Consider the following 57,671-nt stretch of genomic DNA (forward strand, 5'->3'; position numbering starts at 1 on the left):
ATTCTTCTCGCAATGACGATGAAACTAATCCATGCGAGAATGACATCCTGAACGTTCGTACACTATAGAGTCAAGCTACAGAGTGACAGTAAAAAAACCGAAGCTTAATAACAATCATTATTCTTCCGTTATTACTTCACTTTCACCGACTAATGCTATTTTAAATTCTACTATTTCTGATATCGTTTTTCCATCATATATACTAAACCCTACTCCTCTAAATTCTACTTTTGCGTTGATATCAGCACCATATGATACTAACAGCTTATATATTTCGTCATCCTTAATATCTTTAGAAGTACATCGAACGTTTTTGGCAACCGCATGCAAAGGCGTTTTCTCCGGATTTTCTTTGATCAACTACAACTCCGTTCTTAAGTAATAGTTTTGCTACATTAAAGTGCTTACCGCTTCATATAAAGGTGATCCTAGCCAAGCTCCATCGTTCCCGTTTACTGCATCTCCTTTTGATATTAGTATTCTGCTACTTTATAATTTCCGTGACGTGCGGCTAAATTTAAAGGAGTATCCTTAAAAATATCACTACACATATTAACATTTGCTTTTTTTTCTTCGACTAACCATTTAGCAACTTTTAGCGCATTATTTGTAGATGCCGAAAATAGTTCAGTAGTAGATACTGCACGTAATTTATTTAAACTCCTTACTACGCCCACTTTATCAAGAAAGATAGACTCTTTTAAAATATTTTCAAAACCATATCGATTTACATAAGACTTTATATCTTTTGATAACAGAGTTAAATTACGCTTTAATAGTTCCTTTATCATATTCTACTTATTTATAATTTGTATTTCTTAAAGGTGATAAAGAGCCTTTTGCAGGAATGACACTAAACTCCTACTGATTAATTCTTGCCGTGCAGATTCCTTCGGTGATTTCTTTCAGTTTTTCTACTCTATCTATTAAATATAAAAGTTGTTCTTTTGTAATTTTATAGTTTTTATCATATCTTGCGTCAACATAAGCTTTTTGAAGCAACTCAAAACATTCTTTTTGCTCCGGGGTTGCTATAGGAAATACTTGCAATAACTCACTATTATAATTTTCTGCCATACTACCTAATTTTTCTATATCATGTAGCTTTGGTTTATAGTTTGAAAAAACTAATAAAATAGTGCTATAAAGACTTTCCGTAGCTTGATGTAACTCAAAAGCACATTTATTTAAATTACCTCTTAGCAAAATATTATGAACATCAATAAAACATTCGTTAGCATGTTTAAACCATTCTTTATAATAATCTTTAACAATTTCTTTCATCTCGCTCCAAGGTAACTCCTTAGCTTCGCTTAAGGTAAATTTACCGCTATTATATAAAAAAATACCTTCTTTTTTTATTTATATCCGTGTAAAAATAACGCCCTATCTCCAACTGTCTATTTACTTCATCAATTGACTCTAGAATTATCGATATTAATGAATCATACGGAATAATTTGCTTAGGATTTATTACTCCTGTTTTTTCTAATCTTTTATATATATTATCTTCTAACCTTAAAGTAGCATGCCCTTTATATTTACCTTTTTTCAGAATTATCAAAATATCGGTATCGCTATGGTAACCGTTAGGTAGATCACGTACCCGCAAAAGAGCCGTACAAGATAATCATAGCGATTTTATCTTGTGCAATATCTAAAATTTGCTGCACTATAAAATTAAGCCTAGCTTGGATTTTTAGAGAACGTTCAGGTAAAGTGGTTTTTATCTACTCATTTGCACCATGACAATATTTATATTTCTTGCCTGAACCGCACGGACATAGCTCATTACGAGATACCCTACCCCAACTAGTAGGATCTTCAGGTTTTCTATCTTTTGGGTCAATGCGTGATACGACGGGTTTAAGGTCAGTCTCAAGGCTACTTCCTGCATTATATTTACTAAATGCCGGATCTTCCCGACTCTCACACATATTTTTCTGAAGTTTTTTATGCTCAAGCGAAACATCTTCTTTTTGAACATGTTTTAAGTCGATATGGAAGTGATATACTGTTTGAATAAATAATTCTTTTAAATTATTAAGCATCTGCTCGAATAAGTTAAGTGCTTCTCTTTTATACTCGCTAAGAGGGTCTTTTTGAGCATAAGCTCGAAGCGATATGCCTTGTCTTAAATGATCTAAGCTATATAAATGATCTTTCCAAACTTGATCAAGGGTAGTTAGTAAAATATATTTCACGGCATTATGCATTAACTCGCTACTATAAGCTTCTTCTTTTGACTTATATATATCATGAGCCATTTGTATAACGGTCTTCGTGATTTCTTCTTCCGTTACATCATTTTTACTTACTAAATTATGATCAAATTTTATAGAAAAAACACGATGTAATTCTACGCTTAAATTTTCTATATCCCAATCTTCTCTATAAGAGCCTACCGGCATGAAAGTTAATACTATCTTTTTGGCGAGTTCCTCAGTAGTACTATTTAAGAAACCGTGACTATCTTTAGATTTAATAATTTCAGTACGTTGCTCGTATATTATCTTACGTTGGTCATTCATTACATCATCAAAACGTAATAAATTTTTACGCATCTCGTAGTTATGTCCTTCAACTTTTTGCTGAGCTTTCTCAAGTGAACGACTAATCATCGGATGGTGGATAGCCTCTCCGTCTTTCAATCCAAGTGTTCTAAGGACTCCTGATATACGATCTGATGCAAAAATACGCATTAAATCGTCATCAAGCGATAGGAAAAACTTAGTTTTACCAGGATCACCTTGTCTACCTGATCTTCCTCTTAGCTGATTATCTATCCTACGGCTTTCATGCCTTTCCGTACCTATCACAAATAAGCCGCCTGCTTCAATAACCTGCTTCTTTTCTTCGGCAATTTGAGCTTTTATTTCAGCTATTTTAGCTTCATAATTATGTTCTTTATCTAGCTGCTCTATTAACATTTCAGGGTTACCGCCAAGCATAATATCAGTGCCTCGCCCTGCCATATTAGTTGCAATCGTTACTGCCTTAAACCTACCTGCTTGAGCAATAATAAAAGCTTCCTGCTCATGAAATTTGGCGTTTAATACTTTATGAGGGATTTTTTCTTTATTTAAAACGCTTGAAAGTTCTTCTGACTTTTCTATGCTTATCGTACCGACAAGTATAGGCTGACCACGATCGTAACAATCCTTAATCAGTTTTAAGATAGCATCATATTTTTCTTTTTTACTACCGTAAATCTCGTCATCAAGGTCAAGCCTTGTGACTTTATTATGGGTTGGGACTGCGACCACATCGAGATTATATATGTCTTTTAGTTCGGGTGCTTCGGTCATAGCCGTACCGGTCATACCCGATAATTTAGGATAATTACGGAAATAATTTTGGAAAGTGATGGATGCAAGAGTTTGGTTTTCATTTTGAATTTTCACATTTTCTTTTGCTTCTAATGCTTGATGTAGACCTTCTGAATATCTACGCCCTTCCATTACACGACCGGTAAACTCATCAATAATCATTACTTTACCTTCACGCACCAAATAATCTACATCAACAGTAAACATATTATGAGCTCTTAAGGCTTGGTTAACATAATGTACTAAAGTTAAATTCTCAAAATCATATAAACCGGTATCAGGTTTTATAATATTTTCTTTACTTAAAAGCGATTCTATATGCGTAATGCCGGTTTCCGTTAAATTGATAGTTTTTAATTTTTCGTCTTTTTCAAAATCACTTGCATTAAGCAGGCGTACAATTTTATCAATTTTACCGTATAATTCTGAATTATCATTAACCGGACCTGAGATAACTAGCGGAGTTCTTGCTTCATCTATCAAAATCGAATCAACCTCATCGATGATAGCAAAATTAAAAGGACGAAGTACTCGCTCTTGCAAACTATACTTCATATTATCCCTTAAATAGTCGAAACCGAGTTCATTATTTGTTGCATGGGTAATATCGGCATTATAGGCAGCTCGTTTTGCTTCATCAAGCATACCGGCAACAATACATCCAACCGATAAACCTAAAAAATTGTAAATTTTACCCATGGAAGCAGAATCACGGCTTGCCAAATAATCATTCACGGTTACAACATGTACGCCTTTTCCGGTTAAAGCATTTAAGTAAGCAGGAAGCGTTGCAACTAAGGTCTTACCCTCACCGGTACGCATTTCGGTAATCATGCCTCTATGTAATATAAGACCACCTATAAGTTGAACGTCAAAATGACGCATACCGCAAACTCTTCTAGCCGCTTCCCTAACTACTGCAAACGCCTCATATACTATATCGTCTAAAGTTGCTCCGTTTTTAAGCTTTTCTTTAAACTCTACAGTTTTATTCTTCAACTCCTCGTCTGATAATTTTTGTATAGCAGGCTCAAGCGAGTTAATTTTTGTAACTTCGGAAAATAGTTTTTTTACAGTACGATCATTTGCAGTACCGAAAAGTTTTTTTAAAATAGAAAGCATTAAAGTCCTTATGATATTTTTAGTATTTTAGTACTTAAATATAGGTATATTTTATAAAATTATCAAATGTTATAATTTTATTTAAATGAATAATTTTTTATTGAAAGGCATTTTTTTACTACATACAAATATTTGTAAATTATTATTAATAAATAAAATATTCTCAAATAGCTGTTGACGGTTATATATTATTTTTATAAAATTTAAGCTTATGTTTAACACAATTATGAGTCATAAATGAAAAAATTATCTGTTATATTTTTATCAGTTAGCATGCTTTCCGGTATTGCTTTTGCCGATAAAGACAAAGTAGTTGCTACCTATAAAGGCGGTGAAGTAAAAGAATCGCAAATTATGAAAGAATTTAAGCCTCAGCTTAATCTTCAATCAGGTGAAACAATCAAAAATTTTGATGATTTTCCGCCGCAAGATCAGGAAAAATTAATAAAAATTTATGTTAATAATCTTTTGTTAAAGGAAGAAGTTGCTAAATCAAACATTACTTCATCTAAAGAATTCCAAGAAAAACTTGAAAATGCAAAAAATCAATTAGCTCAACAAGAATTACTAGCAAATTACATAAAATCTAACATTACAGATAAGATGTTTGATGACGAATATACTAAATATGTCGGTAATCTTAAAGGTAAAGAGCAAATAAAAGTTGCTCATATTTTAGTTAAATCCCAAAAAGAAGCTAACAATATAAAGACCAAATTAAGCAAAGGCGGAAATTTCACTAAGCTTGCAGAAGAGTCATCTCTTGATAAAGCTTCAGCTTCAAACGGCGGCGTTATCGGTTACATTCTACTAAATCAACCTGGGCAGTTAGTACCGGAATTTGAAAAGAAAGCTTTTGCTTTAAAAGTAAATGAAGTTTCAACTCCTGTAAAAACCGATTTCGGTTGGCATATTATCAAAGTGCTTGAGAAAAAACCTGTGCCTATTCCAACAAAAGAAGAAGCAAAAGTAACTATTGATAATATATTAGCTACAGAAATACTAAAGAAATATATTTCTGATTTAGAAGCTAAAGCTGATTTAAAAATCATGTTACCTAAAGCAGATAGCAAAGCCGGATCGTAATTTATATTTTGTCATTGCGAGCGGGTATTGTTGCGTGGGTAGCAATCTCATGAAATAATAACAAAATCCTGAGATTACTTCGTAATTTCCTCGCAATGACGGGAAAACTGATCTACGCAGGCATAACATTATAACTACTCTCAATCACAGCAAATGCTACGCATACAGGATAATCATCAGAAAGAGAAAGGTGAGTATTAAAAGGAGGGAGTTTGTTTGTATAGTTTGAACTAACTTCTACTATAGGCTTGCCTAAATCATCATTTAGTATAGTAATATCTTTAAAATTTATACCTTGACCTATACCGACTCCAAAGGCTTTACTAACAGCCTCTTTAGCAGCAAAACGCTTGGCTAAAAAAGCAACACAGTTTGTTTTATCCAACAAAGCAAACTGTTTTAATTCCTTTGAAGCTAGAATTTTTTTAGCAAAAAGTTCCGGATATAAATGTAATATCTTTTCGATTCTAGGAATTTGTACTATATCAGTACCGACACCGATAAGCATCTACTTATCGGTTTCATAATCTTCGCCATTCTCATCAATAAAGATTTGATCATCTAAATCAGAATAATCTTCCCCGATATAAACTTCAGATAAATACTCAAATTTTTCTTCTACATCTTCTGATTTATCTTGATCAACAAGTGGCTCTATCATAGTTCTTGTACGCAGACTGTTTATTAAGTCTTGTTCTAACTGGGCTACCGATACTTTTCCGGCAGCAATTCTACGTAATGAGATAACAGGAGGTTTATCACGCTTTTCTTTTTTTATTTGACTAGTTTCTACTTTACAATTTAATAATTTAGCATATCTTGTTGCTAGAACAACAAGCCGAAACCTATCCGGTATAATTTTATTACAATCTTCTGCTGTAATTCTTGCCATAATTTTCTCCGTTAAAAATAATATACTACGAATAAATAAGAAGTGAGTATACGAAGATCAACTTCAAAAAGAGCAAGGAGTTCACAAGTCGAGGAACGGAGCGTATAATACGTGAGTACCGTAGATATTGTAGAACGACGCAGCCAATTTTTGAAGTTCATCGAGTATGTTATACTCTTTTTATATCCGCACCGCAATTACTTAATTTTTTTTCTAAATCTTGGAAGCCACGATCTAAGTGATATATTCGATGTAATACGGTTTTGCTATTAGTACTAAGACCGGCGAGTATTAGCGATACCGAAGCTCTAAGGTCACTTGCCATAACTTCCGCTCCTTTTAACATTTCTACACCTCGGACGACCGCCTTATTACCTCGTACTACTATATCTGCTCCCATCCTACATAATTCAGGGACATGCATGAAACGATTTTCAAAAATATTTTCGGTGATCATTGAAACACCGTTGCTAAGCGTCATAAGACTCATAAATTGTGCTTGTAAATCTGTGGCAAACCCAGGATAGGGATTAGTTTCTAAATCAACTGAATTTAACTTCCCTTCATAAGTTACTTGGACTCCGTTATTGATCGGCACGACTTTTATACCCGTTTCAATGAGTTTTAAAGCTATATTTTCTATAATATGGTAATCAATTCCACAAATTTTCACATCACCTTTAGTAATAGCTGCCGCAAACATATAAGTACCGACTTCAATACGATCAGAAAGTACTTTATAGCTCGCTTTATTTAAAGAATCTTTACCTTTAATCGTTACTTCGCTAGTGCCGACACCTGCAATATCGGCTCCCATTTTAATAAGACAATTACATAAATCAACTATCTCCGGCTCTCGACCGCAATTAAAAAGCACAGTTTCTCCCTCTGCTAAAACAGCTGCAAGTATTGCATTAATCGTAGCACCTACGGAAACTTTATCAAAAACAAAATGAGTACCTTTTAAGCGTCCTTTACTTGAAGCGTTAATATAACCGTCTTCTATTTCAATCGTAGCTCCCATAGCTTTTAATACGGCAATATGCAAATCTACTTGCCTTGCTCCAATAGCACAACCACCCGGAAGCGATACTTTTGCTTTACCGTATTTGGTAAGCAAAGGACCAAGCACCCAAATCGATGCTCTCATTTTACGGACTATTTCATAATCTGCAGTAAAGTTATTTATATTTCCGGTATTAATTATAAGCTCAAATTCATCTTGGTGTTCTATTATTTCAATATCCGCTCCGTGACTTCTTAGCAAATCTTTCATAGTACTAACATCCGTTAATTTTGGAACATTAGTAATATGTAGTTTATCGGTAAGAATAGACGCCGCCATAATGGGTAACACGGCATTTTTAGCACCGCTAATATTAATACTACCTTCAAGAGGCTTACCGCCGTGAATAATTAATTTTTGCATAAATTATTTTGATAAAATTGTAACGTCATTGCGAGGAGAAACTGATTATATTGTCATCCCGCGACTTGATCGCGGGATCCAGTTAAAAATACTAATATTATTAGTATTTTTAGTTATTTTCTGGATACCGTGGTCAAGCCACGGTATGACACCGATTATACTACACATCCAAATTCACGACATTTAAAGAATTCGCTTGAATAAATAATCTGCGAGGCTCAACAACGTCACCCATTAAAGTAGAGAAAATGCCCTCCGCTTCATCGACTTCCGCAACTCTTACCTGAAGCAAAGTTCTTTTTGCAGGGTCAAGAGTAGTTTCCCATAATTGGTCGGAATTCATCTCACCAAGACCCTTAAAACGCTGGATGTTTATACCTTTTTTCCCGCATTCTATAATAGTATTTAACAACTGGCTTGGCGTTAAAATATCGAATTCTTGACTTTTCACTATAAGCTTTAATTGCTTACCGAATATACCAAAAATTGTTAAAGCAAGCTTTGATATTTGTACAAACTCAAATGATTCCAACTGCTCTTTCAACAATATTTTACTTTCTTTTAAACCCCTACTAAAGCGGAAGAACTCTATTTTATTTTCATGTTTTAAAATTTCCCAATTAGTTTTATCAGGCGACTCTTCTAAGCTATTTAAAACATCTAAAGTTTTTTCAAGTCTTAAATCACTTTCAGCTTCAAATATTTTGTTATTAAGTAAGTCATTAATTGCAAGAATTTCAGTAATTGAGCGATTAAATTTTTTGCTAGCATGATCAAGCAAGCTGTTAAACTTAACTACTTTATTAATTAGCTCTTCTAAATTATCGCCTACTAACTGTTCTTTACCGTCTAGAGTTAAGGTTGTATCATTAATAGTTGATTTTATCAAATAATCTTGCAGTGCTTGTTCATTCTTTAAATAAAGCTCGGCTGCTCCTTTCTTTACCTTATAAAGCGGCGGCTGGGCTATGTATAGATAACCTTTATTTATTAGCTCCGGCATATGACGATAAAAGAATGTAAGTAATAATGTTCTAATATGTGAACCGTCAACATCAGCATCGGTCATAATAATAACTTTATGGTATCTAAGCTTTTCTAAGGAAAATTCTCGTTCAACACTAATCCCAAGAGCTGTAATTAACGTACCGATTTGGTCCGAACCGAGCATTTTATCAAACCTTGCTCGCTCAACGTTCAAAATTTTACCACGCAGAGGCAATATAGCCTGAATTTTACTATCCCTACCCTGTTTTGCAGTACCGCCCGCAGAGTCTCCCTCAACAATAAACAATTCTGAAATTGCCGGATCTTTTGCATGGCAATCGGCAAGCTTACCGGGTAAATTCGAGACTTCTAAAGCTGATTTTCTTCGAGTTAGCTCCCTTGCTTTTCTAGCAGCTTCACGAGCATTAGCCGCTTCCATAATCTTAGCTATAATTGCCTTAGCTTCCGCCGGATGCTCTTCAAACCACTCAAGAACCTTTGTATAAACTGCATTCTCAACAACCGGTCGTACTTCGGAGCTTACTAGCTTATCTTTTGTTTGAGAAGAAAATTTAGGATCAGGAACTTTAACGGAAAGCACACAACATAGCCCTTCCCTAGTATCTTCACCGCTAAAGTCATTTTTAGCTTTTTTATTAAGACCCGTAGTATCAAGGTAAGAGGTAATAACACGTGTTATCGCTGATTTGAAAGCACTAAGATGAGTTCCGCCGTCACGCTGCCTAATATTATTAGTAAAGCATAAAATATTTTCGTGATAAGAATCGTTCCAATGCATCGCAAGCTCAAGACTTATACCGGACTCAGCATTCTCCGTATTAACTACTATACACGGATGAATAGCGTGCTTCGCTCTGTCTATATATTTTACATAAGCTTCTATACCACCCGTATAATAAAACTCTACTTCCTTAGCTTCTTCAAAGCGATTATCGACGAGTAAAATCTTTACTCCTGAATTTAAAAAAGCAAGCTCACGAAGACGATGTTCTATAGTGCCGGAATCAAATTCTATATTAGTAAACGTTTCTACAGATGGGAAAAAAGTAACTTCCGTACCTTTTTTGTCAATATTTTCTTTGACAACCGCAAGCGGAGCTTCCGTTATACCATTATTAAATCTAATCAAATATTCCTTATTATTACGCCAAATACGCAGCTCAAGCCACTCAGAAAGAGCATTTACAACCGATACACCGACACCGTGTAGACCGCCTGAAACCTTATAAGAGTTCTGATCAAACTTACCGCCGGCGTGAAGTTGCGTCATAATAACTTCAGCTGCCGATATTCCTTCTTCTTCATGAATTTCAACGGGTATACCTCGCCCGTTATCAGATACGGTTACCGAACCGTTTTTATTTAATGTTACTCGTACTAGATCGCAATAACCGACGAGCGATTCGTCGATAGCGTTGTCGACTACTTCATAAATCATATGATGTAGACCCGACCCGTCTCCAATGTCCCCGATATACATTCCGGGTCTTTTTCTTACAGCTTCAAGACCTTTTAAAACCTTAATAGAATCAGCACCGTATGATGATTCGTTAAATTTTTCTTCAATTTCCGACATAATCTTTATATATTTAGCTCTATATATTTGTTGCTAGAAACAATAAAAATTACTATAACGTAACTTATTAAAATAGTAAAGTTTCTTGATTTAAAATTAGCGAGATAACAATGAATACATTAAAGTTAAAAAATATTTTCGACGTGATAGATGATTATGATGTGTTTTTATTTGATCTTTGGGGTGTAGTAATCGAAGGAGGACATACTTATCCGGGCGTCGTAGAAAATATTAATAAAATTATTAAACGGAAAAAAGTATATTTTGTTACTAATGCTCCGCGAAATATTTTTTCGCTGCATCAAACAATTAAATCTTGGGGAGTAAACGTGTTACCTGAAATGATTATTAGCTCAGGTGAAATAGCAGTGCAAATGATCCTAGAAAGTAAAAAACGATTCGGTATTGAAAAGCCGATAATATATCACTTAGGACATTTAGAAAATGATATAATAAACGGAATTCAATGTCCTATCACTGATGATATTAACAAAGCTAATATTTTCTTAATGACTATCTATAGAGATGAAAACGAAAATTTAGATTTAAACGAGTTCAATGAATTATTTAAAATTGTTGTACAACATAAAATGGTCAATATTTGTGCTAATCCTGACCTTGGAATAAATCAGCACAGTGTTTATAGATATTGTAGCGGCTATTATGCTGAAAAAATAAAGCAGCTTGGTGGAAAAGTAATTTATAGCGGTAAGCCATATGAAGAAATATATAGCAAGATTTTAAAAGAATGTCATAATACCCCTAAGAATCGTATGTTAATGATTGGGGACACTTTTTACACCGATATACTTGCTGCAAATCGCCTCGGTATAGACTCTGGCCTAGTGTTAACCGGAAATTCTAGAGAATATCACATTAATTTTGATAATATTGAAGAAAAACTAGATAGTTTAACGAAAGCTGCTGCTAAACAATCGATTACACCTAGTTTTGTTGTTGATTTATCTTGAATAGCTTTGCCATCATTGCGAGGAAAAACTGTAAGTTTTGACGAAGCAATCTCGTGCTAAAGTCCTGAGATTGCCATGCTCCTTTTAGTCGCTCGCAATGACGGAAACCTATATATGCCCTTGCAATGACGTCAAAACAACAACTCTATTGATATTTTACTTATAATCTGCTATAGAGTAAAACTTAAGCGGTCGTGGCGAAATTGGTAGACGCGCAGCATTGAGGGTGCTGTTCTGTAAAAAGATTGGAAGTTCAAGTCTTCTCGACCGCACCATTCGCCGGTTTTTCACAAAGTCAGATTAGCGACTTCTTGCTGCAGGTTGCTCTTTTCTTTGTTCTGAGGTCACTGCCTTAAAACTTTTCTGTTTTAACACTTCAGATTTTATATTTACTCCTAAGTTCTTCTTGTTAGCAAATGTTTGTGCTAATTGTATACTCCTGATAAATGAAAAGGAGTTAAAATAAAAACTATTGCTTATTTGTACTCTGTGATTTATATTGATTAGTAAATTGTACACAATTCTGTGCCAAGCATAACTAAATCAGTTTTAAATAATTATAATTAACTAAGTCTAATAGACTATTAGGTAAATAGGTCATGCCTAATTTCAATATATTTAAAAGCATCTTACCTGATCGTCACGATCAATTTGCTGAAATTTTTGATCAAATTAATGATCTGATCGAAGATCACAATTATGATGCTGCTGCAAGCAGGCTGGCCAAACTTCATTATGCCGATTTAGCGGATTTCTTAGATAATCTTAACAATAAAACATATAAAATAATTATTCCCTTATTACAGGATGAAATTAAGCCTGAAACGTTAGTATCGTTAAATGCTTATAGTAAACCTCTAATAATAGAAACTTTAGGCATAAAAAAATCTGCAGAATTAATCAATAAGCTAGTTATAGAAGATGCTATTGAAGTAGTAATCGATCTAGACGATGATATAAAAGACCTTATCCTAAGTAATCTCACTAAAGAAAAAAAACACCAAATTACCGTAGGTTGTACATATCCTGAAAATACGGTAGGTAGAGTAATTGAGCGAGATTTTATTAATCTTCAAGAAGGATGGACGGTCGAGGAATCATTAAATTTTATCAAGAACGTAAAAAATGACTTTTATGCTGCAATTGTTACGGATAATAAATTACGCCCTATCGGTATTATTTCTCTTAGCACGCTAATTAAAGGCAAAAAAAATGAATTAATAAAAGATTTGATGAGCAAAGATTTTAAGCTTGCAGATGCTTTTACCGACTTAAACGAACTAAGCTTCATTTTTAGACAATATGCTTTAACTATTGTACCGGTAGTAAATAAAAGCGGTAAGTTAGTAGGTAGCGTATCAATCGATAATATAATTTATATTATCGAAGAACAAGCCGGAAAAGATATATTATCATTAAGCGGGGTACACACTCAAGATACTTTCTTCAATGTATTTTATACCGTTAAACATCGTTTTCCTTGGCTCTTTGTTAATTTAATCACTGCCTGCATGACCTCACTTATCATTAACCATTTTAACGATACTATTGCAAAACTTGTAACACTTGCAGCCACTATGCCTATTGTAGCTTCAATGGGCGGAAATGCCGGAACACAAGCCATGACCGTTACGGTTAGAGCCCTTGCTAATAAAGATATTCATTATAATAATATCAATAAAGTTATATTAAAAGAAATAGCCGTATCGGCTTTTAACGGTTTTGTACTTGCAATTATCGGAGCAGGACTTAGCTTTGTGATGTTGCTTGACTTAAATCTTAGCGTTATTTTTGCTATTGCAGTTATTTTAAATTTTTTAGTAGCCGGATTATTCGGCTCTGCTATTCCTATAATACTGCATTATTTTGATATAGACCCCGCTGCAGGCTCCGGTGTATTTCTAACAACCATAACCGATGCTCTAGGTTTCTTAACTTTCTTAAGCCTTGCTCATATTTTTTTAGTGTAAAATTTGGTGTTTATTCAAATAAAAATACGTACGCATTGCAGCAAACAGTAGCTATAGCTCCAAGACATTTACATATACCACAACTTGTATCCTGATTTTCAAAGTCGGTAATATTATTAATATTATTCTCATAAGATATATTATTATCTCTTTGTATATTCTGATTATTATTATTAATATTCGACTCTTTGAACAATAAATTTGCAACAGTTAGTATTAACTCACTCTGTGATGCAGTTAGATTAGTATTATTTAAGGAACTAGCTTGTGCGTACTCTTGTACTTCTAAACTATTACGGTTTAACATAGTGACATTTTGACTTTAGGATTAATATTTAAAATTATATAACAATAATCTTTAATCTGCAGCTATTTATTACTGCAATTTTTGGCATTTCCTCGAAACGGTTGATATCGTCATGAGCTAAGCGACTGCAAAGAGCGTGGCAATGACGTAAACTTTTCAAATTATCAACTTTTCTAGGCAATGCCTAATTTTTTAATTAATAGCCCACAAATTATAATGAAATAAGAAATAACTTTTATGGAAGATATAAACTCTTGGAAAGAAAAGTTTGAAATTTGTGTTTATAGTAAAAAATTACTTGATAAACTCGAATATTTAAATACTAAAGTAGAAAATCCTATAGATATACTTGAAATCAAAAAAGGTATCTACTATGCCTGTAAATATCACGGTTCTCAAATGCGTCAATCAGGCGATCCTTATTATTCGCATCCGATTGAGGTAGCAATTATGCTTGCGGAACTTGTAGCTGAAGAAGCACCTAAGCTTTATAACGTTATTATGCTGCAAGCCGCTTTACTTCATGATACTATTAAAGACACCGAATTAACTGAAGAAGCAATTACCGAAATTTTTGGACCGAAAGTAGCAAAACACGTAGAAGGTCTAACTAGAATTAAATCTTACGGAAAGATATAATACGGCATTAATAAAATTATTTGACCGAATTCATAATGTGCAAACTTTGGGAGTTAAATCACCTGAGAAAGCTAGAAAAATTATTGAAGAGACTTTAATAAATTTTCTTTTGGTCGCTGCTAATATAAATTATAAACTAGAACGAGAATTTGCTGAGTTATGCCTAAAAGTTTTTAATATCGAACTTGAAAGACAAAAAGCTTTTTCTAATAATAACTCTCTACTTCCTCCTCTAACTTTATAAAATGATTTACTCCAAATGTATAACCAATTAGAATTGGAATAATAATCCCCAGTGATTAAAATAATCTATCAAGTAAATTGTTCCAAAAGAAGAAACTGCAAACATTAAAGCTCTTGATAAAGCGAATATAAAACTGCCGCATGTAAAACGTTTTAATACCGGAAATCTTGCATAAAACACTGCACCTGCCGGAAAAGTAGTAGGTGCAAATACTACAAATAAATAATTGGAATAAAAGTAATTCTATAGTATTTGAAATATTATTTAGTAAGATAGGAGACATAATAGCTACAATAGAAAACATTATTAATCTTACTTTAAGGACTTTTAAAGGATGTATTTTACAAATCAAATAAGTAACAATTATTGTACTTATTAATTCTGTACCACAAACAATAAAATTTTGATGAATTACTTGAGCAGCACTGTAATTAAATGAGTTTTTTAGCATATTATCGCAATAAATATAAACAATATAAAATCATAACGGTGCTCCACAATGTATAAAAAAGAAAGCTATTGCTGTTGGTTTATTAATTTTTTCACTCCAAATAGGGCTTGATTTTAGCCGATTATTATCTATCCCCGCTTGTGCTACAGTTTTCTTTATTCGTCTTTTTGCATCAATGAAATCCGGAGTCTCCCTAAGATTTGTCCTTGCAACAGCACCAACTATAGCAATAGCTGTTCCAAACCAAAATGCAATACGCCAATCAAGTCCAAAAGAAGTAACAAGTGTTCCTACCACCAATGCTACGGTTGCACCTAAAGTTACAAAAACAACAAGCGAAGCCACCACCTAATAACGTTGAGGAATTTTTGTCATTTCGGTTAGATAAAGCTCGGCACCTACTACCTCCCCCATAGAGGACATCCCCTGAGCGATCCGACACGCAGTTACTACAAAAGTCGCCGTAATACCAATTTCGGCATAAGTTTTTAAATTAGCCATTATAAGACAACAAAGCGACATTAAAAAAGTTGTAATAATGACCGCGACCTATAGTATCTCCTATCCAACCGAATATTAAAGCACCGATAGGTCTAAATACATATGTTGAACAACATGCAATGGCAGAATATAGAGAAGCAGCTCGTGCATCGGCTTCAGGAAAAAATAGCTCGTTAAGTAGTACCGCCATGTGTGAGATCAAAATATTCAAGATTAGTCAATTACTTTGTAATTTCCTTGCAATGGCGTTAATTTATTAAATAATCTATCTTTATTTAGCAATACCAATAAATTTCTAATTTAATACTTGCAATTTATCTTATAATTACTTATATTCAGACTCGCTTAGATTAAAAAGCACTAAGGCGTTTTATATGTAATTAATTTTGATCCCCTTAAACTTTTTACATTAAAACGCCGTTATTTTATTTAAGCGGGTGTAGCTCAGGGGTAGAGCGCTACCTTGCCAAGGTCGAAGTCGAGGGTTCGAATCCCTTCACCCGCTCCAGTGATTTTTTCTTAAGAAATATTAAAACTATTTCAGTATTAACCTGAATGTTTAGGGTGTCATTCCTGCTTTCGCAAGGCCTTGTTGCATAACTCGTTTTATGTCATTCCCGCGTAGGCGGGAATCCAGAATAAATAGCTTCAATATTGATGGATTCCCGCCTACGCGGGAATGACATAGAGCATGTTTTTCGAGCCAGGCAACAACGCCCTTTCACAAATGACATCGGTAAGTTTATCATAAATTCAATCTTCCAAACCATTTATTTATTTTACCCTTGCATAAAAGCGTTTAGCTAGCTATTTTTATTTTATTAGACTTCTTGGCATAACGTAGCTAATAAGGAGAAATTTGTAGGAGACACTTCACCTCGAACCGCAGCATACACTTAGTACGTGAGGATTCGAGTACCGGATCGACACACAAATTACCCTTAGAAGCAAGTTATGCAAGAAGTCTATTGCAACAATTAGGAAATTACATATGTTAGCAAATACGCAAGATAACCAGACAAACAATAACGACACTATAGAAATACAGGAAACTGAAGCAGTACCTGTAGAAACAAATTCTCTACAATCGGGGTTAACAAGCTTAATACCGATGGTTTTAATTTTTGCCGTATTTTACTTCTTATTATTACGTCCACAAGAAAAACGCCGCAAAGAAAGAGAGAAATTAGTAAGTGAAGTTAAAAAAGGCGAAGAAGTTCTAACAAATAGCGGCATTTACGGTATTGTGACTAAAGTAAGTGAAAATAACAATAATATTGAAATCGAAATAGCTAAAGACGTACGTATTAAAGCTTTAAAAAGTGCTATTATCGATATAACTAGTCGTACAAAAGAAGTAGCAGTAAAAAAAGAAAATAACAAAAAAGATAGGAAGGTAAGCGGTGCAAAATCTTCCTAAATGGAAAATTTTTCTTTCAATTATATGTACGGTTTTTGCGGTTATTTGTGCCTTACCTAATTTCATGCAGGTAAACTCTAAGTTTCTGCCTCATGATTCAGTAAATCTAGGGCTTGACCTTAGAGGAGGAGCCCATTTATTACTCGATGTTGATTTTGACACCTACTTAAATGATTCAATGGAAAATCTTGCCGACACTTTACGCAAAAATTTTCGTGAGGATAAAATCGGCTATAAAAATCTGTTAGTTAGACAAAATAGCATTCAATTAGAAGTAAGATCGCCTGAGGAATTAAAGCCGTTAAAGAAAATAATTAATAAAATCGATCCGGAAATTATCGCTGAAGCAAATGAAAATAAAATAAAGCTTAGCTACAGCGAATCTAGATTAAATGACTTACTTAATAAGGTAGTAGACCAATCTATTGAGATCGTTCGCATGAGAGTTGATAGTACCGGCACTAAAGAGCCGACCCTACAGAAACAAGGCGATAAGCATATATTGCTGCAAGTTCCCGGTGAAGAAAATCCCTCTTACCTGAAGAATATATTAGGGAAAACTGCAAAGCTAACTTTTCATTTAGTTGATGAAAATGCCAATATCGAAGAAGCGGTAAAAGGAAATGTTCCGGTAGGTTCAATGCTAGTTAAGGGAGATAGCGAAAGTCATGGGGAATATTATGTAGTTATAAAGAAAAAAGTTGTTTTAGGTGGAGATCAGCTTACAACCGCTTCAGCTTCTTTTGACCAAAATTCGCAAGCGGTAGTTGCTTTTTCTTTCAACAATTTAGGTAGTAAAATATTTGGTGAAATAACCAAAAATAATACCGGTAAACGCCTTGCTATAGTTTTAGACAATAAATTACTAAGTGCTCCAACGATAAACGGAGCGATTATGGGCGGAAGCGGTATAATAACAGGAAATTTTACCGTTGAGTCGGCAAATGAGCTTGCACTATTATTGCGAGCCGGTTCGCTCCCTGCCCCACTTAAAATTATTGAAGAGAGAAGTATAGGTCCAAATTTGGGTGCTGATTCTATAGAGTCGGGCAAAAAGGCAGGACTTATAGGATTTATAGCAGTATGTATATTTATGGTTTGGTCTTACGGTGTGCTTGGTTTATTTGCCAATATAGCCTTAAGCCTTGCATTGTTATATATTTTAGCTTTACTTTCACTTTTCCAAGCTACTTTAACTCTGCCGGGAGTTGCAGGAATAATACTAACTATGGGTATGGCTGTTGATGCTAATGTATTGATTTATGAAAGAATTAAAGAGGAATTACATAAGGGAGTTTCTAATCTTTATGCTATTAAAACCGGTTTTGAATCTGCGGTTGCTACTATCCTTGATTCCAACTTAACTACTTTAATCATTGCCTTTTTACTTTATATATTTGGAGTCGGGGCAATAAAAGGTTTTGCCGTTGCACTAACGATCGGGATTATATCTTCAATGTTTTCGGCGATTATCATTACTAAATTGTTAATAGATATTTGGGTAAAATATTTTAAACCTAAAAAACTAGGTCTGGTGTAAGAGGTTATCAGTAATGATTTTTATGGTATTGTTGCGTACCGGAGTCGTCATTGCGAGGAAATTGCATAGCAATTGACGAAGCAATCTCAGGAGTTTGTTATTATTTCATGAGATTGCCACGTCGCCTACGGCTGCTCGCAATGACGATTTTGACAACGTTCCTCAAGCCACAGAATGACAACGAAAAAACGGACAATATATTATGAAAATACAGTCAAATATTATAAAAATAATTATTGTAATTAGCTTATTAATAGGAGTAGGAGCATTATATTTATTGCTATCTTTAAAAACTCCTGACAAACCGCTTGCCGGTCAAGTTAATATCTATGAAGATAACGTAAAAATCGGCGGCGATTTTGAGCTAACTGACCAAAATGGAAAGATATTTAATAGTGATAAGTTGGAAGGCAATTTAAGTCTCATTTACTTTGGTTTCACTTCTTGTCCTGACATATGCCCGACCTTTCTAAATAAGATGACGGAGATTGTAGAAATTTTAAGTAAACATAACATAGATATTCTACCTGTTTTTATCACTATTGATCCAAAACGTGATACACCGGAAGTACTTAAAGAATATCTAAAACATTTTCATCCAAAATTTATAGGTCTTACCGGTAACGAGCAACAGATAAAAGATGTAACCGATAAATTCAAGGTTTTCTATGCTCGTGTAAATGGTGATGATGACGACCCGAACTATATGCTTGATCATTCATCTTTTACCTATTTAATCGATGCAAACGGAAAATATCTGAAACATTTCTATTTAGATTCTTCACCTAAGGAAATTATGAAGTTTTTAAAAGGCAATTAATGAGTAGTTATATATTAGCTGCATATTTATTTACTTTTTTAGTTTTAACGATATTGTTAATTGCAAGTTTTTTAAATTACAAGTCATTGAAAAATAAACAGAACTTTAATGCAAAAGAGAGTAAGAAATAGATTAATAACAATAATTATTTGTTTCTGCTCAGCATGTTTAGGAATTAGTATAATACTTTACAATTTAGAGAAAAATATAGTATTTTTTTTGCCGCCGTCAAAGATTAATGAAATAGAACAAGGCAAAGAGTTAAGAGTCGGTGGGCTTGTTAAAACAGACTCAATAAATAAAATTGCTGCTGATAAGACAAGTTTTGTTATTACCGATAATATTAAGGATTTAGAGGTATTATACCAAGGTGTAGTCCCTGCCCTATTTCGGGAAGGACAAGGAATTATTGCCATCGGGCAATTATCGGATGGGAAATTTATAGCAAGACAATTACTTGCAAAGCACGATGAGAATTACAGACCTCCGAGTTAAAATACTCGGTGTCATACCGTGGCTTGACCACGGTATCCATAAAAACAACTTAAAACACAGGTTGTTTCAACATTTTTAACTGGATGCCGTGTGCTCAAGCCACGGCATGACAAAAACAAAACAAAAAACATGTTTATAGATAAAATCAAAGCAAAAGCAAATAATGACGAAATAAATGTAATTATTGAAATTCCGATGAATAGTGGTCCAATCAAATATGAATTTGACAAAGAATCAGGAGCGGTTTTTGTTGATCGCTTTATGCAAACCACTATGAGCTATCCATGTAATTACGGTTTTATTCCTCATACTCTTTCAAATGACGGCGATCCCGTAGACGTACTTGTTGTAGCTCATCATCCGGTAGTGCCTGGGTCGGTTATAAAATGCCGAGCAGTCGGCGTATTGATGATGGAAGACGAATCAGGGCTTGATGAGAAAATAATCGCAGTACCAACTTCTAAGCTCGATATTACTTTTGATCATATTAAAGAGCTAGATGATTTATGTGACATGCTCAAGAAACGTATCGTGCATTTCTTTGAGCATTATAAAGATTTAGAAAAAGGTAAATGGGTTAAAGTTACCGGATGGGAAAATAAAGCAAAAGCCGATAGCTTGATTAATGAAGGTATAGACAGGGCAGGAGCGTAGAGCAACGCTGTCATACCGTGGTCAAGCCACGGTATGACAGCGCGTACGTTTTTTGATCCATGCAATAACATTAAAATAAGATAAAAAACAAACAGTGGCCGACTTCTTGCATAACGAAGCTAATAAAGAGGAATTTGAAGGAAACACGGAACGCAGCACCGCAACGTACACTTTAGTACGTGAGGATGCGAGTACCGGATTGACGCACAAATTACCTTTAGAAGCAAGTTATGCAAGAAGTCGATTATTTCGTTCAGGAGTCGTAGTAGCTTTTTTTACACTAATTTCTCGCATATTCGGGCTTGTGCGTGAACAATTTATCGCATCATTATTCGGCTCTACGCCTATGGGTGATAGCATTAATGTTGCTTTTAAACTACCGAATCTATTTAGAAGAATTTTTGCAGAAGGTGCATTATCAAGCGTATTCATTCCTATTTATAATGAAAAAATGCTTATTTCTAAGAAAGCCGCTAATAATTTTTCAGGTGAGGTTTTTACCCTTCTACTTCTGACATTAATAGTAATAATAGCATTAATGCAAATCTTCATGCCACAATTAATGCTGTTTATTGCTCCTGGATTTCACGGTAAAAAAGAAAAGTTTGAGCTTACAGTGTTTTTATGCCGAATTACAATACCTTATTTAATATTTGTTTCATTAACGGCTCTACTTGGCGGAATATTAAACTCCGTAAAGAAATTTGCAGCTTTTGCTTTTTCACCGATTATTTTAAGTGTATGCGTAATAATTTTTACTCTAACATTTGACAATTATACTATCTCAATTAGCTTATCTTTAATAATTGCCGGAATATTACAAGTTTCTTTTATGTTTGTCTGTGTGAAAAGAGCGGATTTAAACTTTCCGATAATTTTTAACCCAAGCGATCCCGATGTAAAAAAGCTTTTGATTAATATGGGACCGGCGACCATTAGCTCCGGCGTACAGCAATTAAACCTTTTCATATCCCAATCTATTGCTAGCTTTATTGAAGGTGCTATTTCTATATTATCTTATGCCGACCGGATATATCAATTTCCTTTATCGATAATAGGTACTAGCTTCTCTACTATATTGCTACCTGAGCTGTCAAAAATATATAAATCAAATGATATAGTAGCTGCAAAAAAAATACAGAATAACGCTATTAGAATGGGGCTATTGTTATCATTGCCTGCTACATTCGGTATTACAATTCTATCTCATCCGATTATTAATATAATTTATGAAAGAGGAGTATTCACGAGCCAAGATACTACAAATACAGCTGAGGCTATTTCTGCGTTTGCACTTGGGCTTCCTGCTTTTGTCTTGGCAAAAATTTTAACTCCTATTTTTTATGCTAACGGAGATACTAAAACACCGCTCAAAATAACCTTATTTTCAATAATAATTAATATCGGTATAAATCTATTATTAATGGATTCTTTGAAACATATCGGTATTGCAGTCGGTACATCTATTGCAGCTTGGTATAATCTAGGTTTATTATATAGCTATACTACAAAACAAAATAAGCTACATATAGAAGCCGGTATAAAGCTTTTCTGTGGTAAAATTTTGTTATGCTGTACATTAATGTCTATTATAATTGCTTTAATAAAGCATTATTATTTAGAATATTTTTATTCGGAATATTTACTGATTAAGGTCTGTATGCTAGGCAGTACAATTGCAGTTGGAATGGGAGCATTTTTCGGCATGGCATATTTATTAAAAGTGGTTAATTATGATAATAACAAGAAATAAGCACCAATCAAATTATCAGGATTTGCTAAAAACCTTAGCTATTATAGCCATGATTATTGATCATGTGGGTTTATATCTATATCCCGAATTAACGATTATGCGGATCATAGGTCGTACAGCTATGCCGGTATTTTGCTTTTTTGCCGGTTATAATTTTCATGATAAGCCAAAAACCCATATAATAATATTCGGTGTTTTGCTACAAATATATACCACTGTGCTATTTAAACAGTTTCTTACTACAAATATTCTAATCTCTATCTATTTAGGGCAATGGTATATTTATTATTTTCGTAATTCTTTAACTCGCTTTTTCTATAGCGGTTATTGTCATGCAATTATAATGGTAATATTGTGGTATATTAGCTGGGCTTTGATTGATTACGGGACTCTTGTAATTGCTATAATTATACTTGGATTTATTTCAAAACATGAACAGGCAAATCTAAAACTTTGCTGTTTTATAGCAATTTTTGCTTCTTTCGTGCATTCAACTCTTTTTACTCTTGCAATTTCCTTTAATGAGTTTAATTTTTCAAATACTGACTTAATTTTAAACCTCACTTTTTTAACAATTACCTATATATTAATGATCATAAGCGATTATTCACAAAAAATACCGATAAATTTAAAATGGGTAAGCCGAAATGTTTTATATATTTACTGCATACAAATTATGATCTTACAATTCATATTTATCTATAAATACACATATGGTTTTAAAAATTGGTAAGTAAACATTAATAATTAGTGACAGTGGTCCTAGATTAATATTAATATGATTTAGATAATGTTGATAATATGGATTTGATAGATCGTCTAATTTCGGATAATGAACAATATAAAGAGCAATTTAGAAAAAACAAACTATTTAAAATTAAGTTAGATAGTACTCTACAAAAAAATAAATTTCTTAAACATTTTCGGATTTGGTCAGACGAATTTCAAAAAATGGTATTAGCAAGAGTAGTGTTTTCTGAAACAAAAGAATTTAAACAACTTGCATGGGAGCATCTTACCGATGAATTTGGACATAATATAGAATTATCCCAAAATCTAGAAAATGGTGAAGAAACTACAGATTCTATTTTTGAGGCCTTAGGTTCTTGGTTTACACTAAAAATGATAACTCTTGGAGATAGTGAAAGAGCCGTCCTTGTCCATTTAGTAATAGAGTCTTGTGCTACTATATTTTATGAAAAATTAGGATCAATATTTTTTAATCATAAAGCAGCAAAACATTTCAAAACACATATGCATCTTGATCCTGAACATGAACAAATGGGAATAGATTTATTAAAACAAATAAATATTAATGATTCTTCTTTACTCAATATTCAAAAAAAGGCTGGGATATGATTGAAGCTCTGTTTACTAGACTTGCTGAAATCATACAGGATTAGCTTTATCTACCTAACTAATGTAAATAAAAACTAATTAATTGACATTTAAATCCATTATATGTATATTACTAAAGCTTATTTATATATTAAAAATTTTTAATATATAAGCTATATGAATATTAAACAATATTAATGGATTTAAGTTATGCCAATACTTCGCGTACTAACAGCAACACCAAAAAGCATTTTTAATAAACTTACTTATAAATACGATTTAGCTACTACTATACGTGCTTATAATGCTGTAAATATATCTCTAGATGAAGCTTTCAAAACTTCATTACAAAATAATTCTTACAAAACTGCAAAACTACTACTTTCATCAGGTCAACTTAATCTTAATTATAAGGACGCCCAAGGAAATTCAGTTTTAATGAATATACTTCAATCACAAAATACCCCTCTACTAAAAAATTATTTTAGCAAGGCAAAAGTAGAAACTGATTTTAAATTATTTCCTTTAATACCTAATAATAACGGTGAGACAATTTATAATATTGCTGCAGCAGCAGACAATAAAAAAGTTTCAAAAATTCTTTATCATAAAATAGCAGAGCTTCATGATCTTAATAAAATAGTAATCCAATCCTCTGCTAACAGAATAGATTCAAATACTTTAGATTTAGATTCTCCTCCACCTTATAATCTTTCATATTATGATAGTGCTACCCATATGACAGGAGAAATACTAGAAGGCAATTAAATCCTACGAAAGCATTATTGAGTGAATAAAAATTGTCATTGCAAGCGACTAAAAGGAGTGTGGCAATCCAGAAAAAATAATAAAAAAATTCTTTAGATTAGGATTTTTTACTGGATTGCTTCGTTAATTACTTATGTAATTTCCTCGCAATGACGAAAATCACTAAACCTAAACCAAATCGCTTACTTGCGATTTGGCGAAGAGCTTTATCTGAAAGTTAACAAAATTTAAATTACCTTTTGAGCCTATTTCCGCAAATTTATGAGCTTTAAGAAGTAGGTCATAATCGTCCGCTAAATCGGCAAAGAAAAATTCGATTTCGCCGCTTTGTTTTACTCCTAAAATCTCACCACTACCTCGAAGTTTTAAATCCTGCTCAGCTATATAAAATCCATCATTAGTTTGTTTCATTATCTCAAACCTACCTCGGGCAACTTTTCCAAGCCTTTTAGGATTATATAACAATATACAATATGACTGCAAACTACCCCGCCCTACTCTACCTCTAAGCTGATGAAGTTGAGCGAGACCAAACTGCTCAGCATTTTCAATAATTATTAAGGTGGCTTCAGGTACGTCTATTCCGACTTCAATAACGGTTGTTGCAACTAATATCTTAATTTCACCTTCCTTAAATTGCTTCATTATTTGGTCTTTCTGCTCGTTCTTCATCTTACCATGAATAATACCGGTATAACCTTGATAGATATTTTCAATAGAGTTAAAACGATTCATCACATCCATCAATAAACTATCCTCTTCCTCCACTGGTGTCATCCCACGAGCTTGTAGCGGGATCCAGTCAAAATTACTAGCATTATAAGTTGTTTTTTGGATACCGCAGTCAAGCCGCGGTATGACAACAGGGGGTTTTCCCTGCTCTATCAATGGACATATCCAATATACCCGCTCACCTACTACAAGTTTCTTGTTTATTGCTTCGATAATATGCTCTATCTTGTTAACGGACATAGTGTTCGTAGCGATAGGTAAACGATTTCTCGGCTTACCCATTAGCTTTGAGATACTCATATCGCCAAACATAGTAAGTGCAAGACTCCGAGGGATTGGTGTAGCAGTCATAACTAATACATCGGGATTTACTCCTTTATTTATTAGATTCAAACGCTGCTGCACTCCGAATCTATGCTGCTCATCGATCACTATATAACCTAGCTTATTAAAACTTACTTTCTCTTGAAATAACGCATGAGTACCGACTAATATATCAATCTCACCACTTTCAAGCTGCAGCATAATATTTTTGCGAACTGACCCAAGAATCTTACCGGTAAGCAATGCAACCCTTATATCAGTATTTTTTAATGCTTTAACAAAAAACTCGTAATGCTGGTTAGCAAGCAAATCGGTTGGAGCCATAAGAGTTGCTTGAAACCCGGCTTTCACGGTATTTACCATCGTAAGCAAAGCTACCAAAGTTTTACCTGAGCCGACATCGCCTTGCAACAATCTCATCATTTCTACTTTATCGCTTTGATCAAACTCTATTTCTTCTATAACCTGCTTTTGATAAGAAGTTAACTCAAATCCTAGCTCATTTAATATATTTGCTTGAATGGCTGCAGCTTTAGGGTAAATATTACCTTGTCTTCTACTTATTTGCGTACGTACATTTAAAAGAGATATTTGATTAGCGATAAGCTCCTTAGCTGCTAGTTGTTTTTTGGCCGACTCAGTGTCATCCCACGGCTTTATTGTATTGCTTGGGGTTGTCATCCCGCGGCTTGACCGCAGGATCCAGTTGTTGTTATGGATACCGTGGTCAAGCCACGGTATGACAGCCTCACTTACATGCAACATTTTCAAATTCTGCAATATAATATCTAAATAATCTTTTACTTCTTTATCTTCTATACTCTTACATTTCTCTTCAAATATCTCTATTGCTTTTATGATATACGAATATAGCTGTTTGTTACTCAGTAAATATGTCAGGGAATAAATCGGCTCTATTTCCTTTGCAAGCTTAGGATTAGTAATAAATTCAGGATGTGAAATCTGCAAATAATGATCAAAAAATTGTACTTTCCCGCTGATAATATGAGAAGTACCAATTTTTAACTTGTTAAAAATAAATGGAGGGGGCTTATGGAAAAACACTAATAACAACGAACCGGTATCATTGCTAGCCGTAATCTTTAACGGCTGATGGCTTTTTTTCGGTAAATTAATGCTCTCAATTACAATTTCCGTTTGGATTATTTCACCGTCTCTAACTTCGGTTAAATTAGGTGATAATATTTTATTTTGATAAGAAACGGGTAGATAAAATAATAAATCCCGAATATTGTTAATACCAAGCCTTTTAAGAGCAGATACGGTATCTTCACGTATATTAATGAACGTTTTTACAGAAGAGAATAAAAATTTTTCTAGAATAGTTAGCATATATAGTCATATATCATTACTTTAATATCATGATTACATATATACTTTAAAATAAGTAGAGAGTTAATAAAAAAATAAGTGTCCTTATGTTATGCCTACGAAAGCATTGCCTACGTGGATCAGTTTTTTCAGTGTCATCCCGCGACTTGATCGCGGGATCCAGCTTAAAATACTAAAATTTTAGTATTTTAAGCTGTTTTTCTGGATACCGTGGCAAGCCACGGTATGACACCGAACGCATTTTTAGATCTACACAACAACGCCCGCTCGTAATGACGTTTTTTGCAATGCTTATAAATCTAATTTTAGCCCTGCTCTAAGAATAGCTGAGGATTTTAAAGGCATACCTTCGATAAATCTGGCTGTTTTGTAACCGCCTGAGCCGACTATCTTAAATGTTTCATTTAAGCTAAGCTCAAAATTAACTGCTCCAAGTCCACCTTGTTTACAGCTCTCTTTTAAAGGAGTAGCGGTTAACATTTTAGGCTGATTCCAAAATGCCGCTTCTAAACCTAAACCGATAAAATCAAATTTGACTAAGTTATTAGCTTTAACTCCGACACCGTAAGACTTAAATTTCTGATTTTTGCCGTAATTAACATTAACTTGAATATATTTGTTATCAACAACAAAATGGTTAACTAAACCACGCTCTAAACCGTATGGAGCAAGTATCGCTCTAGTAGCCGGTAAATATTTAACCGGTCCTAATCAATCATCGGAATATCATTTAAGTTAGTATTCATTACAAATGAATAACCTGAATAAACTAAAAACGGATCAAATAAATCTAAAAAGCATATGAACGAATTTTATTTTTAGTAATATAATTTTTACCGTATATGGAGTTAATCGCTTTTACATATGCATTTATATCATTACCGCTTTTATCTTTGCCATCAAACTTAGTGCTAAAAATATAACTTGCTTGATCTAGTCTTGTCCATAAATAACCTATACCGTAAGTAGGATTAATTTTGTTACTTGCCATATATCTATCTTTAATATTTTCAGATAGTAAATAACTTGCTTGAATCCCCACTGTATCTATAGCAATTTGCTTATGAACTTGCAAAGAATTAAAATCTTTAGCTTTAAAATACGTTGTACCCTCAAAAGGATCTACCTCATATTTTGTTACTTTTAAGTCAAATTCTCTTGCTCTTGCTCCATGACCTCCTATTTCATGATTACCTACCATAATCCAAGATGTAGCAGTAAATCTTGTAATATAACTTAAGATCTTCATAGCTATATTATTTGAATCGGCAAATATAGCATCATCTAATTGACGGTAACCTTCAATCAATGACATAGCAGCATCGCTATTCGCTCTTGAGGACATATCTTTATCATAAGTAACTACATAGCTATAATTTTTTCTAGAATTTTCTTGAACTGTCATATCATCATCAATATTTGATGCAGTTGCTAATACTGATGATGAATATAAAAGACAAGTAGCAATAGTTAAATTTAATTAAGTAGTCACGATATATACTATTTTAAATTTGTAAAGTATTTTTTTAATATACCAAACGTAGGTATGTATGTCCTTGACTTCTTTTGAAAATCCTCCTAATTTCTTAAATAATAGATATTAAATAATTTAAAATTTATGAATAAAATCTATCCTTCGGCTGAAGCTGCTCTTGAAGGACTTCTTTATGACGGCATGACTATAATGTCCGGTGGCTTTGGTTTATGCGGTATTCCTGAAAATTTAATAAATGCACTTCTTAAAAGCAATGTTCAAAATTTAACAGTTATAAGCAATAATTGTGGTGTTGACAATTTCGGACTTGGGCTTCTTCTTCAAACTAAACAAATCAAAAAAATGATTTCTTCGTATGTCGGAGAAAATAAGATTTTTGAACAACAATATCTTGATAAAGTACTTGAGCTTGAATTAAACCCACAAGGAACTTTAGCTGAACGAATTAGAGCTGCTTGCATGGGAATTCCGGCTTTTTATACTAAAACAGGTATAGGTACAATCGTAGAGGAAGGTAAAGAAACAAAGGAGTTTAACGGCGAAAAATATATAATGGAAACTGCCCTTCAAGCCGACCTTGCTATTATTAAAGGCTTTAAAGCCGATAAAAGCGGCAACGTGATTTACAATAAAACAGCAAGAAACTTTAATGTAGTCATGGCAGGTGCCACTAAAGTTACGGTTTGTGAAGTAGAGGAAATAGTTGAGGTGGGAGAGCTTGACCCTAACAATATTCATACACCTAATATTTTTATACAAAGATTAATAGTAGGTGAAAAATATGAGAAACGTATTGAGCAATTAACTGTCAGGGAAAAATAAGATATGGCTTGGAGCAAAGAAGAAATTTATCAAATAACCGCAGAGGAACTTAAAGACGGGTTATATGTCAATCTTGGTATAGGTATGCCTACGCATGTAGCAAATTATATAACTAAAGGAGTGAATGTAATATTTCAAAGCGAGAACGGTATGCTTGGTATGGGACCGTTTCCTTACGCAGGAGAGGAAGATCCTGATTTAATTAACGCCGGTAAGCAAACTATCACCGCTATTCCTGAAAGTAGCTATTTCGACAGTAGCTTTTCATTCGGGATGATTAGAGGTTCGCATATTGATTTAACTATTTTAGGGGCTATGCAAGTCTCACAAAAAGGCGATCTTGCCAACTGGACTATCCCAGGCAAAATGGTTAAAGGTATGGGAGGAGCTATGGATTTAGTCACTAACACCAAAAGAGTAGTTATTATAATGGAACATAACGCAAAAGACGGCAGTGCTAAATTATTAAAAGAATGTAGCTTTCCGTTAACAGGCAAAAAAGTAGTTAACAGAATAATTACCGATCTTGGAATTTTTGATATTGATAAAGATGAAATGATATTAGTTAGAAAGGCTGATGATGTTACTATTGAGGAAATAAAGTCTAAAACTGAAGCCGAGTTTATAGTTAATTTATAATATGGAGAATAAAATGGTTAAAGTAGCTATCGTATATTATAGTGGATATGGTCATACTGCAAAAGTAGCTGAAGAACTAAATAAGAGCGTAAAAGAAGCAGGAGCAAATGTTTCTATTATACAAATAAATAAAGATAAACCTGAAAATATCGATTGGGATTGATAACCTGGTCAGGACTTATGACTCAATCTAACCACAAATCTTCTCCTGATATTACTCCTACTCAAGGTGATCTAAAAACTGCTAATTTATTTGGCAAAAGAATAGTTGAAATAACTAAGAAGTTTAAAGGGTAGAGCCCAAATCGTCACGAGCTAAGCGACTGCAGACTTTGTTGCGTGGACCGCTTTTTCTCTTGTCATCCTGCGACTTGACCGCGGGATCCAGTCTTTTTAAACTTTTTTATGAATACCGTGGCCAAGCCACGGCATGACACCGAATGCGTTTTTCGATCCACGCAACAAAACCCAATCAAAGAAATAACATCTTAATTAACTTCTCACAAATGATGGTTTTTGTGAGCTCCTATTATTTTTATTTAGAATTTTTTGAGCATGCGTAGTCGTTTTAGCATCTCGTTCTCCTTTAGTTTTTAGAATTTTTGATTTATTACTATTAACACTAACATCACTCCAGTTACCGCTATCGCTTTCACTGCCACTACTACTATCACTCACCTCTATAAGAACTCTTCGTGCTAAAATTGATGCAACTCCATCAGGTTTGTTAACATTCTGATTCTGAGCAGGCTTACTATGAGAATGTGCAACCGGTTTTCCTGTATTAGGATCAAATTCAACTTTTTTTAGTTTGTGTTCACCTCTTATGGACTGCAGCAATAAATCTCTAGAATCTTGTGCCTTAACATCCGTTTTTTCAACTTTTCTTAGATTTTTTGGTCCTGCTATTTCTCTCATTAAATCAGAAGTATCTATAGAAGGACGTGGTTGATTCTCCGGTTTTTTAACCGTAGTAGCTCCTACAGGCTTAAATAATGTCTCAGTCTGAGCCGGAGGCATAGGAGGCGGTGGCGGAATGTTATTTCCCGGTAAAGGAGGAGGCGGCGGTATTACATTATTTTCCAAAGGTTTAGCTAGGGACGAATTTACTAATATTGGTTCTTTTTTTGAAGTCATGTGATTTGTAAGGTTACTTACTATCTTTTGTAACTCCTCATTGTCAGGTAACTTTGCAATTATATCATTAATATTTCTTTCTTTATTTTCAATTAATTCCTCAAATTTATGCTTCGTTTTATATAATTGTTCATCAATCTTTCTAATTGTTCTAGCATTACTTTCTTTGTTTTTTGCTAAAACCTGCTCATTATTATTTACAAAAACATTTTTAACATTTTGCCAAATATTATTTAACTTTTCAAAAAATGTATAAGGTATTTCTTCCCTAATTTCAGCAACCTGTTTTTGTATTTCTTTAAGTTCTTTGATATTAGAATTTTCGGATATTAAATTTTGGATGTTTTGTTTTGTAGCATTTAAAGAATTATATTGTTTCTCTAGTTCTTCAGCATTAATGAATTGTAAGGGATTTGTCATATGTAGAGTTGAGAATCTTTCAGGCTTACTCTTATAACTAAAAAATACTTCCGATAATCTTTCTCTTTGATCTTTAGATAAATCTTTCTTTGTTAAATCCTTAAAATTTTTTTCGATTTCTTCTTGTAATTCTTGCTTTAAAGGTGCAGATTTTTCCGCTATATTATATATCTTATTATCAATATCTTTTAATATTTTATTATTATACTTTATTGCTTCATTTGTTAACTGTTCTTCACTTTTTATAAAAATATACTTTACATTAGAAACTGTTTTTACAAATCTTTTAAACCAAGACAGCGATCTGTTACGTTCTTTTTCTAGTTCTTTAGTTTCATTTTGTATTTCAATTAAACCTTGCAACTTCTTATTTTGTTCGCATAATTCGTTTACTTGACCTAATATAGTATTTAAAGCATTATTTTCTTGTGCTAATAATTTATTTATATCTATTTCTTTAGTCATGCCATACCTACTATTAAATTAATGTCGGTATTAATTATAGTAAATTTCTTGTACAAAAGCAAAGAGAAAGTTAATGTATTTTTGATAAATAAAAAGTAGATAGACGAAGTTTAATTTGAAAAAGAGCAAGGAGTCTATAAGTCAAGGAACGCAGAGTGTAATAATATGTGAGTATCATTGAGCTTATAAGACTTTGTGCTAATTTTTCAAATTAAACGAGTATAGTTAACGTAATTTTAAGGATGATAAGCCTATAAGAGCAAATATGACTGAAATAATCCAAAATCTTATTACGACCTTTGATTCTGCCCAGCCGTGTTTTTCAAAATGATGATGGAGCGGTGCCATTCTAAATATTCTTTTTCCTTTAGTAGCTTTAAAGTAATATACCTGTAAAATTACGGATGCCGTTTCAATAACAAACAAGCCGCCGACTATAGCTAAAACTATTTCATGCTTAGTAATGATGCTAATAATACCAAGCACACCGCCAAGACTTAGACTACCAGTATCGCCCATAAAAACTTCTGCCGGTTGTGCATTAAACCATAAAAATCCAAGGCAGCTACCGACTAATCCCGCACATAATACCGTTAACTCTCCGGTATTCGGTATATAGGTTAGCTGTAAGTAGTTCGAGTAAATTAGATTTCCTACTAAATAACTTATTAAAGCAAAAGAACCGGCAGTAAAAGCAATAGGAACGGTAGCAAGACCATCAAGACCATCCGTTAGATTCACGGCATTAGAAGAGCCAACTATAACAAATATAGCAAAAACTATATAAAAATAACCAAGATCCAAACTTAAATTTTTAAAAAACGGTACGTTAAGTAAATGACTTGGATTTTTATCGGTATATTCTAGTAAAACACATATGATTAAGCTAATAATTCCTTGCAGTAAAAGTTTACTTTTTCCTCTTACCCCGTAATGGTTATTTTTAGTTACCTTAGCATAATCATCCATAAATCCTATAATACCGAAACTAATAAAACCAAATAACGTAATCCAAATATATTTATTAGTTAAATCAGCAAGTAATAAAGTAGAAAGACAACTAGACAAAATAATCATAATGCCCCCCATTGTCGGAGTACCTGCTTTTGTTTGATGCGATTCAGGTCCGTCTGAACGTATAGGCTGACCGTTTTTTTGAAGAGATCGCAGAAATTTTATTAATATCGGACCTATGATAAAGCTAAGGCTTAGAGTTATAATAATAGCAAGCCCGCTACGAAAAGTAATATAGTGAAATAAATTAGCTATATGTAAATTATGGATATGAGGAAGTAAAAGATTGTATAACATTTGTAGATTTAAATTAAAAAGTATATTTAAGGCATTATTGTGTGGCTAGAAAAACGCACTCGATGTCATACCGTGGCTTGACCACGGTATCCATCTTTTCACTAGACCCCGTGATCAAGTCACAGGGTGACATTAAAGGTTACTGGATTCCCGCCTACGCGGGAATGACATAGTGATACATACAATATTAAGAATATCCTAGTGTATTTATTTATAATAATCAACAATCTTATCAAGTTTTACACCTCTTGAGCCTTTTATTAGGATAAGCTCATTACCTTCAAATAAATCCGTAATATGCGTAATTAATTCATCAACATTTTTAAAGTATTTTTTAGCTATTTTGGAAGGTAGTAAATCATAAATATATTTAGTATTTGCTCCTACTAAATAGACCTTAGAACAAGCAGCATCTAATATATAAGGCACTAGTTCCTCATGTAACCGTTTAGAATTTTCCCCTAGCTCTAGCATATCGCCTATTATAGCAGTTTTATTCTCGGCAGGTACCTGTTTTAAATATTCTAATGCAGCTTTCATTGACTGCGGACTTGCGTTATAGTAATCACAAATTACACGACAATTTTGTATATTGATAATTTCCCCTCTTCCTTTAGTAGGAGAAATATTTGCTAAGTTATTTGCAGCTATCTCTATATCTTTACCTAATATATCGATAATTAAAAGTACACCGGTATAATTTTCGGCAAAATACCGAGGAATAAACGGTATAGTTAGATCTAAGACTTTATTATTTATCTTATACTTTAAGTAGACTTGCTCTCCTAGGTTCTCATATAAAACTAATTCTGCTGAAGTTTTAGATGATCTACCGAAGCTATGTATATCGGTGATAGAAAGTTTTTTTAATATCGATAATATTTTGTTATAGCAATTAGTATCGGCATTAATAACGGCAATATCATTTTTGCTAAAATTTTCAAAAATCTCACATTTAGCTTCTGCTACCTCTTCAAGCGAGTTAAAAAATTCTAAATGAGCTTCCGAAATATTAGTAATCATAGCAATATTCGGCTTTAATATTTGAACCAGCTCCCTTATCTCGCCTTTATGGTTCATGCCAAGCTCAAAAATAGCATATTCCGTATCATCAGCCATTGATGCAAGATTAATAAGTAATCCCAAGTGATTATTGAAGTTACCTCGGCTAGCAAAAACTAGACCCCTTATATAACTTGCTTCTAAAGGTAATTTGTACGTCAATCCGGTACTCACATCCTCACGTACTAAAGTGTACGCTGCGGTGCTACGTTCCGTGTTTCCTTCAAATTCCTCTTTATTAGCTTCGTTATATAAGGGGTCTAATGATTTATAGTTAGTCTCAGTTAGTAGTGTTTTTAAAGCTTCTTTGGTAGAAGTTTTACCGACGCTACCGGTGATAGCGATGAATTTAGCTTTTGAATTCTCCCGTTTATATAAAACCATTTTTTGTAGAGCTTCAAAACAATCCTCAACTAAGATAATTTTATCTTTATCTGCTATATCTATTTGCTTGCTAACGATTACGGCTACTGCTCCTTTATCTATTGCATCTAGAACATAATCGTGACCGTCTCTATTACCTTGAAGTGCTATAAATAAGTCACCTTTTTTAACGTCTTTGGAGTTAAATTGCACTTCATTACAATTTATAGAGTTAGAGATTGTTATACCTAGTGCTTTATTTAAAGTTTCAGAATTCCAAATCATGTGTTTTTGTTACTTATGTGTTGCTGTATGGCCTTTAAAAAGCATTCCGTGTCATCCCGTGGCTTGTCCACAGGATCCAGTAAAAAAAATTATAAAATAATTTTTTCATATAAATCATGCCATTCTGGATTTTGAGACTCAATTAAATTTAATTTCCACTGTCTTTTATATTCTTTTAATAATTTTTCACGACTAATTGCAGCTATAATATCGTCATATTGTTCAAAATAAACTAATTTATTTATATTATACTTAGAAGAAAATCCTTTGATTATTTTATGTTTATGCTCATAAGTACGTTTTATAATATTTGAAGTCACGCCAATATATAGTGTACCATTACGTCTACTAGCTAATATATATACATAATTTTGTTTCATTATATTATTAAATTTCTGGATACCGGGGACAAGCCCCGGTATGACAATGTGTGCTTTTTTCGATCCATGCAACAACGCCGGTCAAGCTACGGGATGACAGGCTTTTATACACTTACTTACAACCTCAGCATCATCAAAAGGTAATTTCTTATCGCCTATAATTTGGTAATTTTCATGACCTTTGCCGGCAATTAATAAGATATCATCTTGTTTTAAATTATTTATACCGTATTTAATAGCCTCTTCTCTATTTGCTATTTCTGTATAATCTGCTTTATCTATACCGCTTATGATTTCAGTTCTAATAAGCTTTGGGTTTTCATTGCGTGGATTATCATCTGTAATTATGATGGTATCGGCAAGTTTTGCGGCTATTTGCCCCATAATACTTCTTTTTGTCTTATCACGATTACCGCCGCAGCCAAAAACTACACTTAGCTTACTATCACGTAATTTAATATTTTTCAGCTCCGTTAAAGCTTTTTCAAGAGCATCCGGAGTATGGGAATAATCAACGAAAATATTAGTGTTGCCTATTCGCTCCATTCTGCCTTTTACCGGTTTAACTTGCGTTAGAATTTTGATGATTTTATTAAAATCAAATCCGGTATAATGAACACTAAGAGCAGCAATTAATAAATTACTAGCCTGAAAACTACCAATTATCGGGGTATTAAAATTATATTCTCTATTACTAAATGTAAAATTAATATTTTGTCCTTTTAAAGAACCGTTAATTCTAGTTATTTCTAAATCACCTTTTTTCCCAACGGTTATAAATTTAATATTATGATTATGTAGATAATCTTTAACAAACTCTATTTCTTCTATATCAGAATTTAATATTGCAAGACCGCCATGTAATAAATGATCAGTAGACATCTTTCCAAACTTCGCTTCTAGAGGTAATTTATACGTCGATCCGGTACTCGAATCTGCACGATCGCTTGTATACGCTGCGGTTCTGCGTTCCGTGTCTCCTTTAAATTCCTCTCTATAAGCGAATTTGGAAAGATGTCTAGTAAATAATTTCAGTTTGGCTAATAAATAATTTTCTTTTGTATGGTGATAATCTAGATGATCCTGACTAAAGCTAGTAAAACATGCAATATTTACTTTTATTTCCCCAAGCCTTGCTTGATCAAGACCATGGCTAGAAGCTTCAAAAGCTAAATATTCTATACCGTTTTCAGCTAAATTATGAGCAATCTTTCTAAAGCTTAAGTAATCTAAAGTTGTTAATTCCGGTACATCATTTACAAGATTATCGCAGCCAAATATTTCTACCCCTATCGTACCTATAGATGCTGCTTTTTTCCCAAGTAATGAATATGTTTGAGCTATATAGGATATTACCGAGCTTTTACCGTTAGTACCGGTTACGGCTATTAGATTCTTTGGTTTTTTAGGATAGAATATTTCTATGGCTTCATATAAAGCTGCTTGCACATCTTCTACGTAAATTACTTTATCTATAACAATATTTTTTTTATTGTCCGTAATTACTAATGCTGCCGCCTGATCTAAAGCATCCTTAATAAAATCATTTCCATCGACATTTTGTCCTTTAATCGCAAAAAAGATGTCTTTATCCTTAACGGTTTTAGAATTAATCGACAAACCTTTTACATTATGTTGTTGAAATAATTGCTTTAGGTTAGGGAGCATGTTTATTATATTATTATATTTAATGTCATTCCAGCAACGGCGGGAATCCAGTAAAAGCACATTAGGTGTTATCCCGTGGTCAAGCCACGGTATGACACAGTAGGCTTTGCCTCTCTTCGCAATGACACTTAAATTTCTATTAAATTCCAAAGTAGTTGATTTACCTCAACAATTATATTTTTATCTACTAATTTCCTGATAAATACTAATTTATTGTCCGGCTTGATTTTTGCCTGATTAGAGTAAGCACTAACAAATTTTAAAATTTTATCAGTCATATCGGCATTTTTATAAAATTTAATCACAAACCCGTTATCTCCTGAATCTAAATTCTCAATATTTAACTTAAAGCATAATAGCTTTATTTTTACAATATCAAGTAAATTATTAAATTCAATCGGTAGTGAGCCGAATCTATCAATCATCTCATCTTTAAATTTCTCTACTTCTATCTCATTGCTTAAATTACCTATTCTTCTATATAGCCCAAGTTTAAGAGCCGAATCGGATACATAATTATCCGGAATAAAGACGGATAATCCCAAATTAATAGTCGGGATAAAGGGTTGTTCTGAAACAACCGGTTCATCTTTAAAAATAGCTATTTGTTCTTCCAGCATTTCTTGATAGAGTTCTGTACCTACTTCTTTAATTTGTCCTGATTGTTCTTCACCTATCAAATTACCGAAGCCCCGTAAATCCATATCATGGCTTGCAATAGTAAAACCTGAGCCTAAAGCACAACTATTTTGTATTATCTCTAAGCGTCTTAAGGAGTGCGATGTCATCTTTTTATGACTTGCTACCGTTAGATAGGCATAGCCCCGCATTTTACCTCGACCTATTCGACCACGCAATTGATATAGCTGACTAAGACCCAGCATATCGGCCTTATGTATGATCATGGTATTTGCCTCGGTTATATCAATTCCTGATTCTATAATAGTAGTTGAGACTAGTATATCGAATTTGCCGGCATAAAACTCGCTCATAACCTCATCAATTTTACTCGGAGTCATTTTTCCGTGAGCTATTTTATAGCTTAATTCCGGCACGATTTGTTTTAATTGTTTTTCGATATCCTCTATATCTTTAATTCTTGGAACTACATAAAAGCTTCTTCCACCTCTAAAATGTTCGCGTAATAATGCATCTCTGATAATAACGGGATCAAACGGCATAACCGATGTACGAACTTCCAGCCTGTTTAGAGGCGGCGTTGCAATAATGCTAAGTTCTTTTAAACCGGTCATTGACATTTGCAGCGTTCGAGGAATCGGTGTTGCCGACATTGCAAGTACATGGGAAGAGGATTTTAGCGATTTAAGAAATTCTTTTTGACCGACACCGAAATGTTGTTCTTCATCGATTATTAACAATTTCAAATTAAAGAATTTTATATTTTTATGTAATAAAGAATGAGTGCCTATTATTATATTTATTTTACCGCTTTCAAGTTCCGATCTTATAATCTTTGCTTCTTTAGAACTAACAACGCTAGATAATTGCTCGATATTTAAACCAAAACCCTTAAACCTTTCTATGAACCTTGAAAAATGTTGACTACATAAAATAGTTGTCGGTACAACTACGGCTACTTGAGGTAAATGTTCATTTAGAGATTTTGCTACCATAAAGACGGCACGCATTGCTACCTCTGTTTTACCAAACCCGACATCACCGCATATTAACCTATCCATTAACATACCGTTTCTTAGATCTTCTTTAATATCGTTTATAGCGGTTAACTGGTCTTCCGTTTCGCTGAAAGGAAAATTAGCACAAAATTTATCATATTCTTCAAGGTCAAATTCAACGGAAGCACTGCTATTAAGTTTCCTTTTAGCTGCTATTTGTATTAAATGCAGTGCTATCTCTTTTATACGGTTTTTAAGTTTCGCCTTATTTCTTTGCCATGAGACGCTGCCAAGCTTATCAAGCTCCGCATTATCATTGCCGTATTTTTTTATTACCTCTATATTTTCAACGGGTATATATAATTTATCATTACCGGCATATAGAATCTTTAAAAAATCATGCAGTTTACCTTTGATTTCTAAAGCTTCCAGCCTTAAAAACTGCCCTATTCCATGATCTTTGTGTACTACAAACTCACCTTCAGCTAAATTATCAAGCTCCAGCAAGATATTTTTAAGCTTTTTGTTAGTGTTTATAGAACTAGGTTTTTCTTCTAATAATTCGCTAGCGGTAATAAATAAATATTCTTTCGTATAAAAGCTTTGATTTAAAGGAATTATCCCGACATTTATTACTGAAGCCTTAGCCTCATCTAATTTATTTATCTCATTATATTTATATTCATAATTTTGGGTGATACTTTTAACTCTCTCAAGACCGCTTAAAGAAGCTGCACCTATTACGGTTTTTTTAGAAGAATGAGCTTTAATAATCTCAAATAATTTATCGAAAACCGTTTTCTTTTCTATAAAACTTGCAGAACTAATATTTTCAATTAAGCTAGCCTGCTCGGAATTTTCATAACTAATTAATATATTAGACATCTTCCTAAACTTCGCTTCTAGAGGTAATTTAGACGTCGAACCGGTACTCACATCCTCACGTACGCTTTTGTACACTGCGGTGCTGTGTTCCGTGTCTCCTTTAAATTCCTCTCTATAAGCTGGTTTGGAAAGATGTCTATTATTTTTTTGTTCCAGTAATTCCGTTATTTCAGAAGCGGTAAAATATAAGCTAGTCGGTGAAAGGGTGGGATAGAAACTATTAAATTTAAGTTTATTTGCCTCTGACCTTGCCGAATAAAAATCGTTATAACTGTGTTCAAATTCTAAAATGGCTTGTTTTGACAAATTATCGAATATGAAAATAGGATCGTTTAAATAATCTATTAAGTTAGAGCAGGAATTATAAAATAACGGAAGTAATTGTTCATATCCCGAGAATTTTCTTCCCGATATCACCGCCTCATATAAAGGATTATCGGTATGATTAACTCCAAAACTTCGTAAGTAATTATTCTTAAAATTACCGATTGTTTCAGAGTTTAAAACTATCTCATTTGCAGGACTAATAACGAGTTCCGTACAAGATTTAGTCGAAATTTGCGTATCAATATCAAATTCTTTTATTGATTCAATATAATCCCAGCTAAAATTAATTCTATAAGCTTTAGGACCTGGCAATATTATATCAATTATTTCGCCTCTAACCGCAAATTCCCCGACATCGATGCTACTCGCATTTCTTGTAAAGCTATTTTCTACTAGAAACATAGCAAGCTCATCCGTAGTAAATTTTATTTTAGGGGATAATTTCAAAAAATATTTAGAAAAAAAATCTTTCGGAGGTAATTTGTTTAATAAGCTCGCTGCATGAGTGATGAGTAATTTGCCGTTACTATTATTTGTTGTTAGCTTGGTTAATGTTTCTGCACGTCTAGATAAGATATTTGCATTTGGTGACGTATGGTCATAAGGGATGGTATCATAGCTTGGAAAGTAATAAATATTTTCATTAGAAGAAAAAAATAAAGCTTGCTTGTATAATTGCAACGCCTCCTCTTCATTACTTGCACTCAAGATAAAATCTTGCTTAAGATTCTTAGTAAAATTATCGATTGCAAAGAAAGATTTGGCAGCCGCCGGAAATTTTTGTTGTAACATTCTACAGGAGTTTATATTTTTGCTATTTTGCGTAATTTATCAATTATTTCGGCATCTAGATAAGAAGGAGCAGAAGACTTATTATTAATCCAATTATAAAGATCATTATCATTTTGATCAAGTATTAAAGAATAGCTTCCAAGTTTTTTTTCATCCATTAAGGATAGGTACTTTTCGGCAAAGCTACCGAGTATATAATCCATTTCTCTGCAACCGCGATTTTTACTACGGTAAAAAAGTTTCTTTTGTAAAGAGTTTTTATTTAATTTATTCATCTATAACATCTTGCAAAATTTTTTTATAATAATATTATTAAAATTATCAGATACCAAGATTATTTTAAAATGCTTTAATAATTAAGCACTCTAACAAATCCATTCTACATGGGTAAAATTCTATTAACTTTTATTATCAATAACAGCAAGAAAGCGTAAATATGTCGGTTCAAAATATCTGTTCTACTCTACAAAAGCTTATGATATACTAATTTCAAATGATAATGCTTTTCTTGTAGATGTTAGAACTAGAGAAGAGTGGCAACAAGTGGGGATACCTCATTTAGATAATAAAAATAAGGTGATCTTTCTAAGTTGGCAATTGAATAAAGATTTTGAAGATAATTTTTTATCTATAATTAAAGATAAAATAGGTGCAACAAACTTCTTACATAACACAGCTAATAAGGAGGAATTTGAAGGAAACACGGAACACAGCACCGCAGCGTACACTTTAGTACGTGAGGATGCGAGTACCGGATTGACGTACAAATTACCCTTAGAAGCAAGTTATGCAAGAAGTTTGTTAATATTTTTTCTGTGCCGTTCAGAGGTCCTTCGCAGCAAATTTTATAACTAATATAGTTATAATATTAGTGACGGCTTTGAAGGAAATAATCAAGACAAAGGTTGGAAACAAAATAACTTACCGTGGCAGTTTTAAGTGAGTACTAATCAAATAATTTTAACGGATCAAGGTGATAATTATGTAAATGTCTGGAGTCACGTGGCTCAAGATCTTTACAATCATTACGGTGAAACTCTATATAATAGCTGGTTTAGTAAAGTCAATTTTATAGAATCTTCATTAAATACCGTTATTCTTTGTGCCCCTACTAACTTTGTTAGAGATTGGATAAAATCCAAGTACTCTATGGTCATATTGCAACTATTTCAACATTATAATAATACCATTAAGTCGATTGAAATAATTACTAAAGAGTTACCTGGAACAACCCAAACAGTTATAGAATTACCTACTAAGACTTTTGCCGATATCGGCAGCAGTGAACTTAATTCGGGAAATATCTTTTCAACCCTTGACGTACGTTTTACTTTCGATAATTTTGTGGTTGGAGCCCCAAATGAGCTAGCTTATGCAGCAGCAAGAGCAGTTGCGGAATCATCAGGTGCGGTTTCTGAGTCTAATCCGCTTTTTCTATATGGCGGCGTAGGGCTTGGTAAAACTCATTTAATGCATGCAATCGGTTGGTATATCAAGCAGAATAACCCAAGCCGCAAAGTTATATACATGTCGGCAGAGAAGTTTATGTATCAGTTTGTTAAAGCTCTGCGTAATAAAGAAGTAATCTCGTTTAAAGAGAAATTCCGCTCGGTTGACGTATTAATGATTGATGACATTCAATTTATTTGCGGTAAAGATAGTACGCAGGAAGAATTTTTCCATACTTTTAATACATTGATTGATAATAATCGTCAAATGGTTATTTCTTGTGATAGGTCGCCTTCAGATTTAGATAATATTGAAGATCGGATAAAATCTCGTCTTGGATGGGGCTTAGTTGCCGACGTTCATAGTACTACTTATGAGCTACGACTCGGTATTCTAGAATCTAAGATTGAGCAGATGAACGTTAAAATACCGAAAGACGTAATTGATTTTTTAGCATCTAAAATCGTTTCAAACGTTAGAGAACTTGAAGGAGCTTTAAATAAAGTGATAGCTCATTCTAATTTTACTTTAAAAGAAATTACACTCGAAAATACACAAAATATTTTAAGAGATTTATTACGTTCTAATGAAAGAATAATTACTGTTGAAGATATTCAGAAAAAAGTAGCTAGTCGTTATAATATTAAATTATCCGATATGTCTTCTTCTCGAAGATTACGAGAAGTTGCAAGACCGCGTCAAATAGCTATGTATCTTAGTAAAGCATTAACGCCGAAAAGCCTTGCAGATATCGGTAAAAAATTCGGTAAAAAAGACCACACAACGGTTATGCATGCTATTAAGAAAGTAGAAGAATTGCTGGAAAACGATATAGAACTACGTGAAGAGATTAATTTGCTGATGAAAATACTGCAGAACTAAATGTCATACCGTGGTCAAACTGGCTTTGTTGCATGGCCCGAAAACCGACTCGATGTCATTCCCGCGAAAGCGGGAATCCAGGGTAAAGCGAGATAAATCGAGCTTTTAATTTTAAAAACTTATTGTGTATAACCTTTAAATTACTGGATTCCCGCTTTCGCGGGAATGACATAAACAGCAATGCAACAAAGCCAAAACGTCGCAGGAATGACATAGGTATATACCAAATGCCCTCAAAAAATGATTCAGTAAAAGAAATTTTTTCAAGATTATCCGGAAAATACTGGATTAACAGAATTATAGATAATCATGGTTACGGCGAGGGGGTAGCATATTTCCTATCTGAAAGTTTAAATGAATTAATCTATAAAGAGGAATTGCAAATTCACTATAACGACTACGATTATCAAATCCACGCTAATAAAGAATATAGATATATTTTTAAGAGTAGTAATATTACAAAATATTTTATTGCTCCTGAAAATAGCTTATTTTATCGTTTAGATTTTATAGATAATTCAAGAGCTACAGGTAGTCATCTATGTGGTAAAGATCAATATAATGTACCTATATATTTTTAAATCCTGATTCATTTACTCTTAGCTACCAAGTTCTAGGACCTCAAAAAGACTATAATATTAGTACTGTTTTTAAATAGGATATAGAATCATCAAAGCTTTCTCCCACTCCTATTAACTTTAATGCTTCTTCTATAGTTTTATCTAGTTCTTCATCATGAGTTTTTAATATTTTATTGCTGTCATAGTCATAATTACCCTCATTTTCTAGGTTTTTTCTCTTTAATGAAAGCTTTAATTTAGTTTTAAATGATACAGGGGAAATAGTTTGGTTAAATTTTGCTGTAATATCTTGTAATACATCTTTGGTATATTCAGGTGCATCAATGTCATACCACTCTTTTATTTTACCGCATAAAATTTGTAGAATTTCAGGTAATATTTTTTTATTTCTTTCTTGAGAGATGCTTGTTTTTGAGCTAAAAACCTTTCAATATTTTTTAAGCTTTCAGTAAATTCCAAGTAGGTTATTTCAATTAAATCCTTTAAATCTTGAGAAAAATCCTTTTTTTCAAGCAATTTAGTTTTTGTAAGCTTTAAATTACGTTCTCCTGCTTTAAGAACTAAAGCAGTTAAATTTTGGTCTAATGAATTTAACAAATCTATAGGACAATGTTTTAGTTTATTAACTTGTTCTAAAAAATGTTTGATATCATTAAGGCTTATATTATCTATATTTTTACCTTTATTAAACTGTACTAAAACCATAATATCAAGACTTTGTGCTATATTTTCTAATTTAAAATTATTTAAGTTTTCACTAAGCCATTTTATTAAAATATTGCCTTCTCTGATAAGTAATAGATGACCGTTTTGTACATTTGTAGTATCATAATCTATTGGATAGGAATCAGGTAACACATATTTATAGTTTTTAATTATGTCTCTTGTTTGAGTAATAGCATGCTTTGCAGACATAGGAAAAAGCTTCTTATTTAATAGAAATATACTATTTTTATCAATAAGTTCTAGAAAAATCGGAGCCGTAAGTAAGGTTGTATTATTTCATCTCAACTATAAATAGCAAATGCGTTAACTTTTCAGCAAAGTGATTTAGTTTTCGTGGCAATTCTTCTATATTTTGTGTCGGTTCTTTAGCATGTACCACTTCAAATATACGTTTTATAATAGCATGTTTATATTTTTGCTCTTGCTCAAATTTAGATAAAATTTCATCATATTTTCCTAAGCCCGGTACATCTGTTTGTACATTACCGGTTTTATAATGTACTATATGATTAATTGTAAAAGTTTCTTCTTTAGTATTTGAGATCTTACATATAGTAGATAAATCATTGTTTGTTTCTTCTAAAATCCGACGCTTTTAGTTGATTTTTATTGTTCCTGCCAATTATTTCAGCAAAAGCTAAAAATCCTTTAGAATTATATATTGTAAAATTTAATGGGTTATTACTTATGCTTTTTAAGTTGATATTACTGTTTTGTAATTCTTGTAATAATACTTTTTTGACATGATGAAATGCAATAGCTTCTGATAATCCGTATTGCTTATATCTTCTTTGTTATAATCTTTAAATAATTTATTAAAATGCTTATTAAAAACATTTTTGATAATATTAAAATTTTCTTCGTAATAATCACTATCTAAGGTTAATATTTCAGATTTAATTTTTTTATAAGTATTTCTAATAGTAGGATATTTAAAGAATCTATCAGCTAAATTATGTAATATTAAACCTACTCTAAGTTTAAGATCATTAGACTTATGTATATAATTAATATTTAGTATATTTCTTAGTAAAAAATCAAGATGTTGAGGCGAAGTATAATTTTCCTCTGCCTCTTCCTCAGAAGAGCTATCAAAGTTTTCATATTTTAGTGTCATTATTTATAGTATAATTAGTGTTAAATTATTCAGGAAAAAATATTCCAAGGAGCGGAGTTAAAATCTCTAGAGTATCTTCAGTATCAGTAAGCGAACTAAACTCATCTCTATATAATAAATCATTTGTAATATTTATAACATTCAAAGTTTCACCGGTATTGCCTTCATAACAATTTTTAAATGCTAAAACTTTAGTAAAATTATTAGTCTCAAGATATTTAAGTAACTTTTTCTTTGCATAAATAATTTTGCCTTCATCATTAGCAATATTATTAAGTTTCTCTCCAACCTTACTCATCATTATATTTACTTCTTTAGCTAATAACTTAGGGTCGATGTCATAATCACTAGATTTAAGCATATCTCATACCATTATAGTTATAATATTAGCTATATACTAAATATTAATCAAGTCTTCTTTACTAATAGTTACAATTTTATTTTATAGGTTAAATGTTAAGTTTATACAAATAAATTTATTGACAATTATTAACTTTTATTATATATTGCCGCACAATCTAAATACGGTATTGTGATGACAGAAAAAATTGATAATATAAAAATCCACAGAATACTTACGCTTTCCGGCGGCGGGATTAAAATCGCTGCAATGTTTCCTTTTCTTATAGAACTCGAGGAACGAACAGGGAAATCTATTTCCGAGCTATTCCCTATTATGGCAGGAGCTAGTGCCGGTGCTCTTGCAGCTACCTTATTAACAATTCCAAAAGAACCGGGTTCAAAAGAAGCAAAATATAGTGCTAAAGAAGCATTTGAGATATTTAAATCAAGTGCAAGTGATATATTCCCCGATACTTTCTTAGGTTCGGTTAAACAAATATTTACTCATAAACATAGTCAGAAACCTTTAAAAGAATTATTAGAAAAATATATAAGTGATAATAGGATGGATAGCCCTACTTCCCGCCTTATTATTTCGGTAAATGATTTGACTACTAATGGTACGGGATTAGAAATTTTTGACAGCTTTCACGGCTATGGTCCTCATGTAAAATTAAAAGACGTATTACTTGCCACAACTGCTGCTCCTACTTATTTTAAGCCTGTTATAGGTCCTACATACGCATATGCAGATGGAGGTCTCGATACTAACAGACCGGAAAATGAAGTTTTAAAATTGCTTAAAAAAGGTTATCTCCATAAAGAGCAAAATCATATACGCGAAGAGAAAACCCTCACACGTGAAGAGCAGAAAGAGATATTAGATCATACTATGGTATGTGCCATTAATTTCAGTAATGACCTCGAACCTACGAATTCCATACCTAAAATCGGCTTTGACGGAGTAATAGGTTGGCTTGTGAAAGGAAAGTTGATAAACAGGCTTATGACAAATAAAGAAGCATCTTCCACTGCAGAAGCTAAAAATGATCTGCCGGAAAAAGATGAATTTTTTGAAATAGGACTGCCTATTACTAAAGAGACTGAAAGCTTAGATAATGCAAGTCCTGAGAATATAGCAAAATTAGAAGAAATAGGACGTAAATATGTAGCAGAGAATAGCGAACAAATACAAAGATTATGTGATACTTTAATAGATAATTTAAATAAAGAACAAGCAGCTAATCAAAACGTAGAGTTGATAGATGAAAATTTTGAAGAAGAAGAGAATATAGAAAACAATAACGAGGCAATTAATAAAACGATAGCTCAAGCTCTAGACTCTGATGATGAAGGTTTTGAAGAAGATCCAGAGTATGAAAAAGAAGAATTATTAACCGGCATTAAGAAATTTTTAAATGCATTTAGTAAGCAGAACCCAACGTTAAAAAACGATATAGATAACTTTTTACAGAAAGCAGAAAATTATACATTAGAAGAAATTAAAGAGTGTATTGTCAGTTTTGAACAAGCTAGTTCAAAATGGCAAAGCGAGCCGAATAACCTTAATGTATTTAGTAGCTGCAGTATGGAAGCCTTAAAAGAGAATATTACTCTTGAGGGTGAAGAGCATACAGATGATGTACCGGGTTATAATGAGATTGTAGCATAATATTCTTTTGCCTCCCTAATAAAATTCTTAATGTCTCATTCCTAGCTAAAAACGGCTTTGTTGCATGGATACCAAATCGTCATTGCGAGCGACTGAAAGGAGCGTGGCAACCTCAGGACTTTGGCACGAGATTGCTTCGTCAAAATTTTCAATTTTTCCTCGCAATGACGAAAAAACCTATCCATGCAACAACACCCACAGCTGCTTGCAATGACGACACCTGTCTTTAGTTAGGAATACCTGGCTTTTTCTTATATAAAATCCAAATACAGTAAAACGAAATAGCAGAGCTAATACTTAAAATGAAGCATAATAAAGCAAAATTGCTTATCGTTTCGCCGTGTATTTTAGAAACCAAATAAGTTACAGCAGCGATAACTACGTAGTATATTGCACCGAATATAGATCCTGCTGTACCTGTTACTTTAGCATAATCCTCCAGTGCATAACGAAGCGTCATAGGGATAAGTAGATTATACCCAACCATATGAATCATCATCGGTGCAAATATCATAGCGATTGCAAGACTATGACTCGCTGAAACAACTTCTAATATAAAAGCATTTACCGCAAATAATATACAACCGCACAGACTAAAAATAAATCCTAAATCCATAACTTTTTTATCGTGTACATGGCGTTTTTTATTAAATACCCTCCTAAAAACCCTCCAAAGATAGCGGCAAAAGATAACAAAAACGCTAATTTACCGTAAAAAGATAGCGAAACTTTCATTTTATCAATAAAAATAAAAGGAGCTTCTATGAAAAAAACATAATATATGCCGTTAAATGCACCAATGATAAAAGCATATAACCAAAGAATTTTATCTTTAATAATTACCTGCAAAACCTCAAAATATTTACTGCTTTGGGAAAAATCTATATAAGAATTTGTTTCAGGTAAAACTTTATAATATAAAGCTAATAATATAGTACCGGTAAGGCTAAAAAATACAAAAACATAATGCCAGCTTGAATATTCTATAATATAGCCATATAGCCCCCTATAGATGAACCTAGAGAAGGGACAAATAACAGCCACGGATATAAGCTAGCATAGACATATGATAATTCCGAACCTTGATAGGAGTCTCTAGCCATAGCCTGCCCAATAACAGAACCTACACTTACACCGAAAGCTTGTACAAAACGAGCTATCATCAGCATTTCTATATTAACTGCAAAAATGCTAATAATTGAAGATACAACATAAATAAAAAGCCCTAATAAAGCTATAGGTCTTCTACCGTAAATATCCGATAATCTGCCAAGCGATAATATATCAAGAGCAAACCCTAGAAAATATAATGTAGACGTAATTTGAGTGATACCGCCGTCAATACCGAAATATTTAGTTAAACTCGGTAATCCTTGAAGTATAAAATTGTTTCCGTAGTCGGTGATAAAATAAATAAGCATAGAAGCATCCATGCCGGAATCTTCGCAATAATTTTCATAAGTTTTATAATACTCTAATACGCTATATTAATTTAAGAAAAAATAAACATTTATGAAAAGTTTTCAATATTATTTACAATAGATTTTTCTTTCACCTCTTCTAAGGTTGCTTTGTTTAATTCAAGCCCTATAGGTTTAGGATTAGCATAGGAAACTATACCAAGAAACAATATAACTAATACGAGTGAAAACTTTGTAAACATAAAACACCTAATTTAAAAAATTGAGGATAAATTAGTTTAAATAAATTTTCAACTAATATTTGAGCAACTTTAGATATGGTCTAATTTTTAATACTAATATGTTTTTTAATTTAAAATATACAAACCATTTTCTCTTACTATTTTACTTATTGCTTCTAACCCTTGAGGATAGTCTTTTTTTTTACTTTTAATAGATCAGTCAAATCATGACCACCATCTATAATAGCATGATATTCAGGTAAAATAATTTTTAAGAATAATCTCTCTCTTATGCTTAATAAAACGTGCGATAAATACTCTTCTTGTGAATCAAATGATATAAACAATCTATCAAAACGTGCATAAACTTTTGTGTTATTGAATAAATATAAATAAAATTTTACAAACAACTGTTCATATTGATAATATTTTTCTTTATTTTCCTTAGAATTAAATTTTCTTTGATACCATATCATTAGTTCATCACATTCTTTATCAGAAAACCAATGATCAAAAACTGAAATACAACGAACATAATATTGTTTTCTAAGCCTTATACGATATCTTCAATTTCCTTATCGCTCCAAATACACTGATCATCATCTATTAAACAAAACATTCGACGAAGTTTAATATTTTCCTTGCTTAAAACTTCTTTCACAATATCACCTATAATATTGATACTTTAAGTATTTAAAGAATTAGACTTTATTTTGAATGGTGAGCGAACGGAGTGTACACTTAAGTATATGAGTACACGAATCCATGATAAAATAAAGAAATAATTCTTTAAAGACGACGAGTATTTACACGTTAAATCTAAAATGTACTATATCCCCGTCCTGCATTTTATATTCTTTACCCTCTAAACGCATTTTGCCTACTTCCTTGGCTTTTGCTTCACTACTAAGATCTATATAATCTTCATAGCCGATAACTTCCGCTCTAATAAAACCTTTTTCAAAGTCGGTATGAATAATACCGGCAGCGGCCGGCGCAAGCGTGCCGTCTTTAAAAGTCCAACTATGGGCTTCTTTAGGACCTATAGTAAAAAAACTTTTAAGATTTAATAGATTATATCCTTCCTTAATGACTTTACTAAGCCCTGTTTCATCTAAACCTATAAATTTAAAAAACTCTTCTTTTTCTTCCATGTTTTCAAGTAAAGCAATCTCAGCTTCTATTTTTGAAGAAATTACGACACTTTTAGCATTTTCTTTTTTTGCTCTTTCCGCTACTAATTTTGTAAATTCATTACCAACTGCAGCATCTTTTTCAAGTACATTACATATATATAAAACGGGCTTAGAAGTAATTAACTGCAATTGTTTTAAATTATCAGCTCCTAAAGTTTCATTTAACACTCTTGCAGGTTTATCCTCACCTAGTACCTTATAAACCTCTTTTAACAATTCTATCTGCTCCGCCATTGTTTTATCGCCTGACTTTAAGCGTTTTTCACTTGTTGCTAAACGCTTTTCAACCGACTCTATATCAGCAAGTATCAACTCCGTTTCAATAACCTCAAGGTCATAAATTGGGTCGACTTTGTTATATACGTGCGTTATATCTTCATCTTCAAAGCAACGCAGTACATGCAGTATTGCATCGACTTCCCTGATGTGAGATAAGAACTTATTACCTAGCCCCTCCCCTTTGCTTGCTCCTTTAACAAGCCCTGCAATATCGACAAACTCAATATAAGACGGAATAATTTTTCCGCTTCCGGCTAAGCTTGCTAGTTTATGCAAACGCTCATCCGGCACTAAAACTTTGCTGCTATTAGGCTCAATAGTACAAAACGGATAATTAGCGGCATCCGCAGCCTGACTTGCCGTTAAGGCATTAAATAACGTCGACTTACCGACATTCGGCAACCCAACAATTCCAAGTTTTAGTGTCATAAATTTTTCCTTTCTATGTCGTTCCGCAGAAAGCTTGAATTACTACATGGCTAAATGCTTTTTATGTCATTCCCGCGAAAGCGGAAATCCAGTAAAACACATAAAAAAACTTAGTTTTTTATATACTTATTTTATCAAATATGTAATTTTTGTATCAATATTAAAGTTTTTTTCTGGATTCCCGCTTTCGCGGGAATGACATCAGAGTCTTAATATATCAAGCTATTTTATTCTTAAATTCTTCTAACTTATTCTCTAATATTAAATCAAAATTATTAGCTATTCTATCTATAGCTTGCAACGCTGTTTCATACTCCGGTTTAGAGAAATTATTAAGTACGTAATCTGCTACATCTTGATTACTTTGCGGTCTACCGACTCCAATTCTAATGCGGTTATAATTATTACCTATAACACCGTCAATTGATTTTAAACCATTATGCCCACCGTTACCGCCACCGGTTTTAAATTTTATTCTACCTGTTTCTAAATCAATATCATCATGAATAACAAAAATTTTTGCGGGGTGGATATTATAATATGTTTTCACTGATATCACTGATTTACCGGATAAATTCATGTAAGTAGTAGGTTTGATAAAAATTATCTTTTGTCCATCACTAATAGTTTCAGCAATCTCGTAATTAAATTTTTTCTTTGTACTAAATGATAAATTATATTGCTCTGCTATCTTCTCTATAGCAATAAAACCGATATTATGCCTCGTATATTGATACTCTTTTCCTGGATTACCAAGACCAATAACAAGAATCATAATAATTTACCTAATAAATAATAATGGAAAATTTTTGAAGAAATATGATTTGGAAGAAGTAGAGAATAATGTCATTCCTGCGAAAGCAGGAATCTAGTACTTTCTGCTGTCATACCGTGGTCAAGCCACGGCATGACAATTAAAGACTACTGGGATTCCCGCTTCTAGCTAGGAATGACATAAAACGAGCCAAACAACAACGCCTACGACTCCTTGCAATAACGATTTAAGTATCTAAGCAAGTCCTTATCGTGAGAATTATCTTACTTCCCTGCTTCAGCGGCTTGTTGTTCCCCTTCAGCTTCAGTTTTTGCTCCTCTACGTCCTATAATAGTTGCAAGAACAAATTCTTTTTTTGTAACAAAACTACATCCTTTCGGTAATTCTATTTTTGAAGATTTTAGCGAAGTAGCAATAGGCATATTAGTAACGTCTATAGTTACGTTTCTTGGGACATTATTAACATCACATAATAAAGTAACTCTTCTTTTTACTATATTAAAGTATCCGCCTCTTTTAACGCCTAAAGCTCTTTCTTTCCCTTCATATACTACAGGTACTTCCATTTTTTGGGTTTTCTCTTCTAAAAAGACAAAATCCACATGGCGTACTATATCCGTAACAGGATGTAACTCCACGGCTTTCGGTAATACTTTATATTTTTTCTTATCAATTGTTAAATTAATTAACTGAGAGATAAAAGCCGACTTTCTATAATATTTAGTTATTTCCTTTTCTTCTAAAGAAATACTAACAGGTGTTTTACCCGCTCCGTAAATAATAGCCGGAACACGTCCTTCTCTTCTTAATGCTCTTGCTGCTCCCGTACCGAATTCCACGCGGGATTTCGCTTCAAGTTCTAATATTTCACTCATTATTACTCCATATTAACTTATAATATAATAAATCTTCATTATCATACTTAAGTACAATTAAAAATTCAAGTAAATTAATTCTTGACTAGAATATAGGAGTAATATATCCCTTAGTTAAAATTCTTTAATTTATTGGATAAAAAAGAAATTTAGTTCTAACCGAAATTATTTTGTAAGGAAATTATGAAACAGATACAACCTAAGCGTATTGCAAATCCCTCAAACTGTGGAGAAGAAATTAAGTCTACTGCCCCAAAACAGGAATATAACAAGGGTTTTCTCCTTGAATCTATGATGCACTCTTCTGACACTGACTATACATTGGGAGCAAGAGTGAAGATGATGATTCTTATGCATCAATACTCTTGTTAAAAATTAAAGAACCGGAATGTAAAATTCACTTAGATTTAGTTGGTATATTACGTATGTGCTACCAAGCAAGTGTTAAAGAACAAGAAGAAAATGCGGAGGTTTCTAATTTAGACAATGAAAAGCAGGTAATTACATTAGTACAGCTCCAACAATTCTGTACCGAAAGCTTAATTGAATCTATAATAACATCAACATCAAAAGGTAACATAGATGCTGACAAAATTATCTTACCTTTCCCTTCTGTAGAACAACAAAGGCAGTTAGGGAAATTATATCGTTCTGAAAGTGATGGAGCCGGTGAAAATATAATTAAAATTTTTAAAGAGCTTTACCTTTCTAATTCTGACAATGGTAACGTTGGAATAGTAATATTATTAGGTGATGAAAAGGTATCATACGGCAACCTAGATCTATGGGATATTTAAAAATTTATGAGTTTGTAGAGACAACCTAGCACCGCTTTCTAGTGCTAATTTTACTGCTAACTCATTATTTTCGTCATTAAGTCTTTGGTCGTTTTGATCCATAGGTTGAATAAAAACCGGTATATTATAAGATGTTTGCCCTACTTCCGGTATGAGACTATATTCTAAAATATTTTTAGCAACGATAAATTTCACTGCACTAATTTTAGGCAATAAATCTTCTCTTATTTTACCATAACCGGTTTTACCGGCTTTCGGTGAACAAATTACAGACACTCCTTTTGGCAAAGAGCGATATAACGTACCGTTAGTCTCTATCTGGACTTCAAAATCTAGGTCTAGTAACTTATGACATAATAACTCTATAGGTTGACGCATCGGCTCACCGCCGGTTATTACTACTAAATTAATTGATTTTTCATTTTTAGAATTTAATGCCAAAATTTCTACTTTATTTAAAATCTTATCTATATCTACTAAATCAAAATCTTCAAACTCCGTATCACAAAAATTACAAGCAAGATTACACCCCCCAAGCCTAATAAAGATCGCAGGGCAACCTACAAAAATACCCTCACCTTGTATAGTCTTAAAAATAGACTGCACCTCTAACTTAGTACCGTCACCATTTAATATGCTTCTTTTAGGATTTTGTCCGAACATTTTTAAATTATTATCGATTGATTAAAAACATTATAGCACATTTTTATAAAAAAATCTTGCAATAACTAATAAAAAAAACTATTATCTAGGTTTCTAGTCTGTACGTGGCTTTGGTATGCCTAATTACAGTTTAAATCTAGTAAATACCAATTATAAGGAATAAATATGCCTAAATTAAAAACAAAATCTGCCGTAAAAAAACGTTTTAAACTTACTGCTAGCGGCAAGGTTATTGCATCTCAAGCAGGTAAAAAACATTTTATGCGTCGTCGTACTAAAACTCAAATTCGTAACCTTAGAGGAACTACAATACTTTGTCCTCAAGACGGATATAATATTAAAAAATATTTTTTACCGTACGGTATAAATTAATTAATTAGGAGCTAAAGCAATGACACGTGCAAAATCAGGAAAAATTTCCAAAAATCGACATAAAAAAATCCTCAAATTAGCCAAAGGCTATAGAGGTAGAGCTAATAGCTGTTTTAGAGTAGCTATTGAAAAGGTAGAAAAAGCCCTCCAATATGCTTATAGAGATCGTAGAAATCGTAAGCGTGATTTTAGAGGCTTATGGATTCAAAGAATAAATGCAGCAGTAAGAGAACATGGACTTGTTTACTCTCAGTTTATGGGAGCTCTTAAAAAAGCAGAAATCGATATAGATCGTAAAGTACTTGCAGAACTTGCCGTCAATAACAGTGATGGATTCGCAAGTATCGTAGAGCAAGCAAAAGCACATATTTAGTTTAATTGTCATCTCGTGGCCCCTTCACGGGATCTTGTATCACATTGTGTCCTGAGATCCCGCGATCAGGTCGCGGGATGACATGTTTATGATAATTAATTTTTATTTTCGTTCGGTATAAATATTATGAAACGTACATTTCAACCTAGCAATTTAGTTAGAAAAAGAAGACATGGTTTTAGAACTAGAATGGCTACTCCATCCGGAAGAACAATCTTAAGAAGGCGTCGTGCTAAAGGTAGACATAAATTATCTGCTTAAAATAATCTAACTTATCAAATTGTCTATTACCTCTTTAAAAAATCAAAAAGAATTTGAACTTATAAATAAGTTTGGAAAGAAGTTCCATGAAAGGTATTTTATTTTGGTAATAGCAAAAAAACTTCCTAAAATTTTCCTTGAATCAAAATATAACGTCTTTTTAGGGATCAAAGTTAGCAAGAAGCTAAATAAAAAAGCTGTGGTTCGCAATAAAATTAAAAGGCGTATCCGACATCTAATTAGAATTATTGTTAGTGATTCTAGCTTCAAGGCTATAAAATTCGCAATGATTATTATTCCAAGAAAAGGATTTAAAGAGATAAGCTTCTCACACTTGAATTATGAATTAAGTAAAATAATTCTAAGAAATATTTAGATTTTATTGAATGGCTTAACATTGCCCACGTGGTTCGGTTTTTCCGTCATTGCGAGGAGAAACTGTAAGTTTTGACGAAGCAATCCAGTAAAAAATTCTGATTTACAGATTTTTTATTATTTTTTATAGATTGCCACGCTCCTTGCAGTCGCTTGCAATGACGACTTGGATATCCATGCAAGCAAGCCTTACACGGGAATAATATTGAATTTTATTACTTATGCTCCCTCTATCCCCTCTCCTAATGCCGGTACTTCTTCTACTACAGTAAGTGTTGTATCTATAGTAGTTTCTTCAGACGTAATAGTATTTATAAAAATTTAGAGTTAATAATTATAGATAATAGCATTGAAAATAAGGCTATAAAGTAACCGGCAAAAAAGGATAAGATTTAAAAAAATCTTATCCCTAGTTGCGAATAAAAATAGAGTTTAGAAAGAACTTGCAATATTGTTTATTAAATCTCCAGATCAGTATTTCCCAATATTGTTATATCTGAATTACTATCCGTATTTTCTTCCATAAAATTTAAACTGAGTGCAATAGTATTATTTAAAAGAATTTCAGAAGTTATTCCTTTGTGAATTACTGATTGACCATTATTTATATTTTCTATTATACCTTTTAAAACAATATCCTATAGTTAGTAGACCAGCAATATTCAGAGACCTTCCTGCTTCTATAATTAAGGTGGCATACGAATTGAATGAGATATTATTAAAAGTCACATCTGATGCTATAGTTAGGGGTAGTACCAATGAATTTAAGAGTATTCATAGAGTCTAAATGAATATCTAAACAATCTTCAACCTTTATTTCTTTTAAATAATTTTGTTACTGCATTTGCACTAGCCATATCATTATAACTAGCTAATGTATTTTTAACAATTCATGATTTGAAATAATAGTTTTCATTTCTTCTGCACTTAATATTTTCTCTTTAACTAAAAAATGATCTTCCGTCTTTTCTACTTCAAAATCTAATTTGCTCATATTTAAATCCTAATTATTCTTAAATTGAAATTTAAGAAATTTTAACTTTTGGTAATATAATAATTAAGATAGTGTCAATGTCATATAGCCAATTCAATTGGATTTGCATACAAGGAGCAAAGAACGAAGCCTATAACTAATAGGAGAGCGACGAGCAACGTAATAGGCAAGTCCAAATCAATTGACTATAAAATACGATGATTAATTTTTATGTAAAATTCTATCGAACTATTCTCAATAAAAACTTACAACCACTTTCGTTTCTTAAAATATTTATAGGTAATAATTGTAGATAATAACATTAAGAATAAGGCTATAGGATAACCATACGGCGATTTAAGTTCAGGCATTACGGTAAAATTCATGCCGTAAATACTGGCTATTAAAGTGGGTGGGAGAAAAAATATAGTAACCAACGAGAAAATTTTAATAATATTATTTTGTTCAATTGCAATCATACCAAGTGCTGCGTCTAGGGTTCTTGCAATCTCGCTAGATATAAATTGTGAAAAATTAATTATTGAGTCTACGTCTCGAAGCAATGTATCTAATAGATCCTTAGATGCTTTATTTTGAGTTATTTGTGGAGATTTTAAAATATATTGAATAGCCATAGTTAAAGAAAATAAACACTCACGGCTTTTAGAAAGTAAATCACCTTTTCGACCTATTTTCTTTAATACATTAGTATGATCTATACGCAAATCATTAATGTTATTATCAAGTATTAAACGTCCATAATCATCAATATCCATACTAATCAACTGTACAATATTCGATAATCTTGTTACCACATTACGAAGTAACATAAATAAAATATTTTCTGCATTATGTTTGTTATTAAGCTGCTTAGCAAATTTATTTATACAGTCATTAAAGGGTGTTAATTCTACGTAACGAACTGTTATAAGACAACTTTTATGCAAAATAAATACTATAGAATGTATTTCAGGAAATTCTTGCTCTTTATTAACGAGTTCCGTAACAGTTAGATATAACGCCTCATTTTCAACATATAACCTCTTGGAAATCTCAATTTGCGATATGTCCTTTAAAGTCGGTATTTCTATATTTAATGTATTTTTTACTATTACTTTTTCTTCATCGGTTATATTGAATAAATCAATCCATAATGTGGATTCATTAATAATATATTCTTCATTTTTTACTATAGAATTATTTTCCTTTAAATATGTAGTTATCATATAATCTCAAATATGTTTTTGTAGAGATTAACAAACTTCACTCTTTAAAGCAACTTAAAGCTTTTATTCTCGTAGATGATTCCTATTATTAGACTTCTTGCATAACCTATCTTATGAATAGAAATTTGAAAGAAACACGGAAGCACTTACCACTGCAGCGTACACACAAGTAACACGTGAGGATGCGAGTACCGGATTGACGTATAAATTACCTTTAGAAGGAGGTTATGCAAGAAGTCTATTTTCTAAATAACAA

At 32.6% G+C, this 57,671-nt stretch carries 55 protein-coding genes, 2 tRNA genes and 12 pseudogenes; 32 read left to right on the top strand and 37 right to left on the bottom strand.

Going from position 1 to position 57,671, the window contains the following annotated elements:
• Nucleotides 1-117: 117 nt before the first annotated feature.
• From MB29_RS01770 to secA, 4 genes and pseudogenes are all read right to left on the bottom strand, one after another.
• Nucleotides 118-361, bottom strand: a pseudogene (locus tag MB29_RS01770) (ankyrin repeat domain-containing protein); the annotation flags it as partial.
• 112 nt (nt 362-473) lie between these two features.
• Nucleotides 474-791, bottom strand: coding sequence for an ankyrin repeat domain-containing protein (locus MB29_RS09025; protein WP_051965283.1), 318 nt, complete (start codon nt 789-791; stop codon nt 474-476).
• Between the two features lie 70 nt (nt 792-861).
• Nucleotides 862-1,730, bottom strand: a pseudogene (locus MB29_RS14025) (HEPN domain-containing protein).
• Nucleotides 1,731-4,451, bottom strand: coding sequence for a preprotein translocase subunit SecA (gene secA / locus MB29_RS01795; protein ID WP_032138825.1), 2,721 nt, complete (start codon nt 4,449-4,451; stop codon nt 1,731-1,733).
• 237 nt (nt 4,452-4,688) lie between these two features.
• On the opposite strand from secA, the gene MB29_RS01800 reads away from it, so the two are divergent.
• Complete coding sequence (locus MB29_RS01800) at nt 4,689-5,537, top strand: foldase protein PrsA (RefSeq protein ID WP_032138826.1); 849 nt, start codon at nt 4,689-4,691, stop codon at nt 5,535-5,537.
• A 112-nt stretch (nt 5,538-5,649) separates the two neighbouring features.
• On the opposite strand, the gene acpS is transcribed toward MB29_RS01800, so the two are convergent.
• The 5 genes from acpS to gyrB all read right to left on the bottom strand — a co-directional run bounded on the left by acpS (nt 5,650) and on the right by gyrB (nt 10,442).
• Nucleotides 5,650-6,045: a holo-ACP synthase gene (gene acpS / locus MB29_RS01805; protein ID WP_032138827.1), complete on the bottom strand. Its 396-nt coding sequence runs from the start codon at nt 6,043-6,045 to the stop codon at nt 5,650-5,652.
• Entirely contained in the window at nt 6,046-6,429 is a 384-nt protein-coding gene (gene rpoZ / locus MB29_RS01810) for a DNA-directed RNA polymerase subunit omega (protein WP_032138828.1), read from the bottom strand.
• Nucleotides 6,430-6,598: 169 nt separating this feature from the next.
• The gene (murA, locus tag MB29_RS01815; protein WP_032138829.1) at nt 6,599-7,858 is read right to left on the bottom strand and encodes a UDP-N-acetylglucosamine 1-carboxyvinyltransferase; all 1,260 of its coding nucleotides are present in this window, start codon (nt 7,856-7,858) and stop codon (nt 6,599-6,601) included.
• A gap of 45 nt (nt 7,859-7,903) precedes the next feature.
• On the bottom strand, nt 7,904-8,026 hold the full coding sequence (locus tag MB29_RS14435) for a hypothetical protein (protein WP_008580419.1): 123 nt from the start codon (nt 8,024-8,026) through the stop codon (nt 7,904-7,906).
• Nucleotides 8,019-10,442 (bottom strand): DNA topoisomerase (ATP-hydrolyzing) subunit B, encoded by a 2,424-nt coding sequence (gene gyrB / locus MB29_RS01820; RefSeq protein ID WP_032138830.1) that lies wholly within the window; start codon nt 10,440-10,442, stop codon nt 8,019-8,021. The genes MB29_RS14435 and gyrB overlap by 8 nt, the downstream gene beginning before the upstream one ends.
• Before the next feature lie 110 nt (nt 10,443-10,552).
• On the opposite strand from gyrB, the gene MB29_RS01825 reads away from it, so the two are divergent.
• From MB29_RS01825 to mgtE, 3 genes are all read left to right on the top strand, one after another.
• Complete coding sequence (locus MB29_RS01825) at nt 10,553-11,413, top strand: TIGR01459 family HAD-type hydrolase (RefSeq protein ID WP_032138831.1); 861 nt, start codon at nt 10,553-10,555, stop codon at nt 11,411-11,413.
• 188 nt (nt 11,414-11,601) lie between these two features.
• A tRNA-Leu gene (locus MB29_RS01830) sits at nt 11,602-11,688 on the top strand.
• A gap of 324 nt (nt 11,689-12,012) precedes the next feature.
• A complete protein-coding gene (gene mgtE / locus MB29_RS01835) occupies nt 12,013-13,383 on the top strand; it encodes a magnesium transporter (RefSeq protein ID WP_032138832.1) in 1,371 nt (456 codons plus the stop codon).
• A 10-nt stretch (nt 13,384-13,393) separates the two neighbouring features.
• Here the strand turns inward: mgtE and MB29_RS01840 are convergent, their stop codons facing one another.
• The gene (locus tag MB29_RS01840) at nt 13,394-13,690 is read right to left on the bottom strand and encodes a hypothetical protein (RefSeq protein WP_032138833.1); all 297 of its coding nucleotides are present in this window, start codon (nt 13,688-13,690) and stop codon (nt 13,394-13,396) included.
• 237 nt (nt 13,691-13,927) lie between these two features.
• On the opposite strand from MB29_RS01840, the pseudogene MB29_RS08075 reads away from it, so the two are divergent.
• Nucleotides 13,928-14,573: pseudogene (locus tag MB29_RS08075) on the top strand (HD domain-containing protein).
• On the opposite strand, the pseudogene MB29_RS13650 reads toward MB29_RS08075, so the two are convergent.
• From MB29_RS13650 to MB29_RS11275, 4 genes and pseudogenes are all read right to left on the bottom strand, one after another.
• A pseudogene (locus MB29_RS13650) lies at nt 14,536-14,868 on the bottom strand (proline/betaine transporter). The pseudogenes MB29_RS08075 and MB29_RS13650 sit on opposite strands and share 38 nt — an antisense overlap.
• Before the next feature lie 186 nt (nt 14,869-15,054).
• Entirely contained in the window at nt 15,055-15,369 is a 315-nt protein-coding gene (locus MB29_RS08080; protein ID WP_233418858.1) for a proline/betaine transporter, read from the bottom strand.
• Between the two features lie 3 nt (nt 15,370-15,372).
• Complete coding sequence (locus tag MB29_RS11270; protein ID WP_215426177.1) at nt 15,373-15,525, bottom strand: hypothetical protein; 153 nt, start codon at nt 15,523-15,525, stop codon at nt 15,373-15,375.
• Nucleotides 15,518-15,715: a hypothetical protein gene (locus tag MB29_RS11275; protein WP_215426178.1), complete on the bottom strand. Its 198-nt coding sequence runs from the start codon at nt 15,713-15,715 to the stop codon at nt 15,518-15,520. The genes MB29_RS11270 and MB29_RS11275 overlap by 8 nt, the downstream gene beginning before the upstream one ends.
• Before the next feature lie 243 nt (nt 15,716-15,958).
• Between MB29_RS11275 and MB29_RS01860 the strand changes: the two genes are divergently transcribed.
• The 11 genes and pseudogenes from MB29_RS01860 to MB29_RS12415 all read left to right on the top strand — a co-directional run bounded on the left by MB29_RS01860 (nt 15,959) and on the right by MB29_RS12415 (nt 24,313).
• A tRNA-Gly gene (locus tag MB29_RS01860) sits at nt 15,959-16,033 on the top strand.
• 326 nt (nt 16,034-16,359) lie between these two features.
• A pseudogene (locus MB29_RS09735) lies at nt 16,360-16,496 on the top strand (palindromic element RPE1 domain-containing protein); the annotation flags it as partial.
• Between the two features lie 20 nt (nt 16,497-16,516).
• Nucleotides 16,517-16,945, top strand: coding sequence for a preprotein translocase subunit YajC (yajC, locus tag MB29_RS01865; protein WP_032138834.1), 429 nt, complete (start codon nt 16,517-16,519; stop codon nt 16,943-16,945).
• Complete coding sequence (gene secD / locus MB29_RS01870) at nt 16,929-18,485, top strand: protein translocase subunit SecD (protein WP_032138835.1); 1,557 nt, start codon at nt 16,929-16,931, stop codon at nt 18,483-18,485. Before yajC ends, secD begins: the two co-directional genes overlap by 17 nt.
• Before the next feature lie 202 nt (nt 18,486-18,687).
• Nucleotides 18,688-19,305 (top strand): SCO family protein, encoded by a 618-nt coding sequence (locus tag MB29_RS01875; protein ID WP_032138836.1) that lies wholly within the window; start codon nt 18,688-18,690, stop codon nt 19,303-19,305.
• Between the two features lie 108 nt (nt 19,306-19,413).
• Complete coding sequence (gene ccmE / locus MB29_RS01880) at nt 19,414-19,800, top strand: cytochrome c maturation protein CcmE (protein WP_032138837.1); 387 nt, start codon at nt 19,414-19,416, stop codon at nt 19,798-19,800.
• 129 nt (nt 19,801-19,929) lie between these two features.
• Nucleotides 19,930-20,454 carry an inorganic diphosphatase gene (ppa, locus tag MB29_RS01885; RefSeq protein ID WP_032138838.1) on the top strand — a complete coding sequence of 175 codons (525 nt, stop codon included), beginning with the start codon at nt 19,930-19,932 and terminating at the stop codon, nt 20,452-20,454.
• A gap of 199 nt (nt 20,455-20,653) precedes the next feature.
• Entirely contained in the window at nt 20,654-22,207 is a 1,554-nt protein-coding gene (murJ, locus tag MB29_RS01890) for a murein biosynthesis integral membrane protein MurJ (RefSeq protein WP_410528031.1), read from the top strand.
• Nucleotides 22,188-22,940 (top strand): TraX family protein, encoded by a 753-nt coding sequence (locus MB29_RS01895; protein WP_032138840.1) that lies wholly within the window; start codon nt 22,188-22,190, stop codon nt 22,938-22,940. The genes murJ and MB29_RS01895 overlap by 20 nt, the downstream gene beginning before the upstream one ends.
• A gap of 68 nt (nt 22,941-23,008) precedes the next feature.
• Nucleotides 23,009-23,610 (top strand): annotated as a pseudogene (locus MB29_RS08090) (hypothetical protein).
• 145 nt (nt 23,611-23,755) lie between these two features.
• Entirely contained in the window at nt 23,756-24,313 is a 558-nt protein-coding gene (locus MB29_RS12415) for a hypothetical protein (RefSeq protein ID WP_233418859.1), read from the top strand.
• 168 nt (nt 24,314-24,481) lie between these two features.
• Here MB29_RS12415 and MB29_RS14440 read toward each other — a convergent pair whose 3' ends face one another.
• Together MB29_RS14440 and MB29_RS01915 are read right to left on the bottom strand one after the other, a co-directional pair.
• Nucleotides 24,482-26,722 carry an ATP-dependent DNA helicase RecG gene (locus MB29_RS14440; RefSeq protein ID WP_032138841.1) on the bottom strand — a complete coding sequence of 747 codons (2,241 nt, stop codon included), beginning with the start codon at nt 26,720-26,722 and terminating at the stop codon, nt 24,482-24,484.
• A gap of 291 nt (nt 26,723-27,013) precedes the next feature.
• Nucleotides 27,014-27,202 (bottom strand): hypothetical protein, encoded by a 189-nt coding sequence (locus MB29_RS01915; RefSeq protein ID WP_032139034.1) that lies wholly within the window; start codon nt 27,200-27,202, stop codon nt 27,014-27,016.
• 136 nt (nt 27,203-27,338) lie between these two features.
• Between MB29_RS01915 and MB29_RS13365 the strand changes: the two genes are divergently transcribed.
• Entirely contained in the window at nt 27,339-27,461 is a 123-nt protein-coding gene (locus MB29_RS13365; RefSeq protein WP_267881716.1) for a hypothetical protein, read from the top strand.
• 51 nt (nt 27,462-27,512) lie between these two features.
• On the opposite strand, the gene MB29_RS12420 is transcribed toward MB29_RS13365, so the two are convergent.
• Nucleotides 27,513-28,127: a hypothetical protein gene (locus tag MB29_RS12420; protein ID WP_233418860.1), complete on the bottom strand. Its 615-nt coding sequence runs from the start codon at nt 28,125-28,127 to the stop codon at nt 27,513-27,515.
• A 213-nt stretch (nt 28,128-28,340) separates the two neighbouring features.
• Here MB29_RS12420 and MB29_RS01930 point away from each other — a divergent pair, with 213 nt between their 5' ends.
• From MB29_RS01930 to MB29_RS11280, 3 genes are read left to right on the top strand one after another with little or no spacing between them, the layout of a single operon-like run.
• Nucleotides 28,341-29,039: a CoA transferase subunit A gene (locus MB29_RS01930; RefSeq protein ID WP_032138842.1), complete on the top strand. Its 699-nt coding sequence runs from the start codon at nt 28,341-28,343 to the stop codon at nt 29,037-29,039.
• A 3-nt stretch (nt 29,040-29,042) separates the two neighbouring features.
• On the top strand, nt 29,043-29,678 hold the full coding sequence (locus MB29_RS01935) for a 3-oxoacid CoA-transferase subunit B (protein WP_032138843.1): 636 nt from the start codon (nt 29,043-29,045) through the stop codon (nt 29,676-29,678).
• 13 nt (nt 29,679-29,691) lie between these two features.
• Nucleotides 29,692-29,841: a flavodoxin domain-containing protein gene (locus MB29_RS11280; protein WP_215426179.1), complete on the top strand. Its 150-nt coding sequence runs from the start codon at nt 29,692-29,694 to the stop codon at nt 29,839-29,841.
• 329 nt (nt 29,842-30,170) lie between these two features.
• On the opposite strand, the gene rickA is transcribed toward MB29_RS11280, so the two are convergent.
• From rickA to MB29_RS01975, 8 genes are all read right to left on the bottom strand, one after another.
• Nucleotides 30,171-31,700: an Arp2/3 complex-activating protein RickA gene (gene rickA / locus MB29_RS01945; RefSeq protein WP_032138844.1), complete on the bottom strand. Its 1,530-nt coding sequence runs from the start codon at nt 31,698-31,700 to the stop codon at nt 30,171-30,173.
• 225 nt (nt 31,701-31,925) lie between these two features.
• A complete protein-coding gene (mraY, locus tag MB29_RS01950) occupies nt 31,926-33,011 on the bottom strand; it encodes a phospho-N-acetylmuramoyl-pentapeptide-transferase (protein ID WP_032138845.1) in 1,086 nt (361 codons plus the stop codon).
• A gap of 34 nt (nt 33,012-33,045) precedes the next feature.
• Complete coding sequence (locus MB29_RS09745) at nt 33,046-33,144, bottom strand: palindromic element RPE4 domain-containing protein (RefSeq protein WP_084686748.1); 99 nt, start codon at nt 33,142-33,144, stop codon at nt 33,046-33,048.
• Between the two features lie 74 nt (nt 33,145-33,218).
• Nucleotides 33,219-34,721, bottom strand: a complete 1,503-nt coding sequence (murF, locus tag MB29_RS01955; protein ID WP_032138846.1) for a UDP-N-acetylmuramoyl-tripeptide--D-alanyl-D-alanine ligase — start codon at nt 34,719-34,721, stop codon at nt 33,219-33,221.
• Nucleotides 34,722-34,810: 89 nt separating this feature from the next.
• Complete coding sequence (locus tag MB29_RS01960; RefSeq protein ID WP_032138847.1) at nt 34,811-35,101, bottom strand: GIY-YIG nuclease family protein; 291 nt, start codon at nt 35,099-35,101, stop codon at nt 34,811-34,813.
• 81 nt (nt 35,102-35,182) lie between these two features.
• Nucleotides 35,183-36,769 (bottom strand): UDP-N-acetylmuramoyl-L-alanyl-D-glutamate--2,6-diaminopimelate ligase, encoded by a 1,587-nt coding sequence (locus tag MB29_RS01965; protein WP_032139036.1) that lies wholly within the window; start codon nt 36,767-36,769, stop codon nt 35,183-35,185.
• A 128-nt stretch (nt 36,770-36,897) separates the two neighbouring features.
• On the bottom strand, nt 36,898-40,410 hold the full coding sequence (mfd, locus tag MB29_RS08105; RefSeq protein ID WP_037202944.1) for a transcription-repair coupling factor: 3,513 nt from the start codon (nt 40,408-40,410) through the stop codon (nt 36,898-36,900).
• A gap of 11 nt (nt 40,411-40,421) precedes the next feature.
• Nucleotides 40,422-40,685 (bottom strand): FAD assembly factor SdhE, encoded by a 264-nt coding sequence (locus MB29_RS01975; RefSeq protein ID WP_008580148.1) that lies wholly within the window; start codon nt 40,683-40,685, stop codon nt 40,422-40,424.
• Between the two features lie 161 nt (nt 40,686-40,846).
• Between MB29_RS01975 and MB29_RS11285 the strand changes: the two are divergent.
• The 5 genes and pseudogenes from MB29_RS11285 to MB29_RS11290 all read left to right on the top strand — a co-directional run.
• A pseudogene (locus MB29_RS11285) lies at nt 40,847-41,073 on the top strand (rhodanese-like domain-containing protein); the annotation flags it as partial.
• Nucleotides 41,062-41,199, top strand: a pseudogene (locus MB29_RS12425) (palindromic element RPE1 domain-containing protein); the annotation flags it as partial. The pseudogenes MB29_RS11285 and MB29_RS12425, both read left to right, overlap by 12 nt.
• 12 nt (nt 41,200-41,211) lie before the next feature.
• Nucleotides 41,212-41,349: pseudogene (locus tag MB29_RS12430) on the top strand (rhodanese-like domain-containing protein); the annotation flags it as partial.
• On the top strand, nt 41,350-42,741 hold the full coding sequence (gene dnaA / locus MB29_RS01985) for a chromosomal replication initiator protein DnaA (protein ID WP_032138848.1): 1,392 nt from the start codon (nt 41,350-41,352) through the stop codon (nt 42,739-42,741).
• A 227-nt stretch (nt 42,742-42,968) separates the two neighbouring features.
• A pseudogene (locus MB29_RS11290) lies at nt 42,969-43,399 on the top strand (DUF6314 family protein).
• Between the two features lie 262 nt (nt 43,400-43,661).
• Here MB29_RS11290 and MB29_RS12435 read toward each other — a convergent pair.
• The 3 genes from MB29_RS12435 to MB29_RS02010 form a co-directional block, all read right to left on the bottom strand.
• Complete coding sequence (locus MB29_RS12435; RefSeq protein WP_233418861.1) at nt 43,662-44,237, bottom strand: hypothetical protein; 576 nt, start codon at nt 44,235-44,237, stop codon at nt 43,662-43,664.
• A 505-nt stretch (nt 44,238-44,742) separates the two neighbouring features.
• The gene (locus tag MB29_RS08120; RefSeq protein ID WP_233418862.1) at nt 44,743-45,165 is read right to left on the bottom strand and encodes a hypothetical protein; all 423 of its coding nucleotides are present in this window, start codon (nt 45,163-45,165) and stop codon (nt 44,743-44,745) included.
• A gap of 25 nt (nt 45,166-45,190) precedes the next feature.
• A complete protein-coding gene (locus tag MB29_RS02010; RefSeq protein ID WP_032138849.1) occupies nt 45,191-45,526 on the bottom strand; it encodes a hypothetical protein in 336 nt (111 codons plus the stop codon).
• 174 nt (nt 45,527-45,700) lie between these two features.
• On the opposite strand from MB29_RS02010, the gene MB29_RS02015 reads away from it, so the two are divergent.
• Nucleotides 45,701-47,179: a patatin-like phospholipase family protein gene (locus MB29_RS02015; protein ID WP_032138850.1), complete on the top strand. Its 1,479-nt coding sequence runs from the start codon at nt 45,701-45,703 to the stop codon at nt 47,177-47,179.
• Nucleotides 47,180-47,405: 226 nt separating this feature from the next.
• On the opposite strand, the pseudogene MB29_RS09770 reads toward MB29_RS02015, so the two are convergent.
• The 6 genes and pseudogenes from MB29_RS09770 to MB29_RS02050 form a co-directional block, all read right to left on the bottom strand.
• Nucleotides 47,406-48,638 (bottom strand): annotated as a pseudogene (locus MB29_RS09770) (Bcr/CflA family efflux MFS transporter).
• A 51-nt stretch (nt 48,639-48,689) separates the two neighbouring features.
• Nucleotides 48,690-48,842 carry a hypothetical protein gene (locus tag MB29_RS11295; protein ID WP_215426180.1) on the bottom strand — a complete coding sequence of 51 codons (153 nt, stop codon included), beginning with the start codon at nt 48,840-48,842 and terminating at the stop codon, nt 48,690-48,692.
• Nucleotides 48,843-48,997: 155 nt separating this feature from the next.
• Nucleotides 48,998-49,297 carry a hypothetical protein gene (locus MB29_RS02035; RefSeq protein WP_032138852.1) on the bottom strand — a complete coding sequence of 100 codons (300 nt, stop codon included), beginning with the start codon at nt 49,295-49,297 and terminating at the stop codon, nt 48,998-49,000.
• A gap of 330 nt (nt 49,298-49,627) precedes the next feature.
• Nucleotides 49,628-50,725, bottom strand: a complete 1,098-nt coding sequence (gene ychF / locus MB29_RS02040) for a redox-regulated ATPase YchF (protein ID WP_032138853.1) — start codon at nt 50,723-50,725, stop codon at nt 49,628-49,630.
• 217 nt (nt 50,726-50,942) lie between these two features.
• Nucleotides 50,943-51,500, bottom strand: coding sequence for an aminoacyl-tRNA hydrolase (gene pth, locus MB29_RS02045; RefSeq protein ID WP_032138854.1), 558 nt, complete (start codon nt 51,498-51,500; stop codon nt 50,943-50,945).
• A gap of 263 nt (nt 51,501-51,763) precedes the next feature.
• Nucleotides 51,764-52,375, bottom strand: a complete 612-nt coding sequence (locus MB29_RS02050) for a 50S ribosomal protein L25/general stress protein Ctc (RefSeq protein ID WP_032138855.1) — start codon at nt 52,373-52,375, stop codon at nt 51,764-51,766.
• A gap of 365 nt (nt 52,376-52,740) precedes the next feature.
• Here MB29_RS02050 and MB29_RS12440 point away from each other — a divergent pair, with 365 nt between their 5' ends.
• Complete coding sequence (locus MB29_RS12440) at nt 52,741-53,172, top strand: hypothetical protein (RefSeq protein WP_233418863.1); 432 nt, start codon at nt 52,741-52,743, stop codon at nt 53,170-53,172.
• Here MB29_RS12440 and MB29_RS02065 read toward each other — a convergent pair.
• Complete coding sequence (locus MB29_RS02065; protein WP_032138856.1) at nt 53,158-53,835, bottom strand: 7-carboxy-7-deazaguanine synthase QueE; 678 nt, start codon at nt 53,833-53,835, stop codon at nt 53,158-53,160. The two genes, MB29_RS12440 and MB29_RS02065, sit on opposite strands and share 15 nt — an antisense overlap.
• Nucleotides 53,836-54,000: 165 nt before the next feature.
• Between MB29_RS02065 and rpmI the strand changes: the two genes are divergently transcribed.
• From rpmI to rnpA, 4 genes are all read left to right on the top strand, one after another.
• Nucleotides 54,001-54,207 carry a 50S ribosomal protein L35 gene (rpmI, locus tag MB29_RS02070; protein WP_008580803.1) on the top strand — a complete coding sequence of 69 codons (207 nt, stop codon included), beginning with the start codon at nt 54,001-54,003 and terminating at the stop codon, nt 54,205-54,207.
• 19 nt (nt 54,208-54,226) lie between these two features.
• Nucleotides 54,227-54,580, top strand: coding sequence for a 50S ribosomal protein L20 (rplT, locus tag MB29_RS02075; RefSeq protein ID WP_032138857.1), 354 nt, complete (start codon nt 54,227-54,229; stop codon nt 54,578-54,580).
• 126 nt (nt 54,581-54,706) lie between these two features.
• Nucleotides 54,707-54,841: a 50S ribosomal protein L34 gene (gene rpmH, locus MB29_RS02080; RefSeq protein WP_010421915.1), complete on the top strand. Its 135-nt coding sequence runs from the start codon at nt 54,707-54,709 to the stop codon at nt 54,839-54,841.
• A gap of 19 nt (nt 54,842-54,860) precedes the next feature.
• The gene (gene rnpA, locus MB29_RS02085) at nt 54,861-55,217 is read left to right on the top strand and encodes a ribonuclease P protein component (protein WP_032138858.1); all 357 of its coding nucleotides are present in this window, start codon (nt 54,861-54,863) and stop codon (nt 55,215-55,217) included.
• A gap of 870 nt (nt 55,218-56,087) precedes the next feature.
• Here rnpA and MB29_RS13370 read toward each other — a convergent pair.
• A complete protein-coding gene (locus tag MB29_RS13370) occupies nt 56,088-56,210 on the bottom strand; it encodes a hypothetical protein (protein WP_267881718.1) in 123 nt (40 codons plus the stop codon).
• A 75-nt stretch (nt 56,211-56,285) separates the two neighbouring features.
• Between MB29_RS13370 and MB29_RS09785 the strand changes: the two are divergent.
• Nucleotides 56,286-56,402: pseudogene (locus MB29_RS09785) on the top strand (palindromic element RPE2 domain-containing protein); the annotation flags it as partial.
• A gap of 53 nt (nt 56,403-56,455) precedes the next feature.
• Here the strand turns inward: MB29_RS09785 and MB29_RS02095 are convergent.
• Nucleotides 56,456-57,415 (bottom strand): magnesium transporter CorA family protein, encoded by a 960-nt coding sequence (locus tag MB29_RS02095; RefSeq protein ID WP_032138859.1) that lies wholly within the window; start codon nt 57,413-57,415, stop codon nt 56,456-56,458.
• Nucleotides 57,416-57,671 lie beyond the last annotated feature (256 nt).

The organism is Rickettsia tamurae (assembly GCF_000751075.1).
In the GTDB taxonomy this organism is placed as follows: Bacteria; Pseudomonadota; Alphaproteobacteria; order Rickettsiales; family Rickettsiaceae; genus Rickettsia; species Rickettsia tamurae.

Bases quoted from the DNA above. Each gene is read 5' to 3' on its own strand.
- MB29_RS01975 (WP_008580148.1), bottom strand. From the start codon at position 40,685: ATGAATAAATTAAATAAAAACTCTTTACAAAAGAAACTTTTTTACCGT.
- MB29_RS02050 (WP_032138855.1), bottom strand. From the start codon at position 52,375: ATGAGTGAAATATTAGAACTTGAAGCGAAATCCCGCGTGGAATTCGGT.
- MB29_RS02095 (WP_032138859.1), bottom strand. From the start codon at position 57,415: ATGATAACTACATATTTAAAGGAAAATAATTCTATAGTAAAAAATGAA.
- MB29_RS09745 (WP_084686748.1), bottom strand. From the start codon at position 33,144: ATGTCACCCTGTGACTTGATCACGGGGTCTAGTGAAAAGATGGATACC.
- MB29_RS08120 (WP_233418862.1), bottom strand. From the start codon at position 45,165: ATGACACTAAAATATGAAAACTTTGATAGCTCTTCTGAGGAAGAGGCA.
- MB29_RS01965 (WP_032139036.1), bottom strand. From the start codon at position 36,769: ATGCTCCCTAACCTAAAGCAATTATTTCAACAACATAATGTAAAAGGT.
- ychF (WP_032138853.1), bottom strand. From the start codon at position 50,725: ATGACACTAAAACTTGGAATTGTTGGGTTGCCGAATGTCGGTAAGTCG.
- MB29_RS11295 (WP_215426180.1), bottom strand. From the start codon at position 48,842: ATGTTTACAAAGTTTTCACTCGTATTAGTTATATTGTTTCTTGGTATA.
- MB29_RS12435 (WP_233418861.1), bottom strand. From the start codon at position 44,237: ATGTCTGCAAAGCATGCTATTACTCAAACAAGAGACATAATTAAAAAC.
- MB29_RS09025 (WP_051965283.1), bottom strand. From the start codon at position 791: ATGATAAAGGAACTATTAAAGCGTAATTTAACTCTGTTATCAAAAGAT.
- MB29_RS01875 (WP_032138836.1), top strand. From the start codon at position 18,688: ATGAAAATACAGTCAAATATTATAAAAATAATTATTGTAATTAGCTTA.
- murF (WP_032138846.1), bottom strand. From the start codon at position 34,721: ATGATTTGGAATTCTGAAACTTTAAATAAAGCACTAGGTATAACAATC.
- MB29_RS02065 (WP_032138856.1), bottom strand. From the start codon at position 53,835: ATGTTCGGACAAAATCCTAAAAGAAGCATATTAAATGGTGACGGTACT.
- rpmI (WP_008580803.1), top strand. From the start codon at position 54,001: ATGCCTAAATTAAAAACAAAATCTGCCGTAAAAAAACGTTTTAAACTT.
- MB29_RS14440 (WP_032138841.1), bottom strand. From the start codon at position 26,722: ATGCTAACTATTCTAGAAAAATTTTTATTCTCTTCTGTAAAAACGTTC.
- MB29_RS02015 (WP_032138850.1), top strand. From the start codon at position 45,701: ATGACAGAAAAAATTGATAATATAAAAATCCACAGAATACTTACGCTT.
- mfd (WP_037202944.1), bottom strand. From the start codon at position 40,410: ATGTTACAACAAAAATTTCCGGCGGCTGCCAAATCTTTCTTTGCAATC.
- MB29_RS02010 (WP_032138849.1), bottom strand. From the start codon at position 45,526: ATGCTTAAATCTAGTGATTATGACATCGACCCTAAGTTATTAGCTAAA.
- MB29_RS12415 (WP_233418859.1), top strand. From the start codon at position 23,756: ATGCCAATACTTCGCGTACTAACAGCAACACCAAAAAGCATTTTTAAT.
- MB29_RS11270 (WP_215426177.1), bottom strand. From the start codon at position 15,525: ATGGCTAATTTAAAAACTTATGCCGAAATTGGTATTACGGCGACTTTT.
- MB29_RS12420 (WP_233418860.1), bottom strand. From the start codon at position 28,127: ATGACAGTTCAAGAAAATTCTAGAAAAAATTATAGCTATGTAGTTACT.
- MB29_RS13370 (WP_267881718.1), bottom strand. From the start codon at position 56,210: ATGAGCAAATTAGATTTTGAAGTAGAAAAGACGGAAGATCATTTTTTA.
- ppa (WP_032138838.1), top strand. From the start codon at position 19,930: ATGTTTATAGATAAAATCAAAGCAAAAGCAAATAATGACGAAATAAAT.
- pth (WP_032138854.1), bottom strand. From the start codon at position 51,500: ATGATTCTTGTTATTGGTCTTGGTAATCCAGGAAAAGAGTATCAATAT.
- MB29_RS01915 (WP_032139034.1), bottom strand. From the start codon at position 27,202: ATGTTAACCGCTACTCCTTTAAAAGAGAGCTGTAAACAAGGTGGACTT.
- acpS (WP_032138827.1), bottom strand. From the start codon at position 6,045: ATGCTTATCGGTGTCGGTACTGATATAGTACAAATTCCTAGAATCGAA.
- rplT (WP_032138857.1), top strand. From the start codon at position 54,227: ATGACACGTGCAAAATCAGGAAAAATTTCCAAAAATCGACATAAAAAA.
- rickA (WP_032138844.1), bottom strand. From the start codon at position 31,700: ATGACTAAAGAAATAGATATAAATAAATTATTAGCACAAGAAAATAAT.
- rpoZ (WP_032138828.1), bottom strand. From the start codon at position 6,429: ATGGCAAGAATTACAGCAGAAGATTGTAATAAAATTATACCGGATAGG.
- MB29_RS01930 (WP_032138842.1), top strand. From the start codon at position 28,341: ATGAATAAAATCTATCCTTCGGCTGAAGCTGCTCTTGAAGGACTTCTT.
- ccmE (WP_032138837.1), top strand. From the start codon at position 19,414: ATGCAAAAGAGAGTAAGAAATAGATTAATAACAATAATTATTTGTTTC.
- yajC (WP_032138834.1), top strand. From the start codon at position 16,517: ATGTTAGCAAATACGCAAGATAACCAGACAAACAATAACGACACTATA.
- mraY (WP_032138845.1), bottom strand. From the start codon at position 33,011: ATGTTATACAATCTTTTACTTCCTCATATCCATAATTTACATATAGCT.
- gyrB (WP_032138830.1), bottom strand. From the start codon at position 10,442: ATGTCGGAAATTGAAGAAAAATTTAACGAATCATCATACGGTGCTGAT.
- MB29_RS01935 (WP_032138843.1), top strand. From the start codon at position 29,043: ATGGCTTGGAGCAAAGAAGAAATTTATCAAATAACCGCAGAGGAACTT.
- mgtE (WP_032138832.1), top strand. From the start codon at position 12,013: ATGCCTAATTTCAATATATTTAAAAGCATCTTACCTGATCGTCACGAT.
- MB29_RS14435 (WP_008580419.1), bottom strand. From the start codon at position 8,026: ATGTGTAGTATAATCGGTGTCATACCGTGGCTTGACCACGGTATCCAG.
- secA (WP_032138825.1), bottom strand. From the start codon at position 4,451: ATGCTTTCTATTTTAAAAAAACTTTTCGGTACTGCAAATGATCGTACT.
- MB29_RS01800 (WP_032138826.1), top strand. From the start codon at position 4,689: ATGAAAAAATTATCTGTTATATTTTTATCAGTTAGCATGCTTTCCGGT.
- MB29_RS01895 (WP_032138840.1), top strand. From the start codon at position 22,188: ATGATAATAACAAGAAATAAGCACCAATCAAATTATCAGGATTTGCTA.
- MB29_RS11280 (WP_215426179.1), top strand. From the start codon at position 29,692: ATGGTTAAAGTAGCTATCGTATATTATAGTGGATATGGTCATACTGCA.
- rpmH (WP_010421915.1), top strand. From the start codon at position 54,707: ATGAAACGTACATTTCAACCTAGCAATTTAGTTAGAAAAAGAAGACAT.
- MB29_RS01960 (WP_032138847.1), bottom strand. From the start codon at position 35,101: ATGAAACAAAATTATGTATATATATTAGCTAGTAGACGTAATGGTACA.
- MB29_RS11275 (WP_215426178.1), bottom strand. From the start codon at position 15,715: ATGGCGGTACTACTTAACGAGCTATTTTTTCCTGAAGCCGATGCACGA.
- MB29_RS01825 (WP_032138831.1), top strand. From the start codon at position 10,553: ATGAATACATTAAAGTTAAAAAATATTTTCGACGTGATAGATGATTAT.
- murA (WP_032138829.1), bottom strand. From the start codon at position 7,858: ATGCAAAAATTAATTATTCACGGCGGTAAGCCTCTTGAAGGTAGTATT.
- MB29_RS01840 (WP_032138833.1), bottom strand. From the start codon at position 13,690: ATGTTAAACCGTAATAGTTTAGAAGTACAAGAGTACGCACAAGCTAGT.
- MB29_RS02035 (WP_032138852.1), bottom strand. From the start codon at position 49,297: ATGATATGGTATCAAAGAAAATTTAATTCTAAGGAAAATAAAGAAAAA.